At 55.7% G+C, this 55,153-nt stretch carries 62 protein-coding genes and 1 pseudogene (2 of these 63 running past the window's edge); 46 read left to right on the forward strand and 17 right to left on the reverse strand.

All coding sequences use genetic code 11. The features are described from left to right. The 3 genes from ACZ1HV_RS16395 to ACZ1HV_RS16405 all read left to right on the forward strand — a co-directional run. On the forward strand, positions 1-755 hold the 3' portion of the coding sequence (locus tag ACZ1HV_RS16395; RefSeq protein WP_472715757.1) for a D-alanyl-D-alanine carboxypeptidase family protein. It extends 646 nt beyond the left edge of the window; the window shows 755 of its 1,401 coding nt (coding positions 647-1,401); the start codon falls outside the window, past its left edge; the stop codon is at positions 753-755. A 190-nt stretch (positions 756-945) separates the two neighbouring features. After that, positions 946-1,239: a hypothetical protein gene (locus ACZ1HV_RS16400; RefSeq protein ID WP_298816789.1), complete on the forward strand. Its 294-nt coding sequence runs from the start codon at positions 946-948 to the stop codon at positions 1,237-1,239. Between the two features lie 119 nt (positions 1,240-1,358). Continuing rightward, on the forward strand, positions 1,359-2,558 hold the full coding sequence (locus tag ACZ1HV_RS16405; RefSeq protein ID WP_472715758.1) for a CobW family GTP-binding protein: 1,200 nt from the start codon (positions 1,359-1,361) through the stop codon (positions 2,556-2,558). A 17-nt stretch (positions 2,559-2,575) separates the two neighbouring features. Here the strand turns inward: ACZ1HV_RS16405 and tesB are convergent, their stop codons facing one another. Beyond that, positions 2,576-3,442, reverse strand: coding sequence for an acyl-CoA thioesterase II (tesB, locus tag ACZ1HV_RS16410; protein ID WP_298816793.1), 867 nt, complete (start codon positions 3,440-3,442; stop codon positions 2,576-2,578). A gap of 138 nt (positions 3,443-3,580) precedes the next feature. On the opposite strand from tesB, the gene ACZ1HV_RS16415 reads away from it, so the two are divergent. From ACZ1HV_RS16415 to ACZ1HV_RS16435, 5 genes are read left to right on the forward strand one after another with little or no spacing between them, the layout of a single operon-like run. After that, positions 3,581-4,819 (forward strand): ubiquinone biosynthesis hydroxylase, encoded by a 1,239-nt coding sequence (locus ACZ1HV_RS16415; protein WP_298963986.1) that lies wholly within the window; start codon positions 3,581-3,583, stop codon positions 4,817-4,819. A 47-nt stretch (positions 4,820-4,866) separates the two neighbouring features. Next, positions 4,867-5,739 carry an SDR family oxidoreductase gene (locus tag ACZ1HV_RS16420; RefSeq protein ID WP_298816797.1) on the forward strand — a complete coding sequence of 291 codons (873 nt, stop codon included), beginning with the start codon at positions 4,867-4,869 and terminating at the stop codon, positions 5,737-5,739. A 56-nt stretch (positions 5,740-5,795) separates the two neighbouring features. Beyond that, positions 5,796-5,993: a twin transmembrane helix small protein gene (locus tag ACZ1HV_RS16425; protein ID WP_298816799.1), complete on the forward strand. Its 198-nt coding sequence runs from the start codon at positions 5,796-5,798 to the stop codon at positions 5,991-5,993. Positions 5,994-6,030: 37 nt separating this feature from the next. Next, entirely contained in the window at positions 6,031-6,606 is a 576-nt protein-coding gene (locus ACZ1HV_RS16430; RefSeq protein WP_298816801.1) for a cob(I)yrinic acid a,c-diamide adenosyltransferase, read from the forward strand. Between the two features lie 35 nt (positions 6,607-6,641). Next, positions 6,642-7,334 (forward strand): rhomboid family intramembrane serine protease, encoded by a 693-nt coding sequence (locus tag ACZ1HV_RS16435; protein ID WP_298816804.1) that lies wholly within the window; start codon positions 6,642-6,644, stop codon positions 7,332-7,334. A gap of 10 nt (positions 7,335-7,344) precedes the next feature. Here ACZ1HV_RS16435 and ACZ1HV_RS16440 read toward each other — a convergent pair whose 3' ends face one another. After that, positions 7,345-7,641 carry an RT0821/Lpp0805 family surface protein gene (locus tag ACZ1HV_RS16440; RefSeq protein ID WP_363324488.1) on the reverse strand — a complete coding sequence of 99 codons (297 nt, stop codon included), beginning with the start codon at positions 7,639-7,641 and terminating at the stop codon, positions 7,345-7,347. Positions 7,642-7,749: 108 nt separating this feature from the next. After that, on the reverse strand, positions 7,750-8,214 hold the full coding sequence (locus tag ACZ1HV_RS16445) for a hypothetical protein (protein WP_472715759.1): 465 nt from the start codon (positions 8,212-8,214) through the stop codon (positions 7,750-7,752). A gap of 201 nt (positions 8,215-8,415) precedes the next feature. On the opposite strand from ACZ1HV_RS16445, the gene ACZ1HV_RS16450 reads away from it, so the two are divergent. From ACZ1HV_RS16450 to ACZ1HV_RS16490, 9 genes are all read left to right on the forward strand, one after another. Continuing rightward, entirely contained in the window at positions 8,416-8,931 is a 516-nt protein-coding gene (locus ACZ1HV_RS16450; RefSeq protein ID WP_298816809.1) for an RNA polymerase sigma factor, read from the forward strand. Continuing rightward, positions 8,928-9,626 carry a hypothetical protein gene (locus tag ACZ1HV_RS16455; protein WP_298963985.1) on the forward strand — a complete coding sequence of 233 codons (699 nt, stop codon included), beginning with the start codon at positions 8,928-8,930 and terminating at the stop codon, positions 9,624-9,626. Before ACZ1HV_RS16450 ends, ACZ1HV_RS16455 begins: the two co-directional genes overlap by 4 nt. A gap of 339 nt (positions 9,627-9,965) precedes the next feature. Continuing rightward, positions 9,966-10,715 (forward strand): electron transfer flavoprotein subunit beta/FixA family protein, encoded by a 750-nt coding sequence (locus tag ACZ1HV_RS16460; RefSeq protein WP_298816817.1) that lies wholly within the window; start codon positions 9,966-9,968, stop codon positions 10,713-10,715. Between the two features lie 24 nt (positions 10,716-10,739). Continuing rightward, complete coding sequence (locus ACZ1HV_RS16465) at positions 10,740-11,672, forward strand: electron transfer flavoprotein subunit alpha/FixB family protein (protein WP_298816821.1); 933 nt, start codon at positions 10,740-10,742, stop codon at positions 11,670-11,672. 139 nt (positions 11,673-11,811) lie between these two features. After that, positions 11,812-12,693: a 3-hydroxybutyryl-CoA dehydrogenase gene (locus ACZ1HV_RS16470; RefSeq protein ID WP_298816823.1), complete on the forward strand. Its 882-nt coding sequence runs from the start codon at positions 11,812-11,814 to the stop codon at positions 12,691-12,693. 9 nt (positions 12,694-12,702) lie between these two features. Then, positions 12,703-14,205: a class I adenylate-forming enzyme family protein gene (locus ACZ1HV_RS16475; protein ID WP_472715760.1), complete on the forward strand. Its 1,503-nt coding sequence runs from the start codon at positions 12,703-12,705 to the stop codon at positions 14,203-14,205. Between the two features lie 82 nt (positions 14,206-14,287). Beyond that, positions 14,288-14,491, forward strand: coding sequence for a putative motility protein (locus ACZ1HV_RS16480; protein ID WP_298963983.1), 204 nt, complete (start codon positions 14,288-14,290; stop codon positions 14,489-14,491). A gap of 308 nt (positions 14,492-14,799) precedes the next feature. Beyond that, entirely contained in the window at positions 14,800-15,060 is a 261-nt protein-coding gene (locus ACZ1HV_RS16485) for a hypothetical protein (protein ID WP_298816831.1), read from the forward strand. A gap of 30 nt (positions 15,061-15,090) precedes the next feature. Next, positions 15,091-15,297: a hypothetical protein gene (locus ACZ1HV_RS16490; protein WP_298816833.1), complete on the forward strand. Its 207-nt coding sequence runs from the start codon at positions 15,091-15,093 to the stop codon at positions 15,295-15,297. Between the two features lie 29 nt (positions 15,298-15,326). Here the strand turns inward: ACZ1HV_RS16490 and tlpA are convergent, their stop codons facing one another. Then, positions 15,327-15,989: a thiol:disulfide interchange protein TlpA gene (gene tlpA / locus ACZ1HV_RS16495; protein ID WP_298816836.1), complete on the reverse strand. Its 663-nt coding sequence runs from the start codon at positions 15,987-15,989 to the stop codon at positions 15,327-15,329. Between the two features lie 41 nt (positions 15,990-16,030). Here tlpA and argH point away from each other — a divergent pair, with 41 nt between their 5' ends. From argH to ACZ1HV_RS16515, 4 genes and pseudogenes are all read left to right on the forward strand, one after another. Next, positions 16,031-17,416 carry an argininosuccinate lyase gene (gene argH, locus ACZ1HV_RS16500; protein WP_472715761.1) on the forward strand — a complete coding sequence of 462 codons (1,386 nt, stop codon included), beginning with the start codon at positions 16,031-16,033 and terminating at the stop codon, positions 17,414-17,416. 116 nt (positions 17,417-17,532) lie between these two features. Beyond that, positions 17,533-17,742, forward strand: a complete 210-nt coding sequence (gene lptM, locus ACZ1HV_RS16505; protein WP_298963982.1) for an LPS translocon maturation chaperone LptM — start codon at positions 17,533-17,535, stop codon at positions 17,740-17,742. Between the two features lie 275 nt (positions 17,743-18,017). After that, a pseudogene (gene lysA / locus ACZ1HV_RS16510) lies at positions 18,018-19,129 on the forward strand (diaminopimelate decarboxylase). Positions 19,130-19,268: 139 nt separating this feature from the next. Then, positions 19,269-21,857 (forward strand): TIGR02302 family protein, encoded by a 2,589-nt coding sequence (locus ACZ1HV_RS16515; protein ID WP_472715762.1) that lies wholly within the window; start codon positions 19,269-19,271, stop codon positions 21,855-21,857. 245 nt (positions 21,858-22,102) lie between these two features. On the opposite strand, the gene ACZ1HV_RS16520 is transcribed toward ACZ1HV_RS16515, so the two are convergent. Further along, positions 22,103-22,321 (reverse strand): GDCCVxC domain-containing (seleno)protein, encoded by a 219-nt coding sequence (locus tag ACZ1HV_RS16520; protein ID WP_298816846.1) that lies wholly within the window; start codon positions 22,319-22,321, stop codon positions 22,103-22,105. Positions 22,322-22,646: 325 nt separating this feature from the next. Next, on the reverse strand, positions 22,647-23,033 hold the full coding sequence (locus tag ACZ1HV_RS16525; protein WP_472715763.1) for a hypothetical protein: 387 nt from the start codon (positions 23,031-23,033) through the stop codon (positions 22,647-22,649). Between the two features lie 53 nt (positions 23,034-23,086). On the opposite strand from ACZ1HV_RS16525, the gene ACZ1HV_RS16530 reads away from it, so the two are divergent. Further along, on the forward strand, positions 23,087-23,515 hold the full coding sequence (locus ACZ1HV_RS16530; protein ID WP_472715764.1) for a MerR family transcriptional regulator: 429 nt from the start codon (positions 23,087-23,089) through the stop codon (positions 23,513-23,515). A gap of 1 nt (position 23,516) precedes the next feature. Here the strand turns inward: ACZ1HV_RS16530 and ACZ1HV_RS16535 are convergent, their stop codons facing one another. Genes ACZ1HV_RS16535 through ACZ1HV_RS16545 form a run of 3 tightly spaced genes read right to left on the reverse strand, consistent with a single transcriptional unit; the run spans position 23,517 to position 25,455 of the window. Next, entirely contained in the window at positions 23,517-23,912 is a 396-nt protein-coding gene (locus ACZ1HV_RS16535; RefSeq protein WP_298816855.1) for a response regulator, read from the reverse strand. 2 nt (positions 23,913-23,914) lie between these two features. After that, the gene (gene hpt, locus ACZ1HV_RS16540; protein WP_298816856.1) at positions 23,915-24,478 is read right to left on the reverse strand and encodes a hypoxanthine phosphoribosyltransferase; all 564 of its coding nucleotides are present in this window, start codon (positions 24,476-24,478) and stop codon (positions 23,915-23,917) included. Between the two features lie 2 nt (positions 24,479-24,480). Then, entirely contained in the window at positions 24,481-25,455 is a 975-nt protein-coding gene (locus tag ACZ1HV_RS16545) for an MJ0042-type zinc finger domain-containing protein (protein ID WP_298984309.1), read from the reverse strand. A gap of 309 nt (positions 25,456-25,764) precedes the next feature. Here ACZ1HV_RS16545 and ftsE point away from each other — a divergent pair, with 309 nt between their 5' ends. The 6 genes from ftsE to ACZ1HV_RS16575 all read left to right on the forward strand — a co-directional run bounded on the left by ftsE (position 25,765) and on the right by ACZ1HV_RS16575 (position 30,488). After that, positions 25,765-26,424: a cell division ATP-binding protein FtsE gene (gene ftsE / locus ACZ1HV_RS16550; protein ID WP_298816861.1), complete on the forward strand. Its 660-nt coding sequence runs from the start codon at positions 25,765-25,767 to the stop codon at positions 26,422-26,424. Positions 26,425-26,432: 8 nt separating this feature from the next. Next, the gene (locus ACZ1HV_RS16555; protein ID WP_298816863.1) at positions 26,433-27,482 is read left to right on the forward strand and encodes a cell division protein FtsX; all 1,050 of its coding nucleotides are present in this window, start codon (positions 26,433-26,435) and stop codon (positions 27,480-27,482) included. A gap of 53 nt (positions 27,483-27,535) precedes the next feature. After that, on the forward strand, positions 27,536-28,279 hold the full coding sequence (locus tag ACZ1HV_RS16560; RefSeq protein ID WP_472715765.1) for a YdcF family protein: 744 nt from the start codon (positions 27,536-27,538) through the stop codon (positions 28,277-28,279). 56 nt (positions 28,280-28,335) lie between these two features. Next, entirely contained in the window at positions 28,336-29,100 is a 765-nt protein-coding gene (locus ACZ1HV_RS16565) for a lysophospholipid acyltransferase family protein (protein ID WP_298963972.1), read from the forward strand. Positions 29,101-29,436: 336 nt separating this feature from the next. Next, positions 29,437-29,811: a hypothetical protein gene (locus ACZ1HV_RS16570; RefSeq protein WP_298816869.1), complete on the forward strand. Its 375-nt coding sequence runs from the start codon at positions 29,437-29,439 to the stop codon at positions 29,809-29,811. A gap of 302 nt (positions 29,812-30,113) precedes the next feature. Then, entirely contained in the window at positions 30,114-30,488 is a 375-nt protein-coding gene (locus ACZ1HV_RS16575) for a hypothetical protein (protein WP_298816871.1), read from the forward strand. Between the two features lie 98 nt (positions 30,489-30,586). Here the strand turns inward: ACZ1HV_RS16575 and ACZ1HV_RS16580 are convergent, their stop codons facing one another. Further along, positions 30,587-31,117: a gamma-glutamylcyclotransferase gene (locus ACZ1HV_RS16580; RefSeq protein WP_298816873.1), complete on the reverse strand. Its 531-nt coding sequence runs from the start codon at positions 31,115-31,117 to the stop codon at positions 30,587-30,589. 101 nt (positions 31,118-31,218) lie between these two features. Between ACZ1HV_RS16580 and ACZ1HV_RS16585 the strand changes: the two genes are divergently transcribed. Both ACZ1HV_RS16585 and ACZ1HV_RS16590 read left to right on the forward strand, forming a co-directional pair. Then, the gene (locus ACZ1HV_RS16585) at positions 31,219-31,980 is read left to right on the forward strand and encodes a DUF2125 domain-containing protein (protein ID WP_472715766.1); all 762 of its coding nucleotides are present in this window, start codon (positions 31,219-31,221) and stop codon (positions 31,978-31,980) included. Further along, positions 31,947-32,267: a DUF2125 domain-containing protein gene (locus ACZ1HV_RS16590; RefSeq protein ID WP_472715767.1), complete on the forward strand. Its 321-nt coding sequence runs from the start codon at positions 31,947-31,949 to the stop codon at positions 32,265-32,267. Before ACZ1HV_RS16585 ends, ACZ1HV_RS16590 begins: the two co-directional genes overlap by 34 nt. Positions 32,268-32,287: 20 nt before the next feature. Here the strand turns inward: ACZ1HV_RS16590 and ACZ1HV_RS16595 are convergent, their stop codons facing one another. Both ACZ1HV_RS16595 and ACZ1HV_RS16600 read right to left on the reverse strand, forming a co-directional pair. Continuing rightward, complete coding sequence (locus ACZ1HV_RS16595) at positions 32,288-32,554, reverse strand: GNAT family N-acetyltransferase (RefSeq protein WP_472715768.1); 267 nt, start codon at positions 32,552-32,554, stop codon at positions 32,288-32,290. After that, complete coding sequence (locus tag ACZ1HV_RS16600) at positions 32,544-32,750, reverse strand: hypothetical protein (RefSeq protein WP_472715769.1); 207 nt, start codon at positions 32,748-32,750, stop codon at positions 32,544-32,546. The genes ACZ1HV_RS16595 and ACZ1HV_RS16600 overlap by 11 nt, the downstream gene beginning before the upstream one ends. A 154-nt stretch (positions 32,751-32,904) precedes the next feature. Here ACZ1HV_RS16600 and yddG point away from each other — a divergent pair, with 154 nt between their 5' ends. The 11 genes from yddG to ACZ1HV_RS16655 all read left to right on the forward strand — a co-directional run bounded on the left by yddG (position 32,905) and on the right by ACZ1HV_RS16655 (position 42,093). After that, positions 32,905-33,804 carry an aromatic amino acid exporter YddG gene (yddG, locus tag ACZ1HV_RS16605; RefSeq protein WP_298816880.1) on the forward strand — a complete coding sequence of 300 codons (900 nt, stop codon included), beginning with the start codon at positions 32,905-32,907 and terminating at the stop codon, positions 33,802-33,804. A gap of 101 nt (positions 33,805-33,905) precedes the next feature. Further along, positions 33,906-34,790 carry an HpcH/HpaI aldolase/citrate lyase family protein gene (locus ACZ1HV_RS16610; protein ID WP_298816882.1) on the forward strand — a complete coding sequence of 295 codons (885 nt, stop codon included), beginning with the start codon at positions 33,906-33,908 and terminating at the stop codon, positions 34,788-34,790. Positions 34,791-35,194: 404 nt separating this feature from the next. After that, positions 35,195-35,707: a ferredoxin-type protein NapF gene (napF, locus tag ACZ1HV_RS16615; protein ID WP_472715770.1), complete on the forward strand. Its 513-nt coding sequence runs from the start codon at positions 35,195-35,197 to the stop codon at positions 35,705-35,707. Next, positions 35,704-35,964, forward strand: a complete 261-nt coding sequence (locus ACZ1HV_RS16620; protein ID WP_298816884.1) for a chaperone NapD — start codon at positions 35,704-35,706, stop codon at positions 35,962-35,964. Before napF ends, ACZ1HV_RS16620 begins: the two co-directional genes overlap by 4 nt. A 15-nt stretch (positions 35,965-35,979) precedes the next feature. Further along, on the forward strand, positions 35,980-38,472 hold the full coding sequence (gene napA / locus ACZ1HV_RS16625) for a nitrate reductase catalytic subunit NapA (protein ID WP_298963968.1): 2,493 nt from the start codon (positions 35,980-35,982) through the stop codon (positions 38,470-38,472). A 21-nt stretch (positions 38,473-38,493) separates the two neighbouring features. Next, the gene (gene napG, locus ACZ1HV_RS16630; protein WP_298816888.1) at positions 38,494-39,309 is read left to right on the forward strand and encodes a ferredoxin-type protein NapG; all 816 of its coding nucleotides are present in this window, start codon (positions 38,494-38,496) and stop codon (positions 39,307-39,309) included. Beyond that, complete coding sequence (gene napH, locus ACZ1HV_RS16635; protein ID WP_298816890.1) at positions 39,306-40,217, forward strand: quinol dehydrogenase ferredoxin subunit NapH; 912 nt, start codon at positions 39,306-39,308, stop codon at positions 40,215-40,217. The genes napG and napH overlap by 4 nt, the downstream gene beginning before the upstream one ends. A 21-nt stretch (positions 40,218-40,238) precedes the next feature. Then, the gene (locus tag ACZ1HV_RS16640; protein WP_298816892.1) at positions 40,239-40,682 is read left to right on the forward strand and encodes a nitrate reductase cytochrome c-type subunit; all 444 of its coding nucleotides are present in this window, start codon (positions 40,239-40,241) and stop codon (positions 40,680-40,682) included. Between the two features lie 24 nt (positions 40,683-40,706). Next, entirely contained in the window at positions 40,707-41,408 is a 702-nt protein-coding gene (locus ACZ1HV_RS16645; RefSeq protein ID WP_298816894.1) for a NapC/NirT family cytochrome c, read from the forward strand. A 66-nt stretch (positions 41,409-41,474) separates the two neighbouring features. Then, the gene (locus ACZ1HV_RS16650) at positions 41,475-41,741 is read left to right on the forward strand and encodes a hypothetical protein (protein ID WP_298816895.1); all 267 of its coding nucleotides are present in this window, start codon (positions 41,475-41,477) and stop codon (positions 41,739-41,741) included. Positions 41,742-41,886: 145 nt separating this feature from the next. Next, the gene (locus ACZ1HV_RS16655; RefSeq protein WP_298816897.1) at positions 41,887-42,093 is read left to right on the forward strand and encodes a DUF1737 domain-containing protein; all 207 of its coding nucleotides are present in this window, start codon (positions 41,887-41,889) and stop codon (positions 42,091-42,093) included. A gap of 83 nt (positions 42,094-42,176) precedes the next feature. Here the strand turns inward: ACZ1HV_RS16655 and bktB are convergent, their stop codons facing one another. The 4 genes from bktB to denD form a co-directional block, all read right to left on the reverse strand. Continuing rightward, positions 42,177-43,358 (reverse strand): beta-ketothiolase BktB, encoded by a 1,182-nt coding sequence (gene bktB, locus ACZ1HV_RS16660; protein ID WP_472715771.1) that lies wholly within the window; start codon positions 43,356-43,358, stop codon positions 42,177-42,179. Between the two features lie 98 nt (positions 43,359-43,456). Continuing rightward, positions 43,457-44,446, reverse strand: a complete 990-nt coding sequence (locus tag ACZ1HV_RS16665; protein ID WP_472715772.1) for an NADPH:quinone reductase — start codon at positions 44,444-44,446, stop codon at positions 43,457-43,459. Positions 44,447-44,476: 30 nt separating this feature from the next. Next, positions 44,477-45,253, reverse strand: coding sequence for an SDR family oxidoreductase (locus ACZ1HV_RS16670; protein WP_298963960.1), 777 nt, complete (start codon positions 45,251-45,253; stop codon positions 44,477-44,479). Further along, complete coding sequence (gene denD, locus ACZ1HV_RS16675) at positions 45,250-46,251, reverse strand: D-erythronate dehydrogenase (RefSeq protein WP_472715773.1); 1,002 nt, start codon at positions 46,249-46,251, stop codon at positions 45,250-45,252. Before denD ends, ACZ1HV_RS16670 begins: the two co-directional genes overlap by 4 nt. A 461-nt stretch (positions 46,252-46,712) precedes the next feature. Here denD and ACZ1HV_RS16680 point away from each other — a divergent pair, with 461 nt between their 5' ends. Together ACZ1HV_RS16680 and ACZ1HV_RS16685 are read left to right on the forward strand one after the other, a co-directional pair. After that, positions 46,713-47,831: an ABC transporter substrate-binding protein gene (locus tag ACZ1HV_RS16680; protein WP_298984330.1), complete on the forward strand. Its 1,119-nt coding sequence runs from the start codon at positions 46,713-46,715 to the stop codon at positions 47,829-47,831. A 210-nt stretch (positions 47,832-48,041) separates the two neighbouring features. Then, entirely contained in the window at positions 48,042-50,510 is a 2,469-nt protein-coding gene (locus ACZ1HV_RS16685; protein ID WP_298816910.1) for a methyl-accepting chemotaxis protein, read from the forward strand. 110 nt (positions 50,511-50,620) lie between these two features. On the opposite strand, the gene ACZ1HV_RS16690 is transcribed toward ACZ1HV_RS16685, so the two are convergent. Next, on the reverse strand, positions 50,621-51,442 hold the full coding sequence (locus tag ACZ1HV_RS16690; protein ID WP_298963958.1) for a FadR/GntR family transcriptional regulator: 822 nt from the start codon (positions 51,440-51,442) through the stop codon (positions 50,621-50,623). Positions 51,443-51,688: 246 nt separating this feature from the next. On the opposite strand from ACZ1HV_RS16690, the gene ACZ1HV_RS16695 reads away from it, so the two are divergent. The 3 genes from ACZ1HV_RS16695 to dld all read left to right on the forward strand — a co-directional run. Beyond that, positions 51,689-52,738 (forward strand): TRAP transporter substrate-binding protein, encoded by a 1,050-nt coding sequence (locus tag ACZ1HV_RS16695; RefSeq protein WP_298816914.1) that lies wholly within the window; start codon positions 51,689-51,691, stop codon positions 52,736-52,738. Positions 52,739-52,859: 121 nt separating this feature from the next. After that, positions 52,860-54,926, forward strand: a complete 2,067-nt coding sequence (locus tag ACZ1HV_RS16700) for a TRAP transporter large permease subunit (RefSeq protein ID WP_298984334.1) — start codon at positions 52,860-52,862, stop codon at positions 54,924-54,926. A 54-nt stretch (positions 54,927-54,980) separates the two neighbouring features. Continuing rightward, a protein-coding gene (gene dld, locus ACZ1HV_RS16705) for a D-lactate dehydrogenase (RefSeq protein ID WP_472715774.1) crosses the window boundary here: on the forward strand, positions 54,981-55,153 show its 5' end (the start). The gene runs 1,543 nt beyond the window's last position; the window shows 173 of its 1,716 coding nt (coding positions 1-173); the start codon lies at positions 54,981-54,983; its stop codon lies off the right edge, out of view.

A 55,153-nucleotide genomic window follows, 5' to 3' on the forward strand; every position in this document is an offset into this window, starting at 1 on the left:
TTCTGCTGCGAGTTCCCGGAGCAAACGGCATGAAGACTGGCTACATCTGCAATTCGGGTTACAACGTTGCTGCAAGCGTCTCCCGAAAGGGCCGGACATTGATTGCAATCATTCTGGGGGCAGGTTCCGGCCTTGAGCGGACAGCATTCGCCCGGCAGCTTTTCGACAATGGATTTCGCAAACGGGGTGGCCAGAATGTCAGCAGCCTGACCGGGTCTTCCGGAAATCCGCCTGCAAACGGGTATTGCCGGCGAAACAAGAGCCCGGGCCCGAACGGATATATGGCCCGCTTCGACATGCAGAGCGAAAAGCGGGGTGGTTTCCTTTTCTTCAAGGCAGACAAGACCAAAGAAAAAAACGTCGATGCGAGCGGTTACACCAAATCGAACGGCAAGCCTGACTGGGCAAAGATCCTTGATCGAACCCTTGGTCCGCGTCGTCTTGCTTACAAACCTCTGCAAGTAAGCCTGGGCAATCCGAGCGGACAACCAGCGGCAGGTGCAACAACATCGGCGCTTGAGGTCTTAGCGCCTGCGGAGGACGTTCCAACGCCTGTCGCCAATCCGATGCGCCGTGCCGAAATGCAAATCCGTGCAAAGTTGCAGCAGACTGCGGAAGCAAGTGCCGTGGGCTCAATCCCGCAAGCAGAGCAAGTCGCCGGTGGCGATTCATCTCCAGCCGCACCAGGGTCAATCTTTCGGAAAGGCCTTGATTTTTCGGTTCCAGTACCGGCTCCCAGCCCGCGCAGGCAATAGCTGCTTGGCCAGTCGTAGAACTAAGCCTTTGTGAAGAAATACGGAAAACCCGGTTAACCCTTTATTTACGCTACTCCTTAACAGTGTAGTAAGCATTCTCTTGGGCCGGTGTATTCCTGCTCGAGGGAGGCCATGACACGTCAGGTCATCCGGGCATAGAACATGCCGAAACAAAGAAGCGAGTGATCGCATGATGATTGAACCGAGATCCACCGCCACAATCAAGGCGCTTGCCAGCCTCGCTGAACTTTCCGCCAACCAGTTGGAAGAAGGTGTTTCGGTTGAGGAAGTCATCGCAACCTTACGCAAGGCGGCGGAAGCGGTGCGGACTGTTGTCGATGCGGATGAGCAAGATCATGCGGAGTTCGATGACGAGGATCTCGTTCAGGACCTGACCCCAATGGATCTCTCAGCAGGTGATGACATCGCGGACAAGGAAGCCGAAGCGGCTGAAACCGAGGAACCGGTCCTGAACGCCGGCTAAACCTGGCCGCGTGAGGGCAAACGTCCAAACACCTTTGACCTACTCCTGAAAAGAATGCTAGCGGTGCCGCATGAACTGCGGCCTGCCTGGCAGTTGCACGATCAGGAGATTTCGACCTCATGACTTCTGCCAAAGAAGCAATAGACCGACCTGTGCAAAGAGGGCCCAAGCCCCCTATTCCGCTTTCTGTCCTGACCGGCTTCCTGGGTTCGGGAAAGACCACCTTGCTGAACCGGATTTTAAACGATCCGGCCATGGCCGATACAGCGGTTATCATCAATGAATTTGGCGAGATCGGTCTCGATCACCTGTTTGTCGATCAGGCTGGAGAGGGAATTGTCGAACTTTCGTCCGGCTGCCTGTGCTGCACGATCCGAGGCGATCTGGTTTCAACACTGGAGAACCTGTTGCGTCATCTCGACAATGGCCGTACGGAGCGCCTGCGCCGAGTGGTGATCGAAACCACGGGTCTTGCCGATCCCGCGCCGATCCTGCACACCGTGATGCTTCATCCCTATCTGGTCATGCGTTATCGGTTGGACAGCGTCATCACGCTCATTGACGCTGTGAATGGGCTGTCGACCCTTGAAAATCACGAAGAAGCCCGAAAACAGGCCGCTGTCGCGGACCGCCTGGTCTTTACAAAGACAGACATGATCGAATCGGAGGCGGAACGGGCGGAATTCGGAAAGCTTTTACAGCAAATCGAAATGCTGAACCCTGGCGCCAAGCGCCTGGTTACACAATCAGGCGACGCGACACCGGGCGCTTTGTTCAATGCAGGCCTTTACGACCCGGACAGCAAGATACCGGATGTGGCGGCCTGGTTGAATGCGGAAGCATACGAAGGCACTGGGCATCACCACCATCATCACGACCATGCGCATCATGACCATAGCCACGGCCATGACCATGCACATGATGTAAACCGGCACAGCGATTCCATCCGTGCATTTACGTTGGCAACCGACCGGCCTGTACCGGCCTCAGCTCTTGAAATGTTTCTGGATTTACTGCGGTCTGCTCATGGACCGAAGCTCCTGCGCGTCAAAGGCATCGTCCAGCTAGCGGAAGATCCCGGAAGACCGGTTGTTATCCATGGTGTTCAGCATGTCTTTCACCCGCCGGCAACGCTCGAAGCCTGGCCGGATGGAGACCATAGAACCCGAATGGTCTTTATTACCAAAGACCTGCCCGAGGGTTTCGTGCGCAAGATGTTCGAGGCTTTTTCAGGTGCGCTGCTTCCGGATACCCCCGATCACCAGGCTTTGAGCGACAACCCGCTTTCAGTGTCAGGCTTCACAAGCCCCATCCGGTGATTGGTGCGGCAACAGCTTTAATCTTTCTTGCGGAGCCTGATCAGACCTTCCTGCGCCGTTGAAGCAATTAACACACCCTCTTTTGTATAGAGAGAACCACGGTTCATGCCTCGCGAACCGGACGAGGAAGTGCTGTCAGTGGCATAAAGCAGCCAATCATCTGCGCGAAAAGGACGATGGAACCACATGGCATGGTCGAGGCTTGCCGCCTGAATTTTGGGGCTGAAGACGGAAGTGCCGTGGGGAAAGAGGGATGTGTCCAACAGGGTCATGTCGGACGCGTAGGCAAGAACACACTGATGAATGCGTTCATCATCCGGCAGCTGCCCGGTGGCGCGAACCCAGACATATTGCTGCGGCGGGAGCGGTTTCTTGCTGAAATAGTGGGTCATGTCGACCGGCCGCATCTCGATTGGACGCTCCCGCTCCCAGTAACGGCGAATGTTCTCAGGTGCCAGAGACAGGAACTTCTCTTTGAGTTCCTGCTCACTCGGCAAGGCGTCCGGCGTTGGCACGTCCGGCATATCGCTTTGGTGATCCAATCCCTCTTCGCGGACCTGAAAGGAAGCTGCCATTGAAAAGATTGCTTCGCCGTGCTGAATGGCAACCACACGCCGTGTGGTGAAACTGCCGCCGTCCCGAATTCTGTCGACTTCGTAAATTATGGGGACTTCCGGGTCACCAGGACGCAGAAAATATCCATGCAGGGAATGTACATGCCGGTCTTCGACAACAGTTCGTGATGCGGCGACCAAAGCCTGGCCGATAACCTGACCGCCAAAAACCCGTTGCCAACCGACCTGAGGGCTGCGACCACGGAACAGATTGCGTTCGAGCGCTTCTAGGTCGAGAATTTGCAAAAGGTTGTCAATGGCCGTGTTCATCGGCGCGATCCTTGTTACATAATGTGCCGAAAAGGTGGGCCTTAAAGTGGCCTCGGCGAGTTTTCAGGTCCAGTCTTGGACGGGACCTGACGTTAAAGTCAAGATGTCCTAGGGGAAACCGGGGCGGGGAGTAATTGAATGGCGAAACGTATAAGCGCTGCCGATATGTTTGATGTTGTTATCGCGGGTGGCGGGTATGTGGGTCTGTCGCTGGCGGTAGCACTCAAGCAAGGTGACGAGAGCATCAATTGCGCCATTGTCGACCCGAAACCTATGGATCAGTTGCACAATGACCCGCGTGCCTCGGCAATCGCCGCTGCTGCATCCCGGATGCTGACGCAACTTGGCGTCTGGCCGAAAATCGAAGCCGAATCGCAACCAATCAACGAAATGATCGTCACCGACAGCAAATTACGCGATGCGGTTCGACCGGTTTTTCTAACTTTCGACGGTGAAGCGACAGAAGGTGAGCCTTTTGCCCACATGATGCCCAATGGCGTGATGATGCCGGCGCTCTATAAGGCTGCAAAGAAACTGGGTGTGAAATTCTTTGCTCCAGGAACGGCGGATACCTTCCGAACACATCCGGATCATGTCGAACTTGAGCTGGCGGACGGCACCATTTTGAAAAGCCGGCTTCTCGTCGCGGCCGATGGCGTTCGCTCCAAGCTTCGTGACCTGGCAGGTATCCGAACGGTGAACTGGGACTACGGGCAATCGGGTATTGTCACCACCGTCAAGCATGAGCGACCTCACAACGGCCGGGCTGAAGAACACTTCCTCCCCGCTGGCCCCTTCGCCATCCTTCCGCTTCCCGGTAACAGGTCATCGCTTGTCTGGACCGAAAAAACCTCTGATGCCGACAGACTTGTGCGATCTGATGAGTTTACATTCGAACTCGAACTTGAGCGTCGTTTCGGACATCACCTCGGTACACTCGAAGTTGATGGCCCGCGGCGCGCTTATCCGCTTGGACTGAAACTGGCGCGCGACTTCGTCAATCCGCGATTTGCGCTGATCGGGGACGCTGCGCATGGTATACACCCGATCGCGGGACAAGGTCTGAACCTTGGGTTCAAGGATGTTGCCGCGCTTGCGGAAGTGGTCGTCGATGCGCGCCGTCTTGGGCAGGATCCCGGTGGTCTCGATATTCTTGAGCGTTATCAGCGTTGGCGCCGATTCGACACATTCCAGATGGGCGTCGTGACTGACGTTCTCAATCGCCTGTTTTCCAACGATAATGACGTTCTGCGGGCGTTCCGGGATTTCGGACTTGGCCTGGTCGACCGCATGCCCGGCATCAAGACACAGTTTATCAAGGAAGCAGCCGGGTTTGCGGGACCTGTTCCCAAATTGCTTTCCGGTGAGCCAATCTGATAGGACATTGCCAGGTAAGGTCTGCTGGGCGCCGGGTTTTTATTTGAATGATTGACTATCCAGAGAGTTTCCCGAGGCATCGGTCGATCCTAATAACCGGATGCTCTTCCGGTATCGGTGCCGTGTCGGCCCATATCCTGCGTGGGCGGAACTGGCGCGTCTTCGCCACAGCTCGGCGTCAGGACGATGTCGACCGGTTGGCCGAAGAAGGGTTTGAAGCCCTGCGTCTGGACTACGAAGACCCGAACAGCATCGAGACGGCAGCCAACAGTGTTCTGCAACTGACCGACCATAAACTGGATGCCGTATTCAACAACGGTGCCTACGCTGTGCCCGGGGCACTCGAGGACATCCCGACGGAGGCGATGAGGGCGCTGTTCGAGGCCAATTTCATAGGTTGGCATGATCTGACAAAGCGTTTGATTCCTGCGATGCGCGCAAATGGTGGCGGTCGGATCGTGCAGTGTTCTTCAGTGCTTGGCTTTGTCGCACTGAAGTATCGCGGTGCTTATACGGCCAGCAAATTCGCTCTGGAAGCGTATACAGACACGTTGCGGCAGGAGTTAATGGGAACGGGTATTCATGTGAGCCTGATAGAGCCGGGGCCAATCGGTACAAGGTTCACGGAAAATGCCCTTGCGAATTTCGATCTTTGGATCGGTGAAACTGGTCTCGAGGCCTCCGTCCATCGTAACACCTACGAGAAACGCCGGGTCCGTATGGAAGCAGGTGAGCCGGGACCATTCAAACTGCCGCCTGAGGCGGTGGTAAAGAAATTGATTCATGCGGTTGAGGCCAACCGGCCCAAAGCGCGGTATCATGTCACCATACCGACAAAAGTCATGGCGGTGGCAAAACGTGTGTTGCCTACGGGTCTGCTGGACCGGTTCTGCATTCGGGCTGCTGACAATGAAGAATAGTGCGCGACGTGGGGTCCGGAGTTGCCGGGTCATCGCGCTGAAAGAGGACTAACAAGATGGCTGGTGTCATTAATGCACTCATTCCCGTTGGCATGGCGGCCGTAGCCCTGGTTCTGTTTGCCGGACTTTGGAACATGTTTCGAAACGGTCCCGCCAATCGTTCGCAAATGCTGATGCGTTGGCGTGTCGGATTGCAGTTCCTGGTGATTGTCCTGGTGATGGGTGGGCTCTATTTCTTCGGGTCCGGTCGCTAGAAAACGACCGCAGAAGCAACATCCAAGGGCATTCAAAATGGTTGTTTTAAACAAGATCTACACAAAAACGGGTGACGACGGTACGACGGCTCTTGGGTCTGGCGAGCGCCGGCCGAAAAATGATTTGCGGATCGAGTCATACGGAACGGTAGATGAAACCAATGCTGTCGTTGGCCTGATTCGTCTGCATACCGGAGATAGCGCTCAAGAGGTTGATATCGTTCTAGGCCGTATCCAGAACGATCTATTCGATCTGGGTGCAGATCTGGCAACTCCTGAGACAGATCAGGATCTTGGTTATGAACCTTTGCGGATCAGCGATGTGCAAGTGAAAGCACTCGAAGACGCGATTGACGAGCTGAACAAGGATCTGTCTCCTCTCCGTTCCTTCGTGCTGCCGGGCGGGAGCCCGGCGTCGGCGCATCTTCATCTTGCTCGAACAGTATCGCGTCGGGCGGAACGGCTTATGGTCGAACTCTCGACCGTGGAGCAGATCAATCCCGCGGCGGTCAGGTATATGAACCGCCTGTCTGACTATTTTTTCGTAGCGTCACGGTACCTGAACGATAAAGGAGAACGGGATGTTCTCTGGGTTCCAGGTCAAAATCGCTAATAGAAAAAGACGCACATAACGAAAGGCATCGGGGCATGTTCATTCCGGTCTATGATCACAACCGGCGGATTCATGTCCCAATCCCTTATGTCAATCTCACACTTATTGCTCTTAACGTCCTGATATTCGTGTTTTTTCAGGGCGCCGGCGCACAGGAAGCCGTAGCTGCTGCTTCCTATTCACTTGGATTGATCCCAGTGGTGCTTTTCGATATCCGCGAACTGGCGCCTCAGTTTCAGCTGTTGCCGGAATGGACGTCCATCGTGACATACGCCTTCCTGCACGGTGGTATCATGCACCTCGTCGGAAACATGCTGTTCCTATGGGTGTTCGGTGACAATGTCGAAGATGCCATGGGTCATTTTCGGTATTTGCTGTTCTACCTGATTTGCGCGGCATTTTCGGGGTTTCTCTACGCGGCTCTGGACGCCAACTCCGAGGTACCACTCATTGGGGCGTCAGGTGCAGTGTCCGGAGTTGTGGCCGCCTATCTGATGCTTCATCCCAGGGTCAAGGTGTGGGTCCTTGTGCTCGGCCGCATCCCCTTACGCCTGTCTGCAATGTGGTTGCTCGGTGCCTGGGTGCTTTATCAGTTTTACAATGTGCTGGCAGCGGCCGAGAGCGAGGTGGCCTGGATTGCGCATGTTGGCGGTCTGATAGCCGGCGCCATCCTCGTGCTGTTTTTTCGTCGCAAGGGAGTCAAGCTTTTTGACCAGGCCTTGTCGTGAGGTGTTCGCCTTAAGTTGACTGCCAAACAGCATCCGATGAACGGCAGGCAACGCCATCACGATCGATGGATTCTCCTGATGCTAGTCGGATACTTTCCTTGTACGAGCGGCAATAAGTTCCCTCGGTCGTCTTCCATGTCTTCAATGGAGTTGCTGATCCGCGCGCGCCGCTTTGCGGATTCTGCCAGCTTTGCGATTTTCCGGACAAAGAGCTTTCCAGGACCGCTTGCAGGTTCTGTTGGGCGAGGGATCGGTCAGACGACTGCAATCCGACAGCTGGGGTAGTCACGTCAGGTGTATTGGACACGGCCCCTGAATTGCAGCCCGCTGCTGAAAGTAACAAGCAAAAAAAGACAGGCCCCTTCGTGTGGAGCCCCGCATTCAAAATTTTCAAAGCCGATCCTGCCTCTTGGATCTACTGCCAACCGTTTTGTATCGCTTCGCGTTCTTCGCGCTCCGACAGCGACCCACCGGATTGTTCGCTGTTGCCATTGAAACGCTCATCACGAAACACGCGATTAAGCAGACCTCCAGATCCTGGCTTTTGTGAGGCAGAATTTTGTGAACCTGAATTCCCACTATTGCCGGAGCTTTCGCTCCTATCGTCTGAGCGGTCGCTTTTACCGCCACCGCTATCGCCGCCACCACCGCTATTGCCGCCGCCGCCCTTGTCGTTGCGATCGCTGCCACGATCGCTCTTGTCACTACGGCTACTCTTGTCGTCACCCGACTTAGCGAAAGCAGAATCGGTGTTTTTAACATCGAAGAGGGGGTTGAAAAAGGCGACAGAGAATACCAGCATCGAGGCCGCAATGCCCGGAAGCACGCGGAACATCGCAGAGAGGCAATCTGGCAATGTTTTCTGGCGGGTGTGTTTCATAGGATCAGGTTTCTATGCGGTTCTCTTGCGCGGACAATATTGAGAGCGATTCCGTGCCTTTTCCTCCATAACACGTGAGTGTTCTTCTTTCTTCCCGAAGAATGTCCAAAAAAGTCGGGATCAAAAGTTTTCATCACGTGTTGTAACCTCGAGAGCGGTTTTGCGGAGAACTTCTTGCCAGAAGATAATATGAAGACGGAGATGATCCGTCTGCTCCCCAAGCTGAGGAGTTTTGCATTGCGGCTGTGCCGAAATCCGGATCAGGCAGACGATCTGGTGCAGACGACGTGTGAGCGCGCAATACGGTCATTGGACCAGTTTGACCCGGCAACCCGCCTGGACAGTTGGATGTTCCGGATCCTGCAGAATCACTATTTCAACTCCGTGAGGGATTCTGCGAACCGGGCCAGGTTGTTCGATCTGGCAATGCTTGACTTTGAAGAGAGTTACGACGGCGCGAAGGCGGCGGCCAGTAGCCTTGAATTGCAGAAAGTGAGGGACTTTATCGGCAGATTGGATGAAGACAATCGAGAAGTTCTTTTGAAGATTGCCGTTGAAGGCCAGAGTTACAAAGACGTTGCTGCTGAGCTTGGCGTCCCAATCGGGACGGTTACCAGCCGGCTTGCGCGAGCGAGATTAAAATTGCGAGAATGGCTGGAAACGGACGATTCCGCACCAGAGATTGCTATGCAAAGCATGCCCGGAGGTGTGTTGTGACACTTGAAGAAAAGCGCGAACAGATCGCCCTCGTTGAGAAAATCGGCAAGATCCTCGATCGGGAAGTTGGCGACGAAGACAGAGCCGAATTGCTTTCTGACATTCGGCAATCTCCCAAGGGCGAAGAGTTGCTTCGTCTGGTGTCTCGGGATGATTTCTTTTTGCAGAACGCGATGCCTTCGGCAATTCCGGACGAAAGCATGGAACGTTTTCAAGGTCTGATTGATCGGGAGTTCGCAAAGCGGGGCGTCGGTTCTTCACGTCCGGGTTTCACATCCTGGACGGGGTCGCTTGTCCAGGTTGCCGCAGCGCTGATCCTCGTTGCCGGTACGTTCGCCTTCACGAATTTCTGGATGCAATCCCGTATGGATGATGCTGTCGCGTCGCTCGCCGCGCATATGGAAACCGAACGGATGTTGCTTGCACAATCCGTTCAAGAGGCGCTGGAGACCAAGGTCAGCGGTGAGCCGGTATTTGTCGGGCAAGAAGGCAATTGGAGTGAGATTCTGACGCCGATCAAAACTTATCGAAGCAAAAGTGGGCACTGGTGCCGGCAGTACATTCGAGAAACAACCTTTGGCGGCCTCGATCTATCTATCCGTGGAACCGCATGCCGGGACGCGAATGGAACCTGGACAACTGTATTTGCCGAGCCGATTTCCGATAACTTTTCACCCCGATCTTCAGGGATCTGATTTTCTGAATGAAAATCCCCTGGTGTCCGCGAACGGCAACCGTGTCCCGACCTCGTGCATCAACGGGTCCGGCGGGCGATAAGTGGTGTTTTTGAACGAATTTCGCTGCTGTTTCGCACCGTTGAACTATCATCATTGCGACGCGTGTTTTTCTATGCCCGGCAATTTGCCCGTTTAGACCAAATAGCGCAATTGACAGCTGCCTCGCTGGTCAGTACCGTCCCCCGCCATGCGCCACGATTGGCTTGTTTCCGCCGTTTGTGACCCTACGTCAACGGAGCGGACTGGCCTGCATAATGCGGTGCGGTGAAAGCCGGCCCAGCAAGAGGTTGAGACCAAATGAAAATCCTCGTACCCGTGAAACGGGTCATCGACTACAACGTTAAAGTCCGCGTCAAGGCGGATGGTTCGGGCGTCGATCTTGCCAACGTCAAGATGTCCATGAACCCGTTTGATGAAATTTCTGTCGAAGAGGCTCTTCGTCTGAAGGAAGCCGGGAAAGCCAGCGAAGTCGTTGTCGTATCCGTCGGACCGCAGCAGGCGACCGAGACCTTGCGAACAGGATTGGCAATGGGCGCAGACCGGGGAATTCTGGTTAAAACCGACGAAACGACAGAGCCTCTGGCAGTTGCCAAAATCCTCAAGGGTATTGTTGAAGCCGAAGAGCCTGGACTCGTGATCCTCGGCAAACAGGCCATTGATGACGATTGCAATCAAACCGGCCAGATGCTTGCGGCCCTTCTGGGCTGGAGCCAGGGAACCTTTGCCTCCGAACTCGATCTCGGCGAAGGCACGGTTAACGTGACACGCGAAGTTGACGGTGGTTTGCAGACGGTCAAGCTGAAACTGCCGGCTATCGTGACGACCGATCTGCGTTTGAACGAGCCACGCTATGCGTCATTGCCGAACATCATGAAGGCAAAGAAAAAGCCTATCGATGAGAAGTCGCCCGATGACTATGGCGTTGACGTCACTCCGCGCCTGACCGTGGTTACAACTACGGAACCTGCCGGACGCGAAGCCGGTATCAAAGTCGGATCTGTTGGTGAGCTCGTCGAAAAACTCAAGAACGAAGCCGGTGTCCTTTAAGGCCCGTCGCAGGAGGAAAAAACAATGACAACACTTCTTGTGGCTGAACATGCCGGTGGCGCACTGAATGACGCGACCGCAAAAGCACTTACTGCTGCCGTTGCGCTGGGTGCGGATGTCCACATTCTGGTTGCCGGCAAAGGCGTCCAGTCCGTGGCCGAGGAAGCTGCCAAGCTGACCGGTGCCGCGAAGGTCTTGGTTGCGGAGAGTGATGCGCTCGAGCACCAGCTGGCTGAGCCGACTGCAGACCTGATAGTCGGTCTTGCAGGCGACTATGAAGCGATCGTTGCACCTGCAACTGCCAACGGCAAAAACACTTTGCCGCGTGTCGCCGCCCTTCTGGACGTGATGCAGATCTCGGATATCACTGCAGTTGTCGACGCAGAGACGTTCGAGCGTCCGATCTACGCCGGAAATGCCATACAAACGGTCAAGTCAGGTGATTCCAAAAAGGTGATCACCGTAAGAACATCGACTTTTGCCGCGGCTGAAGAAGGTGGTTCGGCAACCGTTGAATCGATCACCGGTACCGATGGTTCAGGGCTTTCGGAGTTTGTTGGCGAAGAGCTTTCCAAATCTGATCGTCCGGAGCTGACATCCGCCAAAATCATCATTTCCGGTGGCCGCGCGCTTGGATCTGAAGAAAAGTTTCAGGAAGTCATTATGCCGGTTGCCGATGCGCTCGGCGCGGCAGTTGGCGCGTCGCGTGCTGCGGTCGATGCAGGCTATGCTCCGAACGACTGGCAGGTTGGCCAGACCGGCAAGGTCGTCGCTCCGGACCTTTATATTGCGTGCGGAATTTCCGGTGCAATACAGCATCTTGCGGGCATGAAAGACTCCAAGGTGATCGTTGCTATCAACAAGGACGAAGAGGCCCCGATATTCCAGGTTGCCGACTATGGCCTAGTCGCGGATCTGTTCGATGTACTGCCCGAACTTGAGGCTGCCGTTAAGTAAGACCTGCGGCAAATTGAACACGGACCCCGGGGCGAATGAAGGTTTTCACTCCGGGGTTCTTGCTGTTCGGCGCAAGACTTGCCAAAAATAGCCGCAACCCGGCCTTTGAAGGCATGTACTTAACGATCGGATTTTCAGCATGGTAGTCGAAATCAAAAAAGTCGGCGTGATCGGCTCAGGTCAGATGGGCAGCGGCATTGCCCATGTCTGTTCACTTGCAGGCTTTGACGTCGGTTTGAGCGACATTTCCATGGAGCGGATTGAGTCCGGACTGGCATCGATCAATGGCAATCTGGCACGCCAGGTTTCCAAATCCCAGATCACCGAGGAAGAGCGCAATGCCGCGCTGAACCGGATCAAGGCAGTGGAAGACCTCGATCTTCTTGCCGATGCCGATCTGGTGATTGAATCAGCGGTGGAAAACGAGCAGATCAAACGGAAAATCTTTGCCCAGCTCTGCCCGATCCTGAAACCGGAAGCCATTCTAGCAACCAATACATCTTCTATTTCCATTACGCGCCTCGCAGCAACGACGGATCGTCCGGAACGCTTTATCGGCATTCATTTTATGAATCCGGTTCCGCTGATGGAGTTGGTGGAGCTGGTCCGCGGTATCGCCACCGAAGACGAAACATTTGAGGCGTCAAAGACCTTCTGTGACCGCCTGGGCAAACAGATTGCGGTCGCCGAGGATTTTCCTGCCTTCATGGTCAACCGCATTTTACTGCCGATGATCAACGAAGCGATTTATACGCTTTATGAGGGCGTTGGCTCGGTTGAATCGATCGACAAGGCGATGCGCTTGGGTGCCAATCACCCTATGGGGCCGTTGCAGCTGGCGGATTTCATTGGCCTCGACACCTGTCTATCCATCATGCAAGTGCTTTATGAGGGCCTCGCAGACACCAAATACAGACCTTGTCCGCTTTTGGTGAAGTATGTTGAGGCAGGTTGGTTGGGCCGTAAGACGCAACGTGGTTTTTACGACTATCGGGGCGAGATACCGGTGCCGACCCGCTAAGCGGCTCTGATGAACCTTGCTCGCTATTGCCTGACAAACGCGGAGCCGGCGCCGGACAAGACAGCGCTGGAAATCGTGGATGATGGTGGAACCCTAAACGAGGCGTGGACTTACGGAAAGCTCACCTCAAGTGTGCTTTCTGTGGCTGCCGGGTTGAAAAACACCGGTTTGAAGCCTGGCGACCGGATCCTGCTCCGAATTGGTCATTCAGTCGATTTTCCGCTGATTTTCTTCGGCGCAATCGCAGGCGGATTTGTTCCGGTTCCAACGTCTGCACAGCTCACGGCTCGCGAAACGTCTTCCATTTTGTCCGATAGTGGCGCGCGTCTTCTGGTGCATGACGGCGAGACTGAAATTCCTGACAATGCCGCGGTTCTCTCGCTCGGACCTCAAGGAATTGACTTGCTGAGGCAGTATGCACCCGGGACATTTGCGGATACGGCTGCTGACGACCCGGCTTTCCTTGTCTACACTTCTGGAACAAGCGGCATGCCGAAGGGCGTGCTGCATGCTCAGCGAGCAGCCTTTGCTCGGTGGCCTATGTATCGGGGATGGTACGGAATATCATCGTCGGACAGGCTTTTGCATGCCGGTGCCTTCAATTGGACCTATACACTGGGCGCAGGATTGATGGACCCTTGGGCAAACGGGGCTACCAGCATTGTTTATGATGGACCGCGTGACCCTGACATTTGGCCAGGTGTCATTGAAGGCAGCGATGCATCAATGTTTGCCGCGGTGCCAAGCCTTTTTCGGCGCATTCTGAAATACGGCAATATCACAAGGGGCTCGTTTCCCAACCTGCGGCACGGTCTCACGGCAGGAGAGGCTCTGCCGGCAAGCCTTTATGAGGATTGGAAAGCCAGAACCGGCCGCGAGCTTTACGAAGCTCTCGGAATGAGTGAGATTTCGACCTATCTCTCAAGCGGACCGACAGTGCCGGTCAGGCCCGGCTCACCGGGCAAACCGCAACGGGGGCGCAAAGTGTCGATTTTGAGCGAGACATCAAACTCGTCGGACTTTGCTGAAACAAATGAGCCGGGCTTGCTCGCCATTCACTCCTCCGAACCGGGACTGATGCTTGGCTACTGGAATGCGCCTGAAGAAACCGAAGCAGCTTTCCGCGGCGAATGGTTCTTGACCGGTGATCGTGCGCGCAGCGACGAAGATGGCTATTTTTGGTACGAGGGCCGAGCGGACGACTTGATGAATGCCTTCGGCTATAGAGTCGCGCCGGAAGAAGTCGAGTGTGTCCTTGCTGCCGATCCTCAGGTTTCGGAAGTGGCTGTAACGGCTGTGCCTGTCCGGGATGGGGTCAGTTTGATTACAGCCTTTGTGGTGCCACGCGATGCCGACACTTTTGATATGGATCGTCTTGCCTTGCGTGCGGAGCAGAATCTTGCGGACTACAAGCGGCCAAAATCTTATCGGCTCGTTGATCAGCTGCCTCGAACAGCTTCGGGAAAAGTTCGCCGGCAAGCCTTGTACAGCATGAAACCGTCCACTTCCTAAATCTCGAGTGATTGAAGTAAGGCTTTGTTAACGCATGTTTAAGGGCAGTTCGTTAGTCTGTCTGTCGTTCTAGGAGTGAATGATGGACAGCGTCGGTATCGCCAGCACATTTGTTGCTCAAAGCCAGGCACAGACATCTCAGGCGCTGCAGTCGGAGATGCTGAAAATGTCGGTACAGCAGGATGCCAATTTGGTTGCCTTGCTGCAAGAAGGTGCCGAGAATCTTCAGGCTGCTCAGGCGGCACCCGCACCAGGACTTGGAACCCAGGTCGACGTCACCGTCTGACCGATGCCCGAATTGACCGGGCAATTCCCTAACGACTCTCTACATGACCGTCCTTCAGACCGGACAAAACAAGCTTGCGCGCTCCGATGAGTCACGCGAGCGAGCGATGATATGGTCAAATCCCCTGTCTGAAAATGTACGTTGAATCATTTGCTTGTACGAATTTAGCTACAGTTTTATGTAATCTTTATGCTTACCTTGAGTAATAAAATAAGCAGTCTTGTAGATTAATGCCTCTGTTTACACTCGAATTCATGTTGCCCTGTAATACTTGTCTGGTGAAATCGTATCCAGCAGTTGGGAAAACGATGCCTGAAGCAATAGGACATGGACAAAACCAGGCCTTCCAGCCTTCTCTTGCCACTCCGCGCACCGACAAGGTCGCTGAGCAGGCCAAAGCTATGAATGCACGCCAGTCTGAGGCCGTTGCCGAAACGGTTCAAAGACAGGCCGAGTTCAGTTCAAATCGGACAGAGAACCTGAGCCGACAGGCCGAACAGCTGGAAAAGCGTGCGGAAACACGCAAGCCGGAAGATGGTCTTGGCAACCGGGTCGACATCTTCGTCTAACGCCGACACCCCGCCAGAGGAGCAAACATCATGGCGAGCGTAACAGACAGTTCTTCAGCTGCAGTCAATGCAGCCTCCGTGAGAGCGGAGCTGGCCACAAATGCGATCCGGGATCAAAACGACCAGGAACGTCAGGTGGCCGCGCGCCTCGAAGAAGCCCAGGTCACCAACGAGGCAGACCGCCGTGAGGCCCGGAAGATTCCAGGCCTCGGCAATGCTGTCGATATTTCAGTTTGATCAGATCAGATCGGCAAGCACCGCGTCAGTCAGGTGCCTTGTCGCACCATCGTACTTTCGATAAGTGACTTGGCCTCGCCGGATGCCCATTCGGCGGGGCCATACATTGTTCCGATTTCACAACCTTCGGGCCCGACAAGAATAGTTGTTGGCAGACCGGTGGCGCGGGCCACCTTGCGAAGGTCCTGCAGCAATGCATTGGAACTGTCCTGGTAAAATCCAAGATGGCCGACGCCGATTTCTTCCAGAAACGCCTTTGGTTTGTCAGGGCCGCCACGATCCAGACTGACAGCCACGACTTCAAAGTCGTCACTGCCCAGATCCGCCTGAAGTTCGTCCAATGCCGGCATTTCCTTTCTGCATGGTGCGCACCATGTCGCCCAGAGATTTAGCAGCACCGTCCTGTCTTTGAAATCGGCGAGGGTGACAGGTTGGTTGTCCGGTCCCATAAAGGTGAGCTGTTTCAATTCCAGGGGCTGGCTGGCAGGAATGAAAGCGGCAACTTCTCCCTTGGCGTGGGGCTTCGCGGCCTTGGCAGCCTCAAGCGCAACCGAACAGCTTTGAGCGCTCGCGATATTGCCATTCGGTCCGGCGATCACGTATAGAGCCGCTACAGCGGCCACAGCACCAGCAAGCCCGGCTAGGACAAGACCTCGCCGTGAGTTTTTTGCAGGTTCAGTTGGCTTCGACATTCGTTCACACCTCGCAAGGGGCGCCTCTTAAAGGACAGGACATGAGCAATCGCATGTGGGGAGGCCGGTTCGCTGAAGGACCGGACGCCATCATGGAGGAGATAAACGCCTCCATCGACTACGACCGGAAGCTATATAAGCAAGACATCGACGGCTCGAAAGCCCATGTGCGCATGCTCGCAGATAAAGAGATCGTGACACAGGACGATGCCGACAAGATCGTTCAAGGTCTAGACACAATCCTGTCAGAAATCGAAAGCGGTAAATTCAAGTTCTCCCGGGCTCTTGAAGATATTCATATGAATATCGAAGCTCGCCTTGCCGAGCTGATCGGACCGGCAGCCGGACGCTTGCATACAGCGCGCTCCAGAAACGATCAGGTTGCGACGGATTTTCGCCTTTGGGTTCGGGACACGCTCGATACACTTGACGCACAATTGAGCGAATTGATGCAGGTTCTTTCAGAAAAGGCGGAGCTTCACGCAGCCGATGTCATGCCCGGCTTCACACATCTGCAGTCGGCGCAGCCAGTCACCTTCGGTCACCACATGCTTGCCTATGTCGAGATGTTCGCCAGGGACCGGGGCCGCGTGCGCGATGCTCGCAAACGCATGAATGAAAGTCCGCTGGGCGCTGCCGCACTCGCCGGAACGTCTTTCCCGATCGACCGCAAGATGACGGCGGATGCACTTGGATTTGACCGGCCGGCCTCCAATTCGCTGGATGCTGTTTCGGACCGTGATTTTGTCATCGAAGCCCTAGCCGCGGCGTCTTTGACCGCGATGCATCTTTCGCGTCTTGCTGAAGAGATTGTCATCTGGTGCTCAGCGCAATTCGGTTTCGTAAAGCTGTCAGACAAGTTCTCGACCGGCTCCTCGATCATGCCGCAGAAGAAAAATCCGGATGCCGCCGAACTCGTGCGCGCAAAAACCGGCCGGATCTATGGTGCCCTTCAGTCCCTTCTGGTGATGATGAAAGGCTTGCCGCTGACCTATTCCAAGGACATGCAGGAAGACAAAGAGCAGGCATTCGACGGTCTTGCCAGTGTTTCGCTGGCTTTGGCAGCCATGACGGGCATGGTGCGTGATCTGGAGCCAGTTACCAAAGTCATGAAAAAGGCTGCAGGCTCCGGATATTCCACTGCAACCGATCTTGCCGACTGGCTTGTGCGTGTGCTCGGGTTGCCGTTCCGAGAGGCCCATCATGTGACCGGGCGGATCGTGGCCATGGCGGTTGAAAGAAATGTCGAGCTGCACAAAGTCCCGCTCGAGGAGATGCAATCAGTTGAGCCGAAGATCACGGAGGAAATTTTTTCCGTGCTTTCGGTCGACAAGTCGGTACGCAGCCGCACCAGCTACGGCGGCACATCACCGGTCAATGTGCGCAAACAGGCACGGCGGTGGCTCAAGGAACTTGCCAAGAGCTGACTTCACGCGTCGACGGGCCGATATCTTCGCCTGACAGGTCAGTGCGGCCTTGCCGAATTCTGTCTGTCATGCGAGGAGAAGAACCAAATGCGAATTCCGGAAAGGGCAATTTTGTGATGACTACCCGGTTTGGAACTCTGGCGCTGCTTGGCCTCTGCCTGAGCTTGACCCTGGCCGGGTGCGGCCGAAAGGGCTCACTTGATGAGCCGGGTGCTGCTGCCCAGCAAACGTATGCCGGTGTTGACCCGGCCGATGCCCCGGCTCCGCCGCCGACCGAACCTCCGGCAAGCGACAAGACCTTTCCCCTGGATTTCCTAATTCAGTAGGAATTTTCGAGCAGGAATAGCGGTTGTTCCGCCGTAACGCCAATTCCGATCTTCTTGACTGCAGTTTGCAGCCCCGAACAAGGCAGGTCGATCAATCCTCATGAGAGCATCCCTTGCACCACTTTGATTACAGAGATGGCGAACTCTACGCCGAAGATGTTTCGATCAGCGAGATCGCCAACGCGGTCGGGACGCCCTTCTACTGCTATTCGACGGCGACGCTCACGCGCCACTACCAGGTCTTTTCCTCCGCCTTTGACGATATCCCGTCCTTGGTGTGCTACGCCATGAAGGCAAATTCGAACCAGGCGGTGCTGGCTACCCTTGCGGAGCTGGGCGCGGGTATGGATGTGGTGTCCGAAGGCGAATTGCGACGCGCGCGCGCAGCGGGCGTGCCAGCCAAAAAATCGTGTTTTCCGGAGTTGGCAAGACCGAAGCCGAGCAGGCCTATGCGCTGGAAGAAGACATTCTTTGTTTCAATGTCGAGTCGGAGCCAGAGCTGCGTCAACTGTCGCGGATCGCACAGTCCATGGCCAAGACCGCACGGGTGTCGATACGCATCAATCCCGACGTGGATGCCAAAACGCATGCCAAGATCGCGACCGGCAAGGCGGAGAACAAGTTCGGCATTCCCTGGCAGCGTGCCCGTGAAGTTTATGCTGAGGCCGCGCGATTGCCTGGCATTCAAGTGACCGGCATCGACATGCATATCGGGTCGCAGATCACCGAGCTGGAACCTTTCGACAACGCCTTTGCAAGGCTTGGCGACCTGATTTCGGATCTACGCTCTGAAGGCCACAAGATTGATCATGTGGATCTTGGTGGAGGACTGGGAATTCCCTATGTCACCGATAATAATCCGCCGCCGCATCCCGACGCCTATGCCGAGGTCGTAAAGAAACACGTCCGCGAGCTTGATTGCACTGTGATGTTTGAGCCCGGACGTATGATCGCCGGCAATGCAGGCGTCATGGTGGCCAGTGTCATTTACGTGAAAGCAGGTGCCGACAAGACCTTTGTGATCGTCGACGGAGCCATGAATGACCTTATCCGGCCAACCCTTTATGAGGCCCACCACGAGGTTCGACCGGTGCATCAGGAAGCCGGCGATGCGCCGCGAATCATGGCGGATATTGTTGGTCCCGTTTGTGAAACCGGCGATTTTCTGGCGCAAAACCGAGAAATGGCGGAAGTGAAGGCTGGGGATATGTTGGTGGTTTATTCAGCCGGCGCATATGGCGCTGTGCAATCAAGCACTTACAATTCACGTCTGCTTATCCCGGAAGTCCTCGTAAATGCTGACCAATTTGCCGTCATAAGGCCACGCACCAGCTTTGAGGAACTTATCGGACTCGACCGAATGCCCGACTGGCTCAAGGGTTCGTGACTTAATCTGCAGAGAATTAGTTGATCCTACAGGTTGCCGGACGGCCTCCAATGCCTCACTTTATTAGGGTGTGGGCAGATCCTGCGTGCTGAAATTTCTCATGAAACGGCACTTGGCGGGAAATGAACCGGAGGTGCCTTTGAGCCCGAACGATAGCAATCAGCAGTCTGATCGGCCAGTCTTTCCGGAAACTTACGGCTGGCGGAATGTCATACGTGCACGCCTGAACCGTCTTGTCGGACAGAGCCGATGGGCCCTTTTCGTCGAACGTCTGTGGCGCGCGATGCTGCCCCTGTTTGTCGTTGTTGGGATCTTTGTCGGCCTTTCCTGGCTGGGGCTTTGGATGCTGCTGCCAGCCTGGGTGTCGCCTCTGGGTCTTGTCGGATTTGCCGCACTTGCCATCTGGTCTGCACGAGATCTTTTGAACGTTCGCTGGCCTTCCCGCGAGGATGCCCTGCATCGGGTTGAAAACGCGTCGGGGGTAGACCACCGTCCGTTGACCGCGCTTGAAGATGATCTTTCGGTTGGTGTGACGAATTCCGAAAGCCAGGCCATTTGGGCCCTTCATCAGCGCCGAACGGCTGAACGGCTGGCCGCGATCAAATCAAAGGCGCCCGACCCACAGGCCTTCAGACGAGATCCCTGGGCAATCCGTGTCCTTGCTGCCAGCCTGGTTCTCATTGGCTTTGTGACGGCCCACGGTGACCATGCTGGTCGTCTTGTTTCCGCTTTCCAGAACCCGTTCACAAGTGTTGAGCCGCCAAGCCGTCTGGATGCCTGGGTTACACCGCCGCTATATACCAGTGAACCTCCGATCTATCTCACCGGCGAAAGCGCGCAGTTGCGCGATCCGTCTGCACCGGTTTCCGTTCCTGAAGGCTCCGTCCTTGTTGTCAGGACGCAAGGCGCACGTGATCTGGTGATGACGTTTGCTGGTGCCGACGACGTTGAACCAACCACAATCGAGCCCGAGCCACTTTCCGAGACAGAGGATCCCGAGCTGCAGAAACTGCTGCCGGTCGAGCGCACGCTCACGCTGGAGACAACCGGCGTTGTTGAGCTCAAGTCCGGTGAAGAGCCGTTCCTGAACTTTGTCTTTGCCGTACGCCCGGATGATGCGCCTGAAATTCGCCTGACAGACGATCCCGAGGAACAGCTCAGCGGTGCCTTGAAGTTTTCTTATCTGGTCAACGACGACTACGGCGTGGTTGCTGCGGAAGCCCGGATAGCGCCATTGCCGAACCCGGATCATGGGGATCGTGTGCCGCGTCCTCTAGTCGAGGCGCCGCAATTCCCGCTTTCTCTGCCGCCGCGCGCTGGCACCGCAAAGACCGCGGAAACCATTCGGGATCTGACCTCCCACCCCTGGGCCGGTTCCGAGGTCGACCTGACTCTGCTGGCGCGTGATCAGGCCGGACAGGAAGGCCTGTCGCCGGCCTATCGCATCACGCTGCCGCAACGCCGATTCGGCAAGCCGCTTGCCAGAGCGATCGTGGAACAGCGCCGGAACCTGGCACTTGATGCGCAAAACCATGATCAGGTGATCATCGCCTTTGACGCACTGATGCTGGCGCCGCAATTGTTCGACTTCAAAGCACGCAATTACCTCGGCATGCGCTTTGCTTATGGTGAAATGCTTAAGGCAAACTCCCAAGAGGAATTGAAAGCGTTGTTGCCGCTTCTCTGGGACCTCGCGCTTTCGATCGAAGATGGCGACCTGTCGGCTGCGGAACGCAAACTGCGAGATGCGCAGGAGGCATTGCGCAAGGCGCTTGAAGAAGGGGCGAGCGATGAAGAAATCGCCAAGCTGACTCAACAGCTGCGCGAAGCCCTGAATGAATATATGCAGGCACTGGCAGAACAAATGCGCCAGAACCCGCAGGCCATGCAGCCTTTCGACGGCAATCAGCAAACGCTCAGTCAACAAGATCTGTCCGAGATGCTGAACCGGATCGAAGAACTGGCGCGCACAGGGTCGCGCGATGCTGCCCGCGAATTGTTGGCTCAGATGCAGCAGATGCTGGAAAATCTGCAGGCCGGACGGCCGCAAATGATGCCCAACAACATGTCCAGCGAAATGATGGAAATGCTCAATCAGCTTGGCGAAATGATACAGCGCCAACAGCAGCTGATGGATGAAACGCACCAGTTCAATCAGGATCAGCAGAACCAGCGCCGCGGTGAGCAGCAGCAGGGCCAACAAGGCCAGCAAGGACAGGGTCAGCAGCAGCAAATGACCCGCGAGCAGCTTGAGCAGATGCTGGAACAACTGCAGCAGGGTCAGGGCAACCTGGCTCAGCAGCTGGAACAGCTGATGGAACAGTTGCAGCAAAACGGCATGGGCGAGAGCCAGGAGCTTGGCGAGGCTGGCGAATCCATGGGTGATGCCCAACAGTCGCTCGGTGAAGGCGAGGGACAACAAGCACTCGGACAGCAGGGTAACGCGCTTGACGCTCTCAGACGTGGCGCCCAGGGCCTGACAGAGCAGATGATGGGTCAGGGCGAAGGTGCCGGGTCTCCAAATGGGCCTTCGCCCATGGACGAAGATCCGCTCGGCAGACCACGCCGGACCGAAGGGCCCGACTTCAACAACCGGGTGCAGATCCCGGATGAGATCGACGTTCAACGAGCGCGGCGCATTCTGGAAGAGCTTCGTCGACGGTTCTCGGATCCGTCCCGTCCGCAGCTGGAGCTGGATTATCTGGAGCGGCTGCTGAAGAGGTATTGAGCAAAGGCTGTTGCGAGCGGGTATTGACTAGGACGTGTACTCATAAACGAGCGAGTGCCAATGACTGCTTTGGGCGGAACCTCCGAGGGCGATCAATCAACCGCGTAGGTCGGCATTGCTGGGCGCTTCGGACCTTTGCATGAATGGGAAAACGGCCTGGAGCAATCGTTAATGTTTAGAGAGGTGAAGGCCAGGATTGCACCTGAAGTTTCTACTGATCTAGACCTGACGTTTTGTGGGAAGACTTATCCGCAGCACGAACTGCCTTCCTGAATCGGTGGGCATGCAACGGTTCCATAGGAGCAGTAGACGCAACAATCACCTGGCTTTGGCTTCAATACGGCTTTACATGAAGAGCATTCGTAGAACCATTGGCACGCGTCGGTGGGCATGGTTTCGTCTTGGGAATAACCACACTCCGGGCAGGTTATTGTGCTGGTCAACTCGACTTTGAGATTGTTCATTTTTGTCACGTCAGGGTAATGAGAAAATCATTGATACGGGTCTCGTTAAAGACAATTATCCACGCGCTAACGGTTAGAGCTGTGCTTCCGGCCAGCCACCACTTTAGTTTTGAGGTTGAGCCGTTTCGACTTGCCGAATACCAGGCGACCAAGAGGACAAGGGTCGAAAAACCCAACACGTAATAACTTGTCGCCGCGATCTTCCCAAAGACCGCGAGCCAGCTTCCACCCAAGCCGAGAAGCATCATTACCATGGGTAGAACGCAACACGTTGCAACTCCGAATGCAGAAAAGGAACCTAAATAGCTGGTTCGAATGTAGTTCTTCATGAGCGTGCGGCTTTCCAAAGTGCAAACATTGTCCGCGCGGCTTCGCCTTCCCAATAGGGAGAACTTGCAGCGAGGAAGAAGACAAAGGTCGAGAGCCCCAAGACAGACAGGGTCGAGCGTTTGCGACGGGCACAACTCCATCGCTTCCAGAGCCTGAACCATCCCCAGGTCAGCACCAGACCAACCACAACAAGTATTTCAATGCGATAGGCAACAAAGGGCCCAAGAAGCGTTAGCCAAGCACCACCAAGCCCAACGATAGAAAGACCAATAGGCAATACGCAACAGGATGCACTGAGCAGTGCCAGCAGTCCTGCCGCGCCGAGAACCAAGTGGTTCGGCCCATTCGTCTGATTATGGCGTGTTTCCGTATTCGACATCATGGGACGGATAATGCATCCTGTAGTGACTACAGGAGCAAGTGGAGAACAATCACATGGTTGCGATTGGAGAGGCTTCCCGGCTCAGCGGGGTTTCAATTGAGACAATCCGCTACTACGAACGCGAAGGCATTGTTTCCAAAGCTGGAAGAACGTCGTCCGGGCGGCGGCTGTTCACCGATGCGGAAATAGCGGAGCTTCGGTTCATCAAACGTTGCCGGGATCTCGGTTTCTCCGTTCACGACGCTGTTGCGCTGAAAAGTATCGCCAGAAAACCAAATGACGCTTGTCAATCCGTTGAGCAGCTCGGGCGAAAACATCTCACGAATGTTCAGGAAAAAATCGGGGAATTGAGGCAGTTGGAAAGTGCACTGACGGAACTGGTTTCGAACTGTGAACAAGGACGAAAACAATGTCCAATGCTCCACGCGCTGATGTCGCAAACAGATTCAGAAATCGGTGAAGCGCCGTTCTCTAAACTCTAATTTACGCGTAACGGCGGGTGTCCTGCGGCATGTCGCCTGCTATGGCATCGCGAACGGCCTTGCGGATGTCAGCAAGTGAAAAAGGCTTGGTGATGATGTCGTGCACAAGGCTGTCGAGACCATTCGCACGTTCGCGCTGATCGGCAAAGCCTGTCATCAGCAGGATCGGCATTTCCGGATAGTCGCGTGCTGTGTGCAACGCGAGCGCGATGCCGTCCATGACAGGCATCTTGATGTCAGACAGCAAAAGGTCGTACTTGCCGCTTTCACGGGTGAGAACTTCAATCGCTTCGCCACCGTCCTCAGCAGCTTCGACAGTATGCCCGTCCAATTCGAGCGCGCGCTTCACAAAGCTGCGAACCGCCTCATCGTCTTCCGTAAGAAGAATGCGAGCCATGCTCACTCTCCTGTTTTGCCGTCCGCAGCAGCCTCCCCGGGCGCAGCAACGTATCCAATATAAGGCAACTGCCGCCAGGCGTGGCCCATATCCATACCATATCCGACGACAAACTTATCAGGACAGGCAAAACCGACATAGTCGGCAGATATGGCAGCTTTACGGCGCTCGGGTTTGTCAAGCAAAGCAACGATCTTCACGGTGCGTGCACCCCGGTTCTTCAACCGCTCACGGGCGAAAGCCAGAGTGCGGCCGGATTCCAGTATATCATCCACCAGAATTATATCGCGGCCGTCAACGTCACTTTCAACATCGCGCAAGATCCGGATGTTTTCCGAACCTTCGGTTCCCGCTCCATAAGATGAGAGATGAATGAACTCCATCTCTGGCTCCAGTCCGGCGCGGTGCATGGCCCGTACGAGGTCGGCAGCAAAAATGAAGCTGCCTTTCAGAACGGCTACGACGAGCAGTTTTTCCGGTTTTCCTTCAGCTATTTCCTCCGCAAGCGCGGCAACTCTCGTGGAAATGGCGTCTTCGTCAAACAACGTGTGAATATTTGCGGTCATGGTCACTCAAGTACTATCTGTCGTTTGCCGCGATCAACAAACCGGATCTGAATATCCGATGCGCCCTCCGGCGGATCGGCTAATATCGTCCTGAAACGGGTTTCGTCCAGCCCATTTAATGCGCGTGTGCGTGGTTCAACGGTCCATGCATAAACTTCTTGAAGGTCCGGACTGCGGATGGAGAGCCGAACTGCGGGAACGTTGTTGTTCTCATTCAGGAGGTTCCGGATTGACCCTTCCACAACAAGAACGCGCTTGCCGTCCTCAACTTCGGTAAAGGTTCTGAGGTTGCGGAATTCAAGTCCACGCAGATTGACGTCAAATCCGATGACCTGAAACAGGCTTGCCAGATCCGGCGATTGTTTGACGATGCTGTCTCGCATCAGAACAAAGGTTGCGCAGACCGCGACAGCCGCCGCAAAGAGTGAAACGCCACCAATGCGCCGGAAATTCATTCGGGCAAGCAGGTTGAACAGCGCACCCAGGTGATCGCGGCGAAACTTGTTGGGATTGACGATGATTTTCGGCCGCTTCGCGGAGCTTTCGATATCCGCGTTTGCTGAAGGGTCCTGGTCGCTGCTGTCCTCGTTCAGGTCTGCGGCAAATCGATCCTCATCAGACCCGCCACCGGGATCGGAGACAGGTTCGGGAAAATTGTCCGTTTCTTCTTCATCTTCGATGTCGGGCTCAGACAGGGCTTCTTCTTCGCTGCTGTCCTCGGACGGTGCGTCTTCCTCAGCGTCCTTTGCCCAGTCGGCTTCGTCCTTGTCTTCGGTCGGGCTGCTGTTGACGCTGACACCTGTGGTGCCGGTCGTGCCGTTGGCAGCCTCGAAGTCGACGTTGCCCTCTTCTTCTTCCTCTGGTTTGGCAAACCAGCGGTTTCCGCATTTGGCACATTTGACACTTCGGCCGTCAGTGCCGAGCGCTTCTGACTTTATTTCATAGGACGTACTGCAGTCCGGACATTTGATCTTCATGCGCGAAGACCTTTCGTCATGGCTTGCTTGCGCGTTTCGTTTACGTAACCGACAAAGTCGGAATCCGGCACGAAATATGGGACAAGGGCCAGCAAATCCGATGACGGGCTTTCAGTTACCTAATGGACCTTTATATGATTAATGGAACGTTAACGGCCAGGCTTTAGAGCGGGTTGGGAACAGTTACGTTGAATTGTTGGTGGATAGCCACATGTAGAGGGCTCCATGATGCCGTGTTCGGCATGGTGAGATTGGCGGCCGCAAGGTAAATTCAACGCAGCGCTTGAGCCCTCGATAGGAGTCAACTTTGTGATCCGGTTCGAAAATGTCGGACTAAGATATGGCATGGGACCAGAAATACTGCAGGATCTGACCTTTCAGATTGAGCCGCAGTCGTTTCAGTTCCTGACGGGACCTTCCGGTGCCGGCAAGACAAGCTTGATCAGGCTCCTATTCATGTCCTTGCGCCCGACCAGAGGCCTGATAAAGGTTTTCGATCGGGACTTGAGTGTGATCGACAAACAGGAACTTCCGCGGCTGCGACGCAAGATCGGTGTCGTGTTTCAGGACTTTCGCCTGCTGGATCACCTGACGACTTATGAAAATGTAGCGTTGCCGCTCCGCGTGATCGGCAAGGATGAAAGCGAATACCGGTCGGACGTCATTGATCTCCTGAAGTGGGTCGGACTTGGCGACCGGATGCATGCCTTGCCACCAGTTCTGTCAGGCGGTGAAAAACAGCGCGCGGCGATCGCACGCGCTTTGATCACCCGGCCCGAGGTCCTGTTGGCTGACGAACCCACAGGCAACGTTGATCCGCCGCTTGCCCGCCGCCTGTTGCGCCTGTTCATCGAATTAAACAAACTGGGTACATCTGTCATCATCGCGACTCATGATATCGCATTGCTGGAACAGGTGGACGCCCGACGTATGGTGCTTGCCGACGGGCGCCTTTCAATCTTTGATTAGGCGGCAGAATGGCCCAGTCCGACGACACCGATAATCAGCAAAGCGCCGACGCCGAGGTCAAGCCGGCCCGTAAGACAGCGCGTCCCAAGAGATCAAAGCGCATCAAGCGCAAAGTTGTGTCAAAGCCGAAAAAGCCTGAACAGAGCGAAGACTCCAGATTGAGGCCGGCTGCCGCAATCGTGCCACCGCAATCCGTTGCGGGACGGGCACTTACGCTGGTGGTGGCTATCATGAGTTTTCTGGCGTGTCTGACGGTCGGCGGAGTGTCGATTGTCTGGGATGCGGCCGACGCCTGGCAGAACGACCTTGTTCGTGAGATCACAATCCAGATCCGCCCGACCGAAGGCGTCGATATGCTGCGGGAGATCGACAAGGCCGTTGCCCTTGCGCAGGAATTTCCGGGAATCGGATCGGTTCGCGCCATGTCGGACGCCGAAACCAAAGCGCTGCTCGAACCCTGGCTTGGCGAAGGTCTGCAGTTGGACGGACTGCCGGTACCCCGCTTGATTCAGATAACCGTGGCCGATCCCGACCAGCTCAATCTCGAGCAACTGTCTTCCGCCGTTTCGCAAAATGTCGTCGGCGCAAGCCTTGACGATCATTCGGTCTGGACGTCTCGCCTGTCTGCGATGGCGGGCGCCGTGGTTGCCGGAGGATTTGCAATTATGATCCTCGTACTCGGATCCATGGTGCTCAGTGTGGTTTTTGCGACACAATCAGCCATGGCCGGCAACAAGGACGTTGTTTCGGTCCTGCATTTTGTCGGTGCAGAAGATAGTTTCATCGCGCGTGAATTCCAGCGCCACTTTCTGCTTTTAGGCCTTAAGGGCGGCATTTCGGGAGGTGTGGCCGCTATCATGAGTTTCCTGTTGCTCGATATGTTGACGCGGCAGGGTTCCGGGCAGGCAAGTTCCGATCAGCTCTCCGCTTTGGTCGGCTCCGTGTCTGTCAGCTTGCCGGGGTATTTCGGTGTCTTCGGCGTGGTTTTCCTGGTTGCGATTCTCACTGCATTGACATCCGGCCTTGCGGTGAAGGCCCATCTTGCAAAAGTGGATTGATTTTTCGGAGCAAATGCCGCGAAATTGGCCGAATCACTTATCATAGTCCCGCCATGTCACATGCCAACACAGTCATAGAGCCTGGTCTGGAAGACGGTGTCCCCATCGTCTCGGATGCGCATGTGGGCACGTCAACGGACGAATCGAGACCTGCCTCAAGAGGTTTGAAGTCCGGGCAAACCGGCACAAAGCCAAGGCGCAAGAAGCGTTTCGGGCTGAGGTTTGCGCTGGTTGCCGTCTTGACTGCATTCCTCGGCGCGGCACTCGGGCAGTTTCTTGTATTTGCCCATCAGGTGGCGGGTGCGAAAGTCCCCAGCAGTGCCAACGCCGATGCCATTGTGGTGCTGACGGGCGGTCAGGCCCGGGTCAATGAAGCTATCCGTCTTCTGGAAGAGGGGCGGGCAAAGAGATTGCTGATTTCGGGCGTGCATCCTGGCACCACACGAGAACAGCTTGCCGCGGTGACGGCCTCAGACATGCCTCTGGAAAAAAACAGCGTTGAACTCGATAGGGTTGCGCTGAACACGGCCGGTAATGCCGTGGAAACGGCCAACTGGGTCCGGAAGAACGGCTTCTCTTCCTTGCTGGTCGTGACCAGCGCCTATCACTTGCCACGAGCTGAAGTCGAACTCTCCGGTGCACTGCCGAAAGTGGACCTGATTGCCTATCCGGTGTTCTCAAAAGGCCTCAATCTGAATGACTGGTACAGGGAGCCGGCAACGATCCGGCTTCTCATGCGCGAATATGTGAAGTATATCCTCGCCCGACTGCGGATTACCGTGAGGGGTGTGAGCTGAAACCGATCAGCTCATAGCCGGAGCGGCTCCCGCTCAATCCAGCATTCACGGGTTCCATGGTTTTACTGCGCTCCAGCCTTTTTCAGGTTCTGTTCTATTCGGTCACCTTCGTTCTGATGATCCTGTTTTCTCCCGTTATGCTGCTGCCACGCAAATGGGGCTGGTGGGTCGTCCCGGTCTGGTCCAGGGCTCTGCTGCTTCTGATGCGCATCACCGTTGGCTTGAAGGTTGAGGTCCGCGGCCGCGAAAACCTGCCAGACGGTGGCTTTATAGCCGCCATGAAACACCAGTCTGCCTGGGAGACCGTGTCACTGATACCGCTGTTCTCCAGCCCAACTTTTATTTTGAAACGTGAGTTGCGCTGGATCCCGATCTTCGGTTGGTACACGGCCAAATTCAAACAAATCCCCATCAACCGGGGAAAACGCTCCGAAGCGCTAGCGGCGATGATGGAAGCAGCCAAGGAAGCCATCGCGGAAAAGCGTCAGATCCTGATCTTTCCCGAAGGAACCCGCCGGCCGGCCGGCGCTGAGCCGAAATACAAGTACGGCATTGCTCATCTCTATAAGGATCTGCAGTGCCCTGTCGTGCCGATCGCTCACAATGCCGGGCTCTATTGGCCGCGCTCTTCCTGGAAGGTTTATCCAGGTACCGTTGTCGTTGACATTCTTCCGCCAATCCAGCCTGGACTGCCGGCAGACGTCTTTCACGAGCGCATGGTTCGTGAAATCGAGACTGCAAGCAATCGCCTCATTGACGAAGCAAGGCGGGTTCCAAAGCCTTCTCCGGTCCTGGAAACCATTGCGACACCGCAAACCTAGTGCACCGACCCGATCGAGTTTCGGCGTCCTCACGAAGCCGAGAGGGCGCTGCAAGACCTGTTCTTCCTGCGGTTTTTGCACGCACACGTCTCAATTTTGACGTTTCAGTATTAGTTCCATTTATATTTAATGTCACTAAGTAACGTGGCATACACGGCAGCGTGATTTATGTATTCATAAGTAAACACGTCTTCACATGACGGTTACTCGTGTTTTTTTCTCGAAATCAATCCCCACATGAGGTTTGCAGCGTTCAAGAGGCGCTAGCAAGATGCAGTATCGAAGTTTCGGGGCGGCATCAAATCTTAATCGAGTAAACAAACACGGAGCTTTAAAATGCGTACTATCAAGAAAACACTGTCAACTGTTGTTGCAGCTACTTTCGTTTCCGGTGCTCTCATCGGTGGTGCTTTCGCACAGTTTCCCGATCAGTCCGTTGGTGATCTGAATGGCAACAACCCTGTTTCTATCCAGCAGATGCGCATCGCCAATGAAAAAGCACTGCGGTCTTCAGGCAAGCTGAGCACCAAGAGTTTCGTCAACCGTGCTGCAGTCGCTGACTTCCCGGATCAGACGGTTGGTGATTCAAACGGCAACACTCCGGTTCCGGTTCGTGCACAGGCAACGCGTAAGACCGACAGCAACCTGCTGATCCTGCCTTTCATCGGCGACTGGAACGGAAGCGGCAAAGAAGGTTTCCCGCGTCAGTAATCCTCGACAGAAACACCTTCCGACTAAAAGAAAGGGCCACGCTCGACGCGTGGCCTTTCTTTTTTGTTTTCGAGATAAAAGTGCAGGTAGACTAAGATTTACTTAGGTAAAAATGTAAACACAGAAGCGTGAGTTCATCTTTTTAAGTAAATATCAGTTCACATAGAGGTTATTTCGGTTTTTTTCTCGAAATCAATTCCTACATCGGGTGTGCAGCGTTGATAAGACGCAAAACAGATGCAGTATCGAAGTTTCGGGGCGGCATCATTTCTTAACTGAGTAAATAAATTAGGAGCTTTCGAATGCGTACTTCCAAGAAAATCCTGTCGACTGTTGTTGCAGCTACCTTTGTTTCCGGTGCTCTCATCGGTGGTGCTTTCGCACAATTTCCGGATCAGTCCGTTGGCGACCTGAACGGCAACAATCCTGTTTCCATCGAGCAAATGCAGATCGCTAACGCCAAAGCACTTCGCGACGCTGGCAAGCTGAACACCAAAAGCTACGTAAACCGCGCCGCTGTTGCTGACTTCCCTGATCAGACGGTTGGTGATTCAAACGGCAACACTCCGGTTCCGGTTCGCGTTCAGGCTACTCGCAACACCGATAGCAATCTGACGATCCTGCCTTTCATCGGCGACTGGAACGGCACTGCCAAAAAAGGGTTCCCGCACCAGTAAGTCTTTTCAAGAGCATCAGCTCTTGAGAAAAGAAAGGGCCGCGCAAATTGCGCGGCCTTTCTTCGTTTGAGCCCGGTTCTGGCTTTGCAGCTGCCGGTTCAGGGTTTGCCAGTGCCACTCAACTTGTTGGCTAACCAGGCGAGAGCTGTGTCGTCAATGCCCATTTCTTCCAGATGTGCAGCTGTATTAATGACATATTCCGGGTTTTTGCCGGATTTGCCGATGGCGCCTTCGACGATTTCGAGTTGTTCCTCAAGCGGAAGCGCACCGGCATATTGCGGATGGCCGTGGTCCACCATGTAGACCAGCGCCTTGACCTTTTCACCACTGCCTAACTCCACATGGTGCCAATGCTCCTTGTAGACCATCGTGGTTTGCTCGCGCGCACGCAGATATTCAAGGGTCTGCGGCCAAGTCTCTTCCGAGACCTGGTAAGCGAGACCTCTGCAAGCACCGCCATTGTCGAGGCCGAAGACCAGGCCCGGCCGTTCCTGAGTGCCGCGATGAACCCAGGAATAGACGCAAAGTGCGCGATGGGCCCCCCGCAAGAGCGCTTGTTCAGCGCGCAGGTGATCAAATCCGGGGTTCCACATCAAGGACCCGTAGCCAAAGACCCAAAAATCGCTCATATCACCCTGTCTTCTAATTGTGCAGGTGCGGAGATAACAATCTGTAGCCGCCGATTCAATGCTGCTGACCTGCAGCGAATTTCAGGAAGGTAAGGGAACACGTGTCCAGCAAAGAGAACCTGCCCTCAAAACCAACCAAACGCCGGTACATTGTTCTGATGTCCGTACTCGCACTTGTCGTGCTTGGTTGGTCTGCAGTCTGGTTTTTCGGCAGATCATTCCTGCATGAGCAGCTCAATTCCCAAATGAGCCAAATGGCGGCGCAGGGGCTGGAGGTGTCTTGTGCCGATCTGGAAATCAATGGATTTCCCTTTCGCTACGAAGTCTCTTGCCGGCAAATGACCTCTGCGGACCGTTCCGGAACTGCCGCAAAACTGGGCGGCCTCAATGCCGTTGCCTTGATCTACAATCCGACCCACGTGATTTTCGAAGCCGGGGCGCCGGCGGTAATGGATGTGCCGCTTTCAGGCATGTCCGGCGACATGACCTGGGAAACAGCGCGGGCCAGCATGAAGTTCGGGTCCGGCGCGCTCGGCAAGCTCGATGCGGTGGTTGAAAAGCCGGAAGCGGTTTTGAACAATCCGGTGTCCGCAGGCAGCTTTGCCGCAGAAAAGGCCGAGCTGCATGTGCGGCAATCGGAGGGTGATGCCGATTTTTTCGAAGGATTCCTGTCTGTCGATGCCCTTCAGTTGCGGTCATTGCCAGCCTTGCAGGACGCACTCGATTTACGTGCGCATCTACAAATTCCGGGGGGGCATCTCTCTTGGCAGGAGCGAACCTTCCCTGGTTGGTACAATCCAACGGGGGTGAGTTGCCGGTCAAGCTTGTTGTGTTCGATGCAAGCCTGGGGGATAGCCGGGTAAAGGCGGTTGGTGATTTCGTCGTCAACGGGGATGGCACGCTTTCCGGAACACTGGATCTGTCGCTCGGGAATGCCGAAGCTCTTATCGAGGCAATCAGACCGCTTGCACCCGCCGGTGACCGGACACTTGCACTGGTGGAACAAGTGGTGAAAAGCCTCGATCCGGTGGCCAGCGACGTCGATGGCGTCAAGACAGTGCCGCTGAAGGTCAATATTGACCGCGGGATCGCGCGGATAGGTTTATTACCGCTGCCGCCGATCCCGCCATTGTTCCAGGCCGGGTTCTGATCCGTCAGGTCAGTATTCGGTCAGTCTCCCGCGACACGATCGATGGGTATCACATAGCTTTTTCGATGGTCCGGTTCGGCCAGTTTTTCATAAAGTGCGACCGCCGGGGTGTTCTTGCCCGGCACGATCCAGCGCAAATGCAGCCAGCCGCGGTTCTGTCCTTCCGAAACCAGCGTTTCGATCATGCGACGGCCGACACCCTTGTTGCGGTGATCCGGATGAACGTAAATGTCGTCCATCTGACCGATGCGCAATCCTGTGATCAGTTCGGGCAAATCAAAAAACACGGCAGAATCCGATCAGCGTTTCACCGTCAAATGCACCAATCGCTTCAGCGGTCTTATCAGCGAGAATACGCTCGGCATAATACGCATCCGGGCGTCGCGGCGCGCCCCGTCTCAGTGCCTGGGCATTTTCAGCGATGAGTGGTGCAAGCTGATGGGCATCATTCAGCCCAAGGGCTCTGATTTCCAGTGTTGTCATGAAGTCCCCGAAAGTGACAGGTCAGTGAATTGAGCCACAACATGTCCTGAAACGGGCATCGGGATCAAGATCCTTGTCAATTTGCGCCGCGGCACTTTCGCCGACTTGAATTTCATGTCATCACCGCGGCCTCGATTTGGCATGGGCAAGACAGATGACCGAAAGCAAACGCCTGAAAGCAACGTTCATCGGACTGAGTGCAGTCCTCATGTGGGCGACGCTGGGCTTGTTCGGCGCAGGATCCGGCAATGTGCCTCCCTTTTTGCTCAATGCCCTTTGTTTTGGCATCTCGGGAACCCTGGCTTTTGTCTGGCTTGCGGTGTCCGGCAAGTTGGAAAAGCTGCGCCAGCCGTTGAAAGTCTGGGCCTTTGGGACCATCGGGCTGTTCGGCTTTCACTTCTTTTATTTTACCGCCATTCGCAATGCGCCGCCGGTTGAAGCCAATCTCATAAACTATACCTGGCCCTTGCTGATCGTGGTGTTTTCAGCCTTCCTGCCAGGGGAGCATCTGCGTTTTCACCATGTTGTCGGCACGCTCCTGGGTCTTGCGGGAGCCGTCCTTTTGATCACAGGCGGCGAGGGATTGAATTTTTCGGGCGGGTCGGCCCTCGGGTATGGCGCGGCGGTTGCTTCGTCCCTTTTCTGGTCAAGCTATTCCGTCTTGTCACGACGGCTGGGGAAAGTGCCGACGGAAGCTGTTGCCGGGTTCTGCCTGATGACAGCGCTTCTGTCGGCCGTTTGTCATATCGCTCTTGAGGAAACTGTCTGGCCGGAAGGTTCCCTGGAATGGGCATCGGTTGCAGCGCTTGCGCTCTTCCCGGTGGGCTTGGCGTTCTTCACCTGGGATGTCGGTGTCAAGCATGGCGACATCCAGGTGCTGGGTGCTGCCGCTTATTCCGCCCCATTGCTTTCGACGCTTCTGTTGATCGCTTTTGGTTTTGGAGCCTTGACGTTTTCGGTTGCCATCGCCTGTGTCGCGATCACACTTGGCGCGGTGATCGCGGCAAAGGACATGCTGTTCAAGAAACGCAATCGCGATGGTAAGGCCACGTGACTTTTCCGGACTGGTCTTCCCCCTTCGGCTGATTTCAATTGAGAAATCGATCCTCTAGATTAACCGGAATTCCGTTCCCATTTGAATGTTGAGATCAACCGATGACCGCACCGTTCCGTCCCCGTCGCTCCGCACTCTATATGCCGGGGTCAAACGCGAGAGCTCTTGAAAAGGCGACGTCTCTTGACGTGGATTGCCTGCTTCTTGATCTGGAAGATGCGGTGGCGCCGGACGCCAAGGAGCTGGCGCGATCTCAGATCGTGGAAGCTGTCTCAGCAGGCGGCTATGGATCCAGGGAGGTTGTCATCAGGGTCAACGGCGTTGATACCCCCTGGGGAGAAGCGGACCTGGAGGCGGCGGTCAAGGCAAATCCGGATGCCGTACTCGTGCCGAAGGTGAACAGCCCGGCCGATCTTCAGAGGGTCGCTCACAAGATTTCGGCGCTTGGCGGTTCGGCTGACTTGAAACTATGGGCAATGATGGAAACCCCGGAAGCCATGTTGAATGCGGGCGCCATTGGCGCCTGTGGCAGGGACGCTCAGGTTCGACTGTCCTGCTTTGTGATGGGAACCAACGATCTGGCAAAGGAAACGCGTGCCCGGCTTTTGCCAGGGCGGGCTGCCATGATGCCCTGGCTGATGACCTGCGTTGCTGCCGCCCGCGCCGGTGGCATCGATATTCTGGATGGTGTCTTCAATGCGTTCCAGGATGAAGCAGGATTTGCCGAAGAGTGTGCGCAAGGAGCCGACATGGGAATGGACGGCAAAACTCTGATCCATCCCAAACAGGTCGCTTCCTGCCACAAGGCCTTTAGCCCGTCCGAGGACGAAATTGCCTGGGCCCGAAAGATCAATGCAGAGTTCGAGAAACCGGAAAACGCTGACAAGGGGGCAATCCAGGTCGACGGCAAGATGGTTGAACGCCTGCATGCCGAAATGGGCAAAAGGGTGATCACCATCGCAGATAGTATTGCTGCTCGCACCTGATAGTCACGAAGGCTGCCAAAAGCATCAGATGCAGAGCCTTCTGAGCCTCCTGAAAAGCGTGTGGGACCGTAAAAGCGCTTGATTTTACGTCGCCGAAGCGATGTTCGCAGGCGAGCTCTGGTATTTTAACCTTGCAGGCATTCATTGTGAGCAGGCCACTGCTTGCGATGCTTAATTTTTGAGCAGTGGTTGCAAAATTAGTTCGCACGACTTGACTTTTAGCAAGGCAGTCAGCCCGGCTTTTCAATACCGTAATCCTCAAGCTGAATGAGCAACCGGATGAAAACCGGTGTTTTCAGCATGTTTGAGGCACAGTCAGTGCTGCCTGAGCAAACCGGACCGACAGAAACGAAATGAGGCCTTTGAGGATCAGAAAACCCACCGATTCCTGAAGGATAGGCAATTTGACGACTCCCTCTCCCAGCCGAAGAAACTTTTTAAAGGGGCGATTCCGCGCGGCCGACGCCAATGTCATGCGTCCGCCCGGGTCGGTTTCCGAATTCGTCAGGCTTTGTACAGAGTGCGGCGACTGCGTATCGGCCTGTCCCGAGAAAATCATTCGCGTCGGTGAAGACCGACTTCCAGTCGTGGATTTTGCTTTGGGCGCATGCACGTTTTGCGATAGTTGCGCAGAGGCATGCACGTCTGGTGCTCTGGTCGCCGGGCAGGTTGAAAGCTGGATCTGGCGCGCGGAAATTCAGGAAAACTGCTTTTCTTTGCAAGGTGTTATGTGCCGTACCTGCGAAGATGTCTGTGAGCCGAGAGCCATACGATTCAAGCTTGCGGTTGGCGGCATGGCCGAGCCGGTCATTGATCTCAATCAATGCACTGGGTGCGGCGAATGCGCACACTCTTGCCCGGCACAAGCTGTCCAATTCAAGAGAGCTCAAGATTTGAGCGCGAGGGAGAAAACATGAATATCTGCGGCTGCCTGGTCCATGTGACCGTGGGAGCGGTTGACGCCGCTCGCGCCAGCATCGAGGCGATGCCCGGTACGGAAGTTCATGCTGCCAGCGACAATGGCCGCCTTGTGGTCGTTGTTGAAGACACCGAGACCTCCATTGCTTCCGACCAAATCATGGCCATGCACCAAATTCCTGGCGTGATGTCCGTCACGCTCAACTACCACCACTTCGAGGACCTGTCGCAGCCGGATGCTTGCGCCACTCCCTAATGCCGGAGACCTGATATGACTATCTCGGAATCCCGCCGCACGTTCCTGAAAGCGACTGCAGCGGCAAGCACTGCCGCCGCCGCAGGCATTCCGCTTACCGCCGGATCTGTCGTGGCGCAGCCCCGTTCCCCGGATATCCGCTGGGACAAGGCCGCTTGCCGTTTCTGTGGCACCGGTTGTTCCGTTCTGGTGGGCACAAAGGAAGGCCGGGTTGTTGCAACTCAGGGCGACCCGGATGCGCCTGTGAACCGCGGGCTCAACTGCATCAAGGGCTATTTCCTGTCGAAGATCATGTACGGCAAGGATCGACTGACAACGCCGCTCCTGCGCATGAAGAACGGTGTTTTTGACAAGAATGGCGACTTCGAGCCGGTGAGCTGGGACCAGGCTTTCGACATCATGGCGGAAAAATGGAAAGAGGCGCTGGCCAAGAAGGGACCGACCTCCGTCGGTATGTTCGGATCCGGTCAGTGGACAGTCTGGGAAGGCTATGCCGCCGCCAAGTTCATGAAAGCAGGCCTTAGGTCCAACAATATCGACCCAAATGCCCGTCACTGCATGGCGTCCGCGGTGGTCGGATTTATTCGCGCCTTCGGCATCGATGAGCCGATGGGCTGCTATGACGACCTCGAGCACGCCGACACGTTCGTGCTTTGGGGCTCGAACATGGCCGAGATGCACCCGATCTTGTGGTCGCGTCTGACCGATACGCGTCTTACCAAGCCGGACTGCGAAGTCCACGTCCTGTCGACATTCGAGCACCGCTCTTTCGAGCTGGCCGACAACGGCATGGTGTTCGCGCCGCAGACAGACCTGGCGATCCTGAACTACATCGCCAACTACATCATCCAGAACGACGCGGTGAACTGGGACTTCGTCAACGCGCACGTCAACATCAAAAAGACCGATACGGATATCGGGTATGGATTGCGCGACAGCAATCCGCTTCAGCAGGAAGCTGCCAATCCAAATTCCGGCAAGCTTTCGGACATGAGTTTCGATGAGTATGCCGCGTCTGTTGCCGAATATACCGTCGACAAAGTGTCGGAGTTGTCCGGAGTTCCGGCTGAGCAGCTGGAGCGCATGGCACAACAATATGCCGATCCGAACCGGAAGGTCATGTCCCTCTGGACAATGGGCTTCAACCAGCACACCAGAGGGTCCTGGGTCAACGGCCTGATGTACAATGTCCACCTTCTGACGGGCAAGATTTCAGAGCCGGGCAACTCACCCTTCTCGCTGACCGGGCAGCCCTCGGCCTGCGGAACGGCGCGTGAGGTTGGTACTTTCGCGCACCGGCTGCCTGCCGACATGGTTGTGGCCAACGACAAGCACCGCGAAATCTGTGAAACCGCCTGGAACATTCCCGCCGGAACCATTCCGCCGAAGCCTGGCTTCCACGCTGTTCTGCAGCATCGCAAGCTGAAAGACGGCGATCTCAACGCCTATTGGGTCCAGTGCACCAACAACATGCAGGCGGCACCCAACATGAATGAGGAAGGGCTTCCGGGTTACAGAAACCCCGAAAACTTCATTGTCGTTTCAGATCCCTATCCGACTGTCACGGCCCTGGCTGCCGACCTGATCCTGCCCACGGCCATGTGGGTGGAAAAGGAAGGTGCTTACGGCAACGCCGAGCGCCGCACGCAATTCTGGCGTCAACAGGTCAGCCCTCCAGGTGAAGCCAAGTCGGATGTCTGGCAGATCATCGAGTTCTCCAAGCGCTTCACAGTTGAGGAAGCCTGGGGTGAGGAGCTGGTCGCCAAGAAACCCGAACTGGCTGGCAAGACACTTTACGAAGTGCTGTTTGCCAACGGCGTGGTGAACAAGTTCCCATTGTCCGAAACGGCTGAAGGTTTCGAGAACGACGAGTCCAAGGATTTCGGTTTCTACGTTCAGAAGGGCCTGTTTGAAGAATATGCCGAGTTTGGCCGCGGTCATGCGCACGATCTGGCACCGTTCGACGTTTATCACCAGGCACGCGGTTTGCGTTGGCCGGTCGTTGACGGCAAGGAGACACTTTACCGCTTCCGCGAGGGGTACGACCCTTACGTGACAGAAGGCAAAGGTGTCGAGTTCTACGGCAAACCTGACGGCAGGGCGAATATCATCTTCGCGCCTTATGAAGAGGCTGCCGAGAGCCCGGACGAAGAGTTCGATCTCTGGCTGTGTACGGGCCGTGTGCTCGAGCACTGGCATTCAGGGTCGATGACCCGCCGCGTGCCAGAACTTCACAGGGCTTATCCGTCAGCAGTCGTCTACATGCATCCTGATGATGCAAGGGCACGTGATCTGCGCCGCGGCCAGGAAATCCTGATCTCCACGCGCCGGGGCGAGATGCTCAGCCGGGTGGAAACGCGAGGCCGGAACAAGCCGCCGAAAGGCCTGGTGTTTGTGCCCTGGTTCGACGAGGGACAGCTCATCAACAAGCTGACACTCGACGCAACCTGCCCATTGTCCAAGGAAACCGACTTCAAGAAGTGCGCTTGCAAAGTCGAGCGCGCCTGACCGAAGCCAAGGTAGCTAGCAATGTCCGCCACCGGAAAACCGAGATCTGTCGACCGACGCCGTTTCCTCATGGATACGGCGCGGATGGCGGGCGGGTGCGCGGTGGCGGGCACGCTGCTTGCCTATCTGGCACGCGATGCGCGTGCCTTGCCGGCTGAAGCGCTTCGGCCGCCTGGAGCCCTGCCTGAATCTGATTTTCTGTCGGCCTGTATCCGCTGTGGTCTGTGTGTTCGCGACTGCCCTTATGACACGTTGAAGCTTGCTGAACTCGGTGAAGATGGACCGGCCACAGGCACGCCTTATTTCACCGCACGGACAGTTCCTTGCGAAATGTGCGACGACATTCCGTGTGTCGAAGCGTGTCCGACCGGAGCCCTTGATCCTGGTCTGAAAAACATCGACGACGCGCGCATGGGAACGGCCGTGCTTGTCGATCAGGAAAACTGTCTCAACTTTCTGGGGCTTCGTTGCGATGTCTGTTATCGCGTCTGCCCGGTGATTGACGAAGCGATCACACTGGAGCCTTCCCACAACACCCGTTCAGGTCATCACGCGATATTCTCGCCGACCGTGCATGCCGACCATTGCACGGGGTGCGGCGTTTGCGAAAGGAGCTGCGTCCTGCCGGATGCCGCCATCAAGGTTCTGCCAACACGCCTGGCTCGCGGCTCTTCTGCCGAGCATTATCTCAAGGGCTGGGAAGAGAAAGAGCGCAAAGGTGCGCCCGTTGTTGAAGGCATTATCGATCTGCCAGACAGAATGCCGGAAATGCCCGGTGCTGGTTCTGAAGTGCCGGCATTCGAACCGGCCTTCAAACTTCCGGGAGGCGGTCAATGAGTGCCAAGACCAGACTGCCTGTCGGCCTGGAAGCCATTCAGCACAAAGGCTGGATCAACGCCCATCGTTTCCTGTTGTTGCGACGCCTGTCACAGGCATTTTTTCTGTTGCTCTTTCTGCTTGGGCCTTGGTTCGGCATTTGGTGGGTTGTTGGCACGCTTGCCGGATCCCGCACCTTCGAAGTGTTGCCGTTGACTGATCCGCTTGTTCTGGCACAGAGCATTGTAGCCGGGCATTTGCCTGAAGTGACCGCTCTCATCGGGGCCGTCATTGTTCTGGCAGTCTACGCTGTGATCGGCGGCAGGGTCTATTGTTCCTGGGTCTGTCCGATCAATCCGATAACCGATGCTGCCCATTGGCTGCATGAGCGTCTCGGCTTGCAGAAAGGCTGGCAGCCAAAGCGCACGACCCGCTTCTGGATCCTTGGAACCGTGCTTTTGGTCAGTGCGATAACCGGCACGGTCGCCTGGGAACTGATCAACCCCATCACCATGCTGCATCGCGGGCTGATATTCGGGATGGGGTTTGTCTGGGCGCTTGTCGTTGCAATTTTCCTCTTTGACCTCGTGGTGTCTCGGCGCGGCTGGTGCAGCCATATCTGCCCTGTCGGCGCATTCTACAGTCTCGTTGGAACAAAGAGCGTCTTGCGTGTCAGCGCCGTGAACCGTGTTGATTGCGATGACTGCATGGATTGCTATGCAGTGTGCCCCGAGAACCATGTGATTTCCCCGGCCCTGAAGGGCAAGGACGGAGAAACGCCCCTGATTTTGTCACCGGACTGTACCAATTGCGGACGCTGCATTGACGTCTGTTCGGTCGACGTTTTCGCCTTTACCCACCGCTATGACAATCGAGCCAAAAAAACCGTCTCCACGGCGGTGGATGCGGCAACTGAACAGGCCGCTTGAACGGAGCATCGGAGAATAGACATGAAAATGCCGGTCCTTTTGGGAATTTCCGCCATCGCGATCACGACAGTCCTGGCTGGCTTCGCGATCGCCCAGTCGTCTGGCAGTGTCCAGAGTTTGCGGGGTGCCGAGTTGGAAGATACCCGGGCCGTCGACGGCGTTCACAAACAGATCGAAGGGCGCATGCCGCGCAACTATCGCCAGCAGCCACCTTTAATCCCGCATTCCATCTCCCAGTACCAGATGGACAAGCGCACCAACCAGTGCCTCAGCTGTCACGACTGGACGGTTGCCGGTGAGCGCGGAGCACCAACCTTGTCCATGACCCACTATCTCGATCGGGAAGGCAACCAGCTGGATACCGTTGCCGGAACCCGCTGGTTCTGCAACCAGTGCCACGTTCCGCAGGCCAATGCGCCTGAGCTTGTCGGAAATGACTTTCAATCATCCAACACGTCGCGCTGACAAGGGAACGGGAGACAAGAGATCATGAAAGATCCGAACGACAAACCGAAGCGTGGCCTGATTGGCAGGCTATGGAACGGATTCTGGAGCCCGGTTTCGGCCTTCAGCGTTGGGTTCATCGTCATAGCCGGGTTTCTCGGCGGGGTCCTGTTCTGGGGTGCGTTCAACTGGAGCATGGAGCTGACAAACACTGAGGAGTTCTGTGTTTCCTGCCACACGATGGAAACCAATCTTGGCGAATATCGCGAAACCATCCACTACAATAACCATTCCGGTGTACGTGCGATCTGTTCGGATTGCCACGTTCCGCACGAATGGCAGCACAAGGTCAAGGCCAAGATCATTGCCGTGAAAGACGTCTATCACGAGATCATGGGCACAATCAGCACGCCGGAAAAGTACGAAGCTCATCGGCTTGAAATGGCCTCGCAGGTCTGGCGGAAAATGAAGGCTTCCGACAGCCGGGAGTGCCGCAATTGCCATTCGTTCGAATATATGGACTTCACAATCCAGGAAAACCGGGCGGCAGCCGAACACCAGCGGGCCATCGATGAGAATATGACCTGCATCGACTGTCACCAGGGCATTGCACACGCACTGCCACCGGGACATCTGGAGGAATACAAGCGCATCGTCGATGAGATCCAGGCTGAAAACGCGCCGTTGTCTCCAAAGACTGACGATGTCGCGGCGATCCAGTCCTATGTCGGCAAACTGTCCAAGTAAAACGCTTTGAGCGCCAACGCCAACGTTTGGCGCTCTCAACTGCTCAGAGAAAGAAAAGGCTAAAGTATGCTTGGCATTCTCGATCTACTCGGAACCATTGGGGGCAACATACTCAGCCTGCCCGGTATCCTGGGCCTTGCGCTTGGGATGATGACACGGAACTGGCTGGTTGCCGCAGTGATGGGCGGGCTTGTCGGTGTTTTTGAAACAGTTGTTTTCGCCGGTTTCCATGCTTCTGAAATTGGTTATTTCGACCTTGCGGTCGCAGTTCTGGTCGGTGTTCTGGCCGGCAGCCTTGGCTGCGCCATCCGGCACAGGGGTGCGACGGCCTGAGTTTACCAGCCGGTATTGTCTCGAATAGGATCCAGACAGGCTTCTGATAAAAATTACTTCTCCGCATGTACCGGGTGGACGATGACCTTCCGGCGGGCTACATGCGGGGAAAGCAATCAGTTGCACAGGATCGAAGAGAATTTCCATGAAACTGTATCGGTTCATCACCGGCGTCGACGACAGCGAGTTCTGTCACCGGGTTACCCAGGCTTTGAACAAGGGTTGGGAACTCCAAGGGTCCCCGTCGCTCACCTATGACGCGACGCGCGGTGCCACCATCTGCGGTCAGGCGGTCACCAAGGACGTTGAAGGTGAGACCTACTCGCGCGAAATGAAGCTCGGCGACTACTGACCTGTTGAGCTCGCGGTTGTTCGGCGGTAAGTCCGGTCGCTGCCGCCGAATGTTAGAGTGTGAAAAGATGAAGGCAGATCAGCCTACATCAGATTTTCCACGATCACCGCAATTCCCTGACCACCCCCAATGCACATAGTGGCGGCTCCAAGGCTTTCCTCGCGCCGACGCAATTCATGGATCAACTTGGTCATGATGATCGCGCCCGTTGCGCCGATTGGATGACCGAGCGCGACAGCGCCTCCGTTCGGATTCACCTTTTCCGACGGCAGCCCCAGCTGATCGTTGACGGCACATGCTTGTGCTGCAAATGCCTCATTTGATTCAACGACTGCAAGATCGTCCGGGCCGACGCCGGCTCGCGTCATGGCAATCTGCATCGCTGGTACCGGGCCGATACCCATGATGGCCGGATCGACACCTGCAACGCCATACGAGCGAATGCGTACAAGTGGAACCACACCAAGCTCCCTGGCTTTTTCCGCAGACATCAAGATAAGCGCGGCAGCGCCGTCATTGAGGCCTGATGCGTTTCCAGCCGTGACCAAGCCATCTTTCTTGAACACCGGGCGAAGCTTGGCCATGTCCTCCGGCTTGGCGTCGTGACGAACGTGTTCATCGGTGTCGAACACCGTTTCCCGGCCGCGTCGTCCGACGCTGAGCGGAACGATCTGATCCTTGAACCGGCCTTCCTTAATGGCTTCACTGGCTCTGCGGTGGCTTTCAAGAGCAAATGCATCCTGGCGAGCACGATCTATGCCATATTTCTCGGCAACATTTTCTGCCGTTACACCCATGTGACCTATGCCGAACGGATCGTGCAGGGCACCGGTCATCATGTCGACGATCTGGGCGTCTCCCATGCGTTGGCCAAAACGTGCGCCCGGCAACGAATACCCGGCCCGGCTCATGCTCTCTGCGCCACCTGCGAGTGTAACGTCACCATCACCGAGGGTGATGGCTTGCACAGAAGAGACAATGGACTGGAGACCGCTGCCGCAGAGGCGATTCATGGTTAGCGCGGGTGCATGATCCGGCACACCTGCGTGACGGGACGCAACCCTGGCGATATACATGTCGCGGGGCTCTGTGTGGATCACGTTGCCAAGAAATGCCTGGTCCACAGATCCCGCTTCAATCCCGGCACGCTCAATGGCAGCTTCGGCAACCTTGGTGGCAAGGTCGATCGGCGGCGTGTCCTTGAGCGAGCCGCCAAAACTCCCGACCGCCGTTCGGGCTGCGCTTACGATAACAATCTCTTTCATCGATCCGACCTTGTTTCAATAGACGCTTCCGATCATGCCGTTCCCGGCGCAGGACTTCCAGTCGGCCAAAAGGCGAGCATGCCTGATGCCGATGGTCCTCAGATCTTCAGTAATACGGATCCGGAACGCTGCCCTGACGCGACCATATCATGGGCTTTGGCACAGTCGGAAAGGTCCAGTGTTTCAGAAGTCCGGAATTTGAGAGCGCCCCGCTCAAGCAGACTGGTCATTTGTTGTGTTGCCGTATCCCGCTGTCTCTTTGACAGGATGTAAATCAGCAGGAGGTCGAGCGTCACGGCTTTGAACATCAACGGATAAAACGGCAAGGCCGGGGTCATGTCCTTTGCTGACCCATAGGCGGCAATAGTGCCGCGTTCAGCGATGATACGGGTGTTTGTTTCAGCATTCTGGCCGAATTCCACTTCGACAATGCGATCCACCGGAGCGCCGCCTGTTGCTTCCAAGATCTGGTCTGCAAGCCTTGCATCGCCGTAGTCGAACACATGCTCTGCACCTGCTTGCCGGGCCGCGGCCAGATCGTCCTCACCTCTTGCCGTTGCAATAACCCGGGCCCCGGACGCGGCGGCAACCTGGATTGCCAAATGCCCCACCGTTCCTGCGCCACCGCTGACAAGTACAGTTCGGTCCGAGACCGGACCACCGCCAAGCACTGCCTGAACCGCCGTGAGGCCCGGAATTCCAAGTGCTGCACCAACTTCAAAGGAAACGTTGTCGGGTAACGTGACTGCCTGCTCTTCAGGCAGCGAAATCAATTCTGCCGCAGTGCCGAATGCTCGCTGCCATTGGCCGTTCCAGATCCAGACACGCTCACCCACCCTTGATGGGTCGACGCCTTCACCAACCGCTTCAATGATACCAGCGCCGTCGCTATGCGGAATTATTTTGGCAAATGGCGGTATGGTGACGCCTGGACGCGATCCGGCCCGGGCTTTCACGTCAGACGGATTAACGCCGGAAATGTGCACCCGGACCAGTACCTCGCCAACCGAAGGTGCTGGGTCCGGCAAGGTCTCCAGGCACAAAACGTCTTCAGCAGAACCGAACCGGTCGTATGTGATTGCGCGCATCGGTATCTCCAACCTGGTGCTTGAGCGTGCTCAGCCGCGTCCGACAAATGGCATCTTTGTTGCCATGACAGTCAGGCTCAGCACATTCGCATCGAGCGGCAGTCCGGCCATATAGACAACGGCATCCGCAATATGTTGAGGATTGATTGTCGGTTCCGGGGCAATCTCGCCGTTGGCCTGAGGTACGCCGCCACCCATTTTTGAGGTCATCTCGCTGGCCGCGTTGCCGATATCTATCTGACCGCATGCAATGTCGAACGGACGCCCGTCCAAGGCGGACGATTTGGTCAGTCCGGTGATGGCGTGTTTGGTTGCCGTGTAGGGCGCGGAGAACGGGCGCGGTGTCGACGCCGAAATCGATCCATTGTTAATAATTCGCCCTCCTTGAGGTTCCTGCGCCTTCATCAATCGGAAAGCTTCCTGCGTGCACAGGAACGCGCCGGTCAAATTGGCACTGACCACATTGTTCCATTCCTCAAAGGAGATGTCCTCAAGCGGGACCGCAGAATTTGAAATTCCAGCATTGTTGACGAGAAGGTCAAGGCGGCCAAACCGTGTGCGGATCGCTTCAAACAGGGCCTTTACTGCCGACGGGTCACCAATGTCGGCGGACAGGGGCGTTACGTCGCCACTGGTTTCTGAAGTCAACGCAGCTGCTGTTTCTTCCAGGACGCCCATTCGGCGTCCGGCAACGACAACCCGCCATCCGGCAGATGCCAGGCCACGCGCCACCGCTTTGCCGACACCACTGCCACCACCGGTGACGAGCGCGATCCGACCATCTGCATCAAACCTGTTAGCGTTCATGTCAACTTGCCTTCCAATTCGTCTTCAATGTGGATGTGAATGATTTCGTCAAAGCGCATCTCGGCCTTAAATCCCAATTCAAGTGCGCGTTTTGGCACAAAGTCCCGTGGCCACCCGGAGACAATGCTTGCGATCCCCGCGTCGGGCTCCCGGCGGATAAGCTTTACGGCCTTGTCGCCAGCCACACGCCTCAAGGCGTCGATCTGGTCGCCAACACGAGCGGAGAGACCAGGCATAGTCAAGTTACGGCGAAGGCCAACTGTCTCGGTATCAAGGCGAACGGCATGCACAAAAAAATCGACGGCGGCGCGCGGGCTTGCGAACCAATGCTGAACGCTGTCCTCAACGGGCAAGACGGCCTCCTGACCTGCCAGTGGCTCGCGGATAATATTGGAGAAGAAGCCGGAGGCGGCTTTGTTCGGTTTGCCGGGGCGCACACATATGGTTGGCAGCCGCAGTCCAATACCGTCAAAAATCCCTTTGCGCGTATAGTCGGATACCAGAAGTTCGGTAATCGCCTTTTGTGTGCCGTAACTGGTGAGTGGTGTCAGATGAAATTCGTCGTCGATTTTTTCCGGGAAAGGTTCACCGAATACGGCGAGTGACGATGCGAAAACCAGTCTCGGGCAATAGGGCCGACGCAGACCTTCCTTGCGGATCGCCTCAAAAAGAAAGCGGCTGCCGTCCAGGTTGATCCTGTATCCTTTTTCGAATTCAGCTTCAGCCTCTCCGGAGACGATGGCCGCGAGGTGAATGATCACATCCGGTCTTTCTGTTCCCTCCCGGCCGGAGATCAGGCTTTCGGCTGCACCCGGATCTGCCAGACTGAGCGTTCTTGTGGTTGTGAGATCTTTCAGCGTTTCAGGTGCCAAAGGCTCAACGACATCGGCAAGCGTCAGCCGATCGACCTCAAAACCAAAACAACCCGGCTCAGCTGCGAACCGGGCCACAAGTTTCCGGCCGATCATGCCGGCAGCGCCGATTATCGAGATATGCATGTGCAGAAGTCCTCCGAGGTGGGTTTATGCACCGGGAGAGTGGCGGAGGGTAGAGATTTGTTCTCAGATCGGAGTTTGCACCTGAGCTGAAGTGCTGGATTTTAAGGAAATGGACGATACTAGCCGGCAGATAGCTAGAAGGTTGTGGCCACTGTTTCAGCGCTTTCAGGTCCGCTCACAACGGTACATGCGAAACGGGTCTTTCGAGCTGTCTCGATTAAATTTAGCAACTTATATTATAGCGCGCAGTACATTCCAAATATTCTATTAGCTCTACTGCGTGAACTTAAAATTGCTTCATGCGTATTTATGACAATAAAAACATAAAACAGCGAAACGGTCACTTAACAACTTTGCCTTAGACTAAGGAATTAGCGTCGCAATACGCTATTTACTCTAGGGGGTAACACATGTTGTCGAAATCCAGGAAGTCTTTTGCTGCGGCTATGGCTGCAACTTGTATGTTTGCATTTGGTTCCGCGAATGCGGAAGACGGTGTCAGTGACGCCAAAATTCTGTTCGGCCAGGCGGCCGCTCTTGAAGGACCGGCCGGTGCGCTGGGTACCGGAATGAAACTTGGCATCGAAGCCGCTTTTGCCGAGGCAAATGCAGCCGGTGGTGTTCATGGCCGTATGATTGAGCTTGTCAGCATGGATGACGGCTATGAGCCGGATCGTTCGATTGCAGCTGTCAACAAGCTCATCAACGACAACAAGGTGTTCAGCCTGATCGGTCCGGTCGGTACACCAACTTCCAAGGCGACACAGCCGATTGCCACAGCTGCCAAGGTTCCGTTTGTGGGTCCGTTCACCGGAGCTGGCTTCCTGCGTGATCCGGCGCATGGCAACATTGTAAATGTGCGCGCTACCTACGGCGCTGAAACAGAAGCCTGGATCGAGCATCTCAATGGTGCGCTTGGCCTCGACAAGATCGCGATCCTCTATCAGGACGATGGTTTTGGCCGTGTTGGTCTTGCCGGCGTGCAGGCAGCGCTGGAAAAGCGTGGCCTGGAACTTGTTGCCGAGGGCACATACCAGCGCAACACAACAGCAGTGAAATCTGCGCTTCTGGAAATCCGCAAGGCCAAGCCGCAGGCGGTTGTCATGGTCGGCGCGTACAAGCCGATTGCCGAATTCATCAAGCTGGCCAAGAAAGTCAAGCTCGACGCTGAATTCGTCAATATTTCGTTCGTGGGTTCCAAGGCTCTTTCCGCAGAGCTGGGCGATGCCGGTGAAGGTGTCATCATTTCCCAGGTTGTTCCGTTCCCGTGGGATGTGACAGTGCCGCTGGTGAAAGAGTACCAGGCTGCTCTGAAGGCAAAGGATGCCTCCGCTGAGCCGGGTTTTGTTTCGCTTGAAGGCTACATTGTCGGTCGTTTGGCTGTCATGGGTCTTGAGAAAGCCGGCAAAGACGTCACCCGTGAAGGTTTCCTCGATGCTTTCTGGTCCACAGGTGCATTCGACATGGGCGGTGTAACGCTCACATTCGGTGCCGATGACAACCAGGGCATGGATGATGTGTTCCTGACAACGATCCAGAAAGACGGCAGCTTCGCACCTATCGACAAGCCTGCCAGCTAAGCAAACACATCCGCTGGTCTGACATGCTCAGGCCAGCGGATTTAACGTGTCGTTCCGGTTTCGGGCGTGACGACAGATGCGTGTTTTTTGGGGACTGTGGGTGCCATGCTTGGGTTTCGGGGATTGAGTTTTAGTCGGTCGAATGAAAAGTCGATCTTTAATTTAAGAATTCGCGGGAAGCTTTTTACCGCATTTGCCGGGCTTGTTCTCTTGACGGCAACCGCAATCGGGATCGGTCTGTTCTCGTTTCAAAGGGTGGAGAGCGGCTTTGCGGAACTTTCCGAACAGCGCCTCCCTTCCATTGAAAATGCTGCTCAACTTGCGCTGACAAGTACGGAAGTCGCCACGGCGGCCGCTGCCGTCGCCAACAGCGTCACGCTTCAGTCCCAGGAAGTGTCCTTTCAGGCACTCGAAAAGTCTGTATCGGTCATTGAAGGCATCGAGGCGAAGTTCGTAAAATCCGACGCCAACCGGACAATCGTCGACGAACTGTTTTCCCAAAGCCAGACCTTCCAGCAGACTTTGGGTGTTCTGGACCTCGCGACCAAGGAAAAGATCGCGGCAAGAGAAGCAAAAGACGCCCGCATGGCGGCTCTTTTCAAAGCCTATGACGGTGTCCATAATGCGATCACACCCATTGTGGACGATGCTTATTTCACTGTGGTTCTGGGCGGTGAAGATGCCGCAGAACAAAGCAAATCCCTGGTCAACAGCCTTGCAAATGACGAAATGGGCAAGCTGAGACTTTATCTGGAACTCCGTGCTGAAGTGAACCTGCTTGTCGGCCTTGCCGAAACAGTTGCGTTTGTCGACGACAAGGCATTGATGACCTTGTTTGAGGACAAGATCATCGCAACCAAGGCGAAGATCGATCAATATCAGGGCGAACTGAGCGCTTTGGATTTGAGCACCGGCGCTGACGACGAACTCGATCAACTTCGGACCCTGGCTGCGACGACGCTGGAGAAACGCGGCACGAATTCCCTCAGCATCGGTCAGCAAAAGGCCACGTTGAATGAAGCTATCGGACTGCAGAAAGCCATCGACGATGCGCTTATCATGCAGATTGACGATCAGCTCTTCACCCTGACCATAGACACCGAGACGGCGGTTGAGGAAAACTCTGCCATCATTTCCGATCTCCTGAACAATCAGGTAGGTCAGCTGAAAAGTACGCTGGAAGCACAGGCCTTTGCCAACAAGTTTGTAGCAACTCTGGTTCAAGGTGGTTTGACCGACGACCCGGCAATGCTGGTTCCCATTCAGGAAAAGGTCACGGCAGACGCCAAGCACATGCGCGACGGCTTTGAAGGCCTGAACTCTGAGGAAATCAAAGCCCAGTTGACCGAACTGCTCGCCTATGGCGATCCAGAAAACGGATTATTGAGAGACCATCTGGAAGAGTTGAAGAGCACAGCGGAATCGAATGCTCAAGTCAACGAGATGTTCTATGCAGTGGAGCGTATTGGACGTTCCGTTGCGTCCCTCATCGAAATGGAAATCGCAGCTGTCGATGTTGCGGCCACTCGCATCAACAAGCTGTTTGAAAACGGTTCCATGGCCCTGATTGCTGTTGGACTGGCAAGCCTCGTCATCGCCGGCGCAATCGGTGTCTTTGTTGTCGATCGGGGCATGGTTCGGCCGCTGCTGGGGCTCGTCGATACCACGCGCGCTCTCGCAGACGGTCAACTAGACGTTGAGGTTGCCGGAACTGCCCGCCGCGATGAAATCGGCGACCTGGCGCAGGCGATGGAGATCTTCAAGGAGAATGCCGTCGAACGCAACAATCTGGAAGCTGTGGCAAGGTCCGAACAGGATGCGCAACAGGATCGCCAGAATACCATCGAACATCTGATTACGGATTTCCGCAATGAAATCGAAACCGTGCTCAGCACTGTCACCGGTAATATGGAGCAGATGCAGTCAACTGCGCAGGTCCTGAGCCAGATCTCAAGCGAGACGACGGCTCAGGCCTCCGAGGCGGAAAGCAGCTCTGCTGCAGCCTCTGAAAATGTCGGATCGGTTGCCGCTGCGACCGAGCAACTTGCCGGTTCAATTGCAGAAATCGGCGAGCAGGTTGCCCGGGCTACAGAGATCGTTACCGGTGCTTCGGCAAGTGCCCGGACCACGACCAGCAAAGTCTCTGAACTGGCGGAAGCCGCCAGTCGGATCGGTGAAGTTGTAACTTTGATCCGCGCAATCGCTGAGCAGACCAATCTGCTGGCGCTCAATGCGACCATCGAGGCCGCAAGGGCTGGCGAGTCAGGTAAAGGCTTTGCGGTCGTCGCCGCAGAGGTCAAGGAACTCGCCACTCAGACATCGAATGCAACGGAAGAAATCGCGACGCAAATCGAGGCAATCCAAAGCGCAACGACGGAGAGTGTGACCGCGATCCAGGAAATCCGGGATACGATGGAGCAGGCGGACGAGACCACCTCGGCCATTGCTGCTGCCGTAGAGGAGCAGGACGCTTCGACTTCCATGATCTCCCAGAATGTGCGCGAAGCGGCTGAGGGAACTCAGGGTGTTGCGAGCAGTATCTCCGGCGTCATGAATGCTGTTGCTGAGGCAGCTCAGTCGGCAGGACAGGTGGAAGCGGCCTCAAATGAGGTGGCCGACCATGCAAGCCGGCTGAAAGTCGTTGTCGACGACTTCCTTGCCAGAGTGGCAGCTGCCTGAGGCGAGGTCGAAACAGAAGAGCCTCGGCTTTTCGTCTTAAGGCCCTGAATGACCTTGCAAAAATCACGAGAAGGCGGACATCCTGTGTCCGCCCTTTTCATTGGCGCCGCCTATTTGGATGGCCTGCTATTTGCCTGTGCAGGTGATGCCGCAGTGGTCTCCAATGCCAGCTTGCGCTTTTTGGCGAAGGCTTCGCGGCGCTCGCGCTCTTCGCCGATGCGGAAGGACATTTCGACGAAATCGAGGTGATCACGCGCGGCGGCCTCAGCTTCACCCGGGTCTCCAGACATCACGGCATCTGCAATGCGAATATGTTGTTGCAAAAGCAGGTCGCCGGAGCCGTCGACAGTGCGTAGATAGCGGCGATTGTAAAAGACGCCGCGCTGAGTGAGATCATAGATGGACCGCATCATGTGGATCAGCATGGCATTGTGGCTGGCATTCACGATCGCGGTATGCAGGCGAACATCCGCCTGTTCCGAAGTGTCCAGGTCACCCGCTTCATGGGCCTGTTTCAACTCTTCGATGATCTCGGCGACTGCCGCCTTGTCAGAGGGAGTGCTGCGCTCAGCCGCCAGGCGCGTGGCAAAGGCCTCCTGCTCTTTGCGATATTCAAGATAGTCGTAAAACGCCATGCCGTGCCGAGCATAAAGATCGATGAGCGCGGGTGTCATGGCCTGTCCGGAGAGCTGAGCGACGAAAGTGCCCTCACCGTGACGGACATGAAGCAGTCCAAGTTCCTCCAGCCGCTTGAGTGCATCGCGAACCTTGGGACGCGAAACGTCGAATTTTTCCGACAATTCCCGTTCTGACGGCAATCGAGCGCCTTCAGGAAGGATGCCCTGGACGATCAGGTTTTCGATCTGGTTCGCTACCAGGTCAACCACTGACTCCGCAGCTATCGGCTCGAACAGACTGTTGAGATCATTCATGCGGCACCTCCGTTAGCAGAGGTAATATTGGTTTACCTCAATGGCAAGTGTTTTTCCTGATAGAGCCAAAAAACCCAACAAGATTCAGTTTCTTATGGGTTCAATCTGAGAATGAATTGGCGCGATGCATGATAAGAGGTAAATAAAATTGTTGACTGATTAAGTGGATAATTTTATTTACCTCTGTGTCTTAGTTGCGGGGCAGCTGCTTGAATGTCGCTGTCTCGGTCTTGTGGAGGAGTTACGATGACCAAATTTTTGACCGGCCTTATTCTAGCCGCCGGCCTTGCTGCCCAGCCCGCCATTGCCGCCGACAAACTGCTGCTGAAGGTACCGGTAGCGTTTTCGACCGAGCTTCCGAGCCTCGGCACGCCGATCCCGCGCGTTGCCGAAGAGGTCGAAATCATGTCCGGCGGAACGCTGCGTATGAAAGTCTACGAGCCTGGCAAACTGGTGCCGGCCTTTGAAATTCTGGACGCGGTGTCCTCCGGTAAAATCAACGCTGGCTACACCACAGCCGGATATTGGGCTGGGAAGATCCCGGCTGCGCCGCTCTTTTCGGCCATTCCGTTCGGTCCTGAAGCAGGCGAATACATGGCCTGGATCTATTACGGCAACGGCCTGGATCTTTATCAGCGCATGTATGACGAAGCCGGTTACAATGTGAAGGTTCTGCCGTGCGCCGTCATCGCTCCGGAAACATCCGGCTGGTTTTCAAAGGAAATCAATTCCACCGAAGATCTCAAGGGCCTGAAGATGCGTTTCTTCGGTCTTGGCGGCAAGGTGATGGAGAAACTTGGAGTTGCCACGTCGCTCCTGCCTGGTGGTGAGATTTTCCCGGCACTTGAGAAGGGTGCAATCGACGCGACCGAGTTCTCCATGCCAGCCATCGACCAGCGCCTCGGCTTCCACAAGGTGGCCAAGTACAATTACTTTCCAGGCTGGCATCAGCAGGCCACTGTTTTTGAGCTTCTCATCAACAAGGATGTCTGGAACGAGGCCTCTGAACAGCACCAGCACATTCTGGCAGAAGCCTGCAAGGCGTCCATGGCCGACAGCTTTGCTGAAGGTGAAGCCCTGCAGTTCGACGCTCTGAAGCGCAACGTAGAAGAAAACGGCGTTGAAATCCGCAAGTGGAGCCCGGAGATGCTGCAGACTTTCCGGGATACCTGGGAAGAGGTTGCGGCTGAAGAAAGTGCCAACAACGAGTACTTCGCTGAAGTTTATGCCGACCTCAGCCAGTTCCGGTCGAACTACGATCTTTGGGAAAAGAACGCGTTCTTGCCGCGCTTCTGATCCGGCATTTGCCGTGCCCGGCTTGCCGGGCGCGGCCACAGTGTTTTCAGCCAATCGAGTTTCTGGCGCAACGAGGAGCGCCCACGGGTGAGCTGCGGCTGACTTGAGGAGGAGAGGTGCGATGAGCACGAATGTCAATTACCAGGGCGATCTCGCCGAGACCTACGAGGCGGTAACGGAGCACGAGGATCAGGATCGTTTTGGTCTTGCCGTGGCGATCGACAATTTTGTGAAAGTCACTGGCCACGTCGTCATGTTGGCGAACCTTGCCCTGATTGCAGCCATCGTCACCCAGGTCGTCCTGCGTTATGCCTTCAATCTGAATTTTCCAAAGCTCGACGAACTGCAATGGCACTTCTACGGTCTCGTGACCATGGTCGGCGTCTCTTATGCGCTGACGACCGACAGTCACGTTCGAGTTGACCTGCTGCATATGCAGTTGTCACGGCGTGCACAACGCGTCGTAGAAATTCTGGGAATCCTGTTTCTGCTTGCACCCTTCATCTGGCTGATGATCGATCAGGGGTTCGATTATTTCGTTGAAAGTTACCGTGTCAACGAACGGTCGTCCTCGGCCACCGGCCTCGCTTACCGCTGGGCGTTCAAGGCCATCATTCCCATCAGTTTCGTGCTTCTGGGTATTGCCGCCACCGCGCGCCTTTTGCACGACGTTCACGCCATTTTCGTTGCCGACCCAAGCGAGCGGCAAGGTGGCGGCTTCACGCGCCTTTTGGTGCTGATCGGTATTTTCACCCTTATCACGGCCGGTTTGTCGACGCTGGTTGAAACAACGGAAGAAATGCTCGTCATAGCCATGTTCATGAGCTTTGTCGGGTTGTTGTTCACTGGATTTCCGGTTGCGTGGACCCTGGCCGGAACCGGCATGATTTTTTGCGGCCTCGCCTATCAGTTCGACATGGGCAACATGGCCTGGACCGGTCTTGAGGACACTTTCACCGGGCTTGATTACCTGACCCTTGGTGCCGTCGTGAACCGTGTTTACGCGGTCATGTCGAATGCGGTTCTGGTGGCGCTGCCGATGTTTATTTTCATGGGACTGATGCTTGACGAAAGTGGTGTAGCCGAGCGGTTGATGACGTCGATGACCCGCCTCTTCGGAACCGTGCGCGGAGGGCTAGCCATCACCGTCACGCTGATCGGCATTATTCTCGCGGCATCAACCGGTATCGTCGGTGCTTCGGTGGTTCTTCTCGGCGTTCTGTCCCTTCCGGCCATGATGCAGCATCGCTATTCAAAGACCCTCTCAACCGGTGTTGTTGCCGCGTCCGGCACGCTGGGTATTCTGATCCCGCCTTCGATCATGCTTGTCATCATGGCGGACCAGATGGCGCTTTCGGTTGGGGACCTCTTCATGGCGGCTGCAATTCCCGGAATGCTGCTCGGAGCGATCTACCTGCTCTATATTTTCGGCCTTGCGCTGCTCAATCCGAAAGCTGCTCCAGCTCCTGACGGCGCGCGTTCACCCGACTGGGCGGCGATAAAGGATATCTTTGTCGCCCTTATCCCGCCGTTGGCGCTGATCTTTGCCGTGCTCGGTTCAATTTTCGCCGGTATTTGCACACCAACCGAAGCGTCAGGTATCGGGGCGATCGGAGCGACCCTTCTTGCACTTGCCTACCGCAAGCTGACTTTCACCAAAACCTGGAACGTGCTCAAGGCGACTTTCAACACCACCGCCTATATCTTTGCGATCTTTCTTGGCGCGACAGTGTTTTCCTTCGTGTTGCGTGAGCTGGGCGGAGATGAGCTGATTGAAAGCATGGTTTCTTCAACGGGTCTCGGCCCAAGCGGCACCGTGATCTTCATTCTCTGCATTGTCTTCCTGCTGGGTTTTGTACTCGACTGGATCGAAATCACATTGATCGTGCTGCCGCTCATGCGCCCGATCGTCAATGGACTGGGTCTGGATATTCCAGGATTCGGTGCGATGGACGAGCCTGCTCTCGTCTGGTTCGTGATCCTGGTGGCGGTCACATTGCAGACTTCGTTCCTGACACCGCCGGTCGGATTCTCTCTCTTTTATCTTAAAGGGGTCTGCCCGGAGGGGATCAAGCTGACCGACATCTATAAAGGCATCATACCCTTCGTGCTGTTGCAGCTCTTCGGCCTGGCTCTGGTCTTCATGTGGCCTGCGCTCGCGACGTGGCTGCCATCAGTCGCATACTGACAATGAAGCGGGTCTGGTGACTGGGCCCGCTTCCTTACCTCGATGAGGCTCGACATGAGCAAAGATGATCTGATCCAGAAACTGAAAAAGATTGTCGGCAACCGCCATTGTCTGACAGAGCCCCAAAAGACCGAACGTTACCGGAAAGGTTTCAGGTCGGGAGAAGGCGAGGCGATTGCCGTCGTTGTTCCCGGATCGCTGGTTGAAATGTGGTCGGTGCTTCAGGT

It is taken from the genome of Roseibium sp. JB4-4 (assembly GCF_055693425.1).

Coding starts and splice junctions, on each gene's coding strand:
- tesB (WP_298816793.1), bottom strand. CDS start 3,442: ATGAACACGGCCATTGACAACCTTTTGCAAATTCTCGACCTAGAAGCG.
- argH (WP_472715761.1), top strand. CDS start 16,031: ATGAGCAATCGCATGTGGGGAGGCCGGTTCGCTGAAGGACCGGACGCC.
- yddG (WP_298816880.1), top strand. CDS start 32,905: ATGACCGAAAGCAAACGCCTGAAAGCAACGTTCATCGGACTGAGTGCA.
- ACZ1HV_RS16575 (WP_298816871.1), top strand. CDS start 30,114: ATGCGTACTTCCAAGAAAATCCTGTCGACTGTTGTTGCAGCTACCTTT.
- ACZ1HV_RS16570 (WP_298816869.1), top strand. CDS start 29,437: ATGCGTACTATCAAGAAAACACTGTCAACTGTTGTTGCAGCTACTTTC.
- ACZ1HV_RS16680 (WP_298984330.1), top strand. CDS start 46,713: ATGTTTGCATTTGGTTCCGCGAATGCGGAAGACGGTGTCAGTGACGCC.
- ACZ1HV_RS16425 (WP_298816799.1), top strand. CDS start 5,796: ATGGCTGGTGTCATTAATGCACTCATTCCCGTTGGCATGGCGGCCGTA.
- ACZ1HV_RS16490 (WP_298816833.1), top strand. CDS start 15,091: ATGGCGAGCGTAACAGACAGTTCTTCAGCTGCAGTCAATGCAGCCTCC.
- ACZ1HV_RS16700 (WP_298984334.1), top strand. CDS start 52,860: ATGAGCACGAATGTCAATTACCAGGGCGATCTCGCCGAGACCTACGAG.
- ACZ1HV_RS16640 (WP_298816892.1), top strand. CDS start 40,239: ATGAAAATGCCGGTCCTTTTGGGAATTTCCGCCATCGCGATCACGACA.
- ACZ1HV_RS16565 (WP_298963972.1), top strand. CDS start 28,336: ATGGTTTTACTGCGCTCCAGCCTTTTTCAGGTTCTGTTCTATTCGGTC.
- ACZ1HV_RS16465 (WP_298816821.1), top strand. CDS start 10,740: ATGACAACACTTCTTGTGGCTGAACATGCCGGTGGCGCACTGAATGAC.
- ACZ1HV_RS16600 (WP_472715769.1), bottom strand. CDS start 32,750: ATGACAACACTGGAAATCAGAGCCCTTGGGCTGAATGATGCCCATCAG.
- ACZ1HV_RS16480 (WP_298963983.1), top strand. CDS start 14,288: ATGGACAGCGTCGGTATCGCCAGCACATTTGTTGCTCAAAGCCAGGCA.
- lptM (WP_298963982.1), top strand. CDS start 17,533: ATGACTACCCGGTTTGGAACTCTGGCGCTGCTTGGCCTCTGCCTGAGC.
- ACZ1HV_RS16405 (WP_472715758.1), top strand. CDS start 1,359: ATGACTTCTGCCAAAGAAGCAATAGACCGACCTGTGCAAAGAGGGCCC.
- ACZ1HV_RS16530 (WP_472715764.1), top strand. CDS start 23,087: ATGGTTGCGATTGGAGAGGCTTCCCGGCTCAGCGGGGTTTCAATTGAG.
- ACZ1HV_RS16535 (WP_298816855.1), bottom strand. CDS start 23,912: ATGGCTCGCATTCTTCTTACGGAAGACGATGAGGCGGTTCGCAGCTTT.
- ACZ1HV_RS16485 (WP_298816831.1), top strand. CDS start 14,800: ATGCCTGAAGCAATAGGACATGGACAAAACCAGGCCTTCCAGCCTTCT.
- hpt (WP_298816856.1), bottom strand. CDS start 24,478: ATGACCGCAAATATTCACACGTTGTTTGACGAAGACGCCATTTCCACG.
- ACZ1HV_RS16460 (WP_298816817.1), top strand. CDS start 9,966: ATGAAAATCCTCGTACCCGTGAAACGGGTCATCGACTACAACGTTAAA.
- bktB (WP_472715771.1), bottom strand. CDS start 43,358: ATGAAAGAGATTGTTATCGTAAGCGCAGCCCGAACGGCGGTCGGGAGT.
- ACZ1HV_RS16645 (WP_298816894.1), top strand. CDS start 40,707: ATGAAAGATCCGAACGACAAACCGAAGCGTGGCCTGATTGGCAGGCTA.
- ACZ1HV_RS16545 (WP_298984309.1), bottom strand. CDS start 25,455: ATGAAGATCAAATGTCCGGACTGCAGTACGTCCTATGAAATAAAGTCA.
- ACZ1HV_RS16430 (WP_298816801.1), top strand. CDS start 6,031: ATGGTTGTTTTAAACAAGATCTACACAAAAACGGGTGACGACGGTACG.
- ACZ1HV_RS16610 (WP_298816882.1), top strand. CDS start 33,906: ATGACCGCACCGTTCCGTCCCCGTCGCTCCGCACTCTATATGCCGGGG.
- ACZ1HV_RS16560 (WP_472715765.1), top strand. CDS start 27,536: ATGTCACATGCCAACACAGTCATAGAGCCTGGTCTGGAAGACGGTGTC.
- ACZ1HV_RS16475 (WP_472715760.1), top strand. CDS start 12,703: ATGAACCTTGCTCGCTATTGCCTGACAAACGCGGAGCCGGCGCCGGAC.
- ACZ1HV_RS16450 (WP_298816809.1), top strand. CDS start 8,416: ATGATCCGTCTGCTCCCCAAGCTGAGGAGTTTTGCATTGCGGCTGTGC.
- ACZ1HV_RS16695 (WP_298816914.1), top strand. CDS start 51,689: ATGACCAAATTTTTGACCGGCCTTATTCTAGCCGCCGGCCTTGCTGCC.
- ACZ1HV_RS16650 (WP_298816895.1), top strand. CDS start 41,475: ATGCTTGGCATTCTCGATCTACTCGGAACCATTGGGGGCAACATACTC.
- tlpA (WP_298816836.1), bottom strand. CDS start 15,989: ATGTCGAAGCCAACTGAACCTGCAAAAAACTCACGGCGAGGTCTTGTC.
- ACZ1HV_RS16580 (WP_298816873.1), bottom strand. CDS start 31,117: ATGAGCGATTTTTGGGTCTTTGGCTACGGGTCCTTGATGTGGAACCCC.
- ACZ1HV_RS16400 (WP_298816789.1), top strand. CDS start 946: ATGATGATTGAACCGAGATCCACCGCCACAATCAAGGCGCTTGCCAGC.
- napH (WP_298816890.1), top strand. CDS start 39,306: ATGAGTGCCAAGACCAGACTGCCTGTCGGCCTGGAAGCCATTCAGCAC.
- ACZ1HV_RS16470 (WP_298816823.1), top strand. CDS start 11,812: ATGGTAGTCGAAATCAAAAAAGTCGGCGTGATCGGCTCAGGTCAGATG.
- ACZ1HV_RS16670 (WP_298963960.1), bottom strand. CDS start 45,253: ATGAACGCTAACAGGTTTGATGCAGATGGTCGGATCGCGCTCGTCACC.
- ACZ1HV_RS16520 (WP_298816846.1), bottom strand. CDS start 22,321: ATGAACAATCTCAAAGTCGAGTTGACCAGCACAATAACCTGCCCGGAG.
- ACZ1HV_RS16655 (WP_298816897.1), top strand. CDS start 41,887: ATGAAACTGTATCGGTTCATCACCGGCGTCGACGACAGCGAGTTCTGT.
- napG (WP_298816888.1), top strand. CDS start 38,494: ATGTCCGCCACCGGAAAACCGAGATCTGTCGACCGACGCCGTTTCCTC.
- ACZ1HV_RS16665 (WP_472715772.1), bottom strand. CDS start 44,446: ATGCGCGCAATCACATACGACCGGTTCGGTTCTGCTGAAGACGTTTTG.
- ACZ1HV_RS16435 (WP_298816804.1), top strand. CDS start 6,642: ATGTTCATTCCGGTCTATGATCACAACCGGCGGATTCATGTCCCAATC.
- ACZ1HV_RS16415 (WP_298963986.1), top strand. CDS start 3,581: ATGGCGAAACGTATAAGCGCTGCCGATATGTTTGATGTTGTTATCGCG.
- denD (WP_472715773.1), bottom strand. CDS start 46,251: ATGCATATCTCGATAATCGGCGCTGCCGGCATGATCGGCCGGAAACTT.
- ACZ1HV_RS16445 (WP_472715759.1), bottom strand. CDS start 8,214: ATGAAACACACCCGCCAGAAAACATTGCCAGATTGCCTCTCTGCGATG.
- ACZ1HV_RS16525 (WP_472715763.1), bottom strand. CDS start 23,033: ATGATGTCGAATACGGAAACACGCCATAATCAGACGAATGGGCCGAAC.
- ACZ1HV_RS16690 (WP_298963958.1), bottom strand. CDS start 51,442: ATGAATGATCTCAACAGTCTGTTCGAGCCGATAGCTGCGGAGTCAGTG.
- ACZ1HV_RS16420 (WP_298816797.1), top strand. CDS start 4,867: ATGATTGACTATCCAGAGAGTTTCCCGAGGCATCGGTCGATCCTAATA.
- napA (WP_298963968.1), top strand. CDS start 35,980: ATGACTATCTCGGAATCCCGCCGCACGTTCCTGAAAGCGACTGCAGCG.
- ACZ1HV_RS16555 (WP_298816863.1), top strand. CDS start 26,433: ATGGCCCAGTCCGACGACACCGATAATCAGCAAAGCGCCGACGCCGAG.
- ACZ1HV_RS16620 (WP_298816884.1), top strand. CDS start 35,704: ATGAATATCTGCGGCTGCCTGGTCCATGTGACCGTGGGAGCGGTTGAC.